The organism is Paracoccus shanxieyensis (genome assembly GCF_009711265.1).
Lineage (GTDB): Bacteria > Pseudomonadota > Alphaproteobacteria > Rhodobacterales > Rhodobacteraceae > Paracoccus > Paracoccus shanxieyensis.
The window spans coordinates 55079-106157 of sequence record NZ_WMII01000012.1; the positions used below are offsets into that span (position 1 = coordinate 55079).

51 protein-coding genes (1 of these 51 only partly in view) are annotated in these 51079 nt (G+C 65.2%); 27 read left to right on the forward strand and 24 right to left on the reverse strand.

Annotated features, from left to right (window positions below; translation table 11 throughout):
- The 4 genes from mqo to GL284_RS13410 form a co-directional block, all read left to right on the forward strand.
- Positions 1-802: the final stretch of a malate dehydrogenase (quinone) gene (gene mqo / locus GL284_RS13395; RefSeq protein ID WP_230383069.1), read on the forward strand. Its footprint begins 896 nt before the window's first position; only the last 802 of its 1698 coding nucleotides appear in the window; the start codon falls outside the window, past its left edge; its stop codon occupies positions 800-802.
- Positions 803-969: 167 nt separating this feature from the next.
- Positions 970-1515 (forward strand): hypothetical protein, encoded by a 546-nt coding sequence (locus GL284_RS13400; protein WP_155045143.1) that lies wholly within the window; start codon positions 970-972, stop codon positions 1513-1515.
- A gap of 221 nt (positions 1516-1736) precedes the next feature.
- Positions 1737-3878: a polyribonucleotide nucleotidyltransferase gene (gene pnp, locus GL284_RS13405; RefSeq protein WP_155045144.1), complete on the forward strand. Its 2142-nt coding sequence runs from the start codon at positions 1737-1739 to the stop codon at positions 3876-3878.
- A 216-nt stretch (positions 3879-4094) separates the two neighbouring features.
- The gene (locus GL284_RS13410) at positions 4095-5087 is read left to right on the forward strand and encodes an acyltransferase family protein (protein ID WP_196216776.1); all 993 of its coding nucleotides are present in this window, start codon (positions 4095-4097) and stop codon (positions 5085-5087) included.
- Positions 5088-5105: 18 nt separating this feature from the next.
- Here the strand turns inward: GL284_RS13410 and GL284_RS13415 are convergent, their stop codons facing one another.
- Complete coding sequence (locus GL284_RS13415) at positions 5106-5768, reverse strand: peroxiredoxin (RefSeq protein ID WP_155045146.1); 663 nt, start codon at positions 5766-5768, stop codon at positions 5106-5108.
- A 177-nt stretch (positions 5769-5945) separates the two neighbouring features.
- On the opposite strand from GL284_RS13415, the gene GL284_RS13420 reads away from it, so the two are divergent.
- The 6 genes from GL284_RS13420 to GL284_RS13445 all read left to right on the forward strand — a co-directional run bounded on the left by GL284_RS13420 (position 5946) and on the right by GL284_RS13445 (position 12813).
- Positions 5946-7397, forward strand: a complete 1452-nt coding sequence (locus GL284_RS13420; protein ID WP_155045147.1) for an aldehyde dehydrogenase family protein — start codon at positions 5946-5948, stop codon at positions 7395-7397.
- Between the two features lie 102 nt (positions 7398-7499).
- Complete coding sequence (locus GL284_RS13425) at positions 7500-8399, forward strand: sugar kinase (RefSeq protein ID WP_155045148.1); 900 nt, start codon at positions 7500-7502, stop codon at positions 8397-8399.
- 125 nt (positions 8400-8524) lie between these two features.
- Complete coding sequence (locus GL284_RS13430; RefSeq protein ID WP_155045149.1) at positions 8525-9568, forward strand: ABC transporter ATP-binding protein; 1044 nt, start codon at positions 8525-8527, stop codon at positions 9566-9568.
- Between the two features lie 77 nt (positions 9569-9645).
- Positions 9646-10956, forward strand: coding sequence for an ABC transporter substrate-binding protein (locus tag GL284_RS13435; RefSeq protein ID WP_155045150.1), 1311 nt, complete (start codon positions 9646-9648; stop codon positions 10954-10956).
- A 52-nt stretch (positions 10957-11008) separates the two neighbouring features.
- A complete protein-coding gene (locus GL284_RS13440) occupies positions 11009-11935 on the forward strand; it encodes a carbohydrate ABC transporter permease (protein WP_155045151.1) in 927 nt (308 codons plus the stop codon).
- Positions 11935-12813 carry a carbohydrate ABC transporter permease gene (locus tag GL284_RS13445; protein ID WP_230383068.1) on the forward strand — a complete coding sequence of 293 codons (879 nt, stop codon included), beginning with the start codon at positions 11935-11937 and terminating at the stop codon, positions 12811-12813. Before GL284_RS13440 ends, GL284_RS13445 begins: the two co-directional genes overlap by 1 nt.
- A gap of 148 nt (positions 12814-12961) precedes the next feature.
- Here the strand turns inward: GL284_RS13445 and GL284_RS13450 are convergent, their stop codons facing one another.
- The 5 genes from GL284_RS13450 to GL284_RS13470 are packed head-to-tail and all read right to left on the reverse strand — an operon-like array spanning position 12962 to position 17474.
- Positions 12962-13696, reverse strand: a complete 735-nt coding sequence (locus GL284_RS13450; protein WP_155045153.1) for an SDR family oxidoreductase — start codon at positions 13694-13696, stop codon at positions 12962-12964.
- 21 nt (positions 13697-13717) lie between these two features.
- Positions 13718-14446, reverse strand: coding sequence for a GntR family transcriptional regulator (locus GL284_RS13455; protein WP_155045154.1), 729 nt, complete (start codon positions 14444-14446; stop codon positions 13718-13720).
- Positions 14439-15407, reverse strand: coding sequence for a D-erythronate dehydrogenase (denD, locus tag GL284_RS13460; RefSeq protein WP_155045155.1), 969 nt, complete (start codon positions 15405-15407; stop codon positions 14439-14441). The genes GL284_RS13455 and denD overlap by 8 nt, the downstream gene beginning before the upstream one ends.
- A gap of 31 nt (positions 15408-15438) precedes the next feature.
- Positions 15439-16566, reverse strand: coding sequence for a fumarylacetoacetate hydrolase family protein (locus GL284_RS13465; RefSeq protein WP_155045156.1), 1128 nt, complete (start codon positions 16564-16566; stop codon positions 15439-15441).
- Positions 16563-17474, reverse strand: coding sequence for a dihydrodipicolinate synthase family protein (locus tag GL284_RS13470; protein WP_155045157.1), 912 nt, complete (start codon positions 17472-17474; stop codon positions 16563-16565). Before GL284_RS13470 ends, GL284_RS13465 begins: the two co-directional genes overlap by 4 nt.
- Positions 17475-17612: 138 nt before the next feature.
- Here GL284_RS13470 and GL284_RS13475 point away from each other — a divergent pair, with 138 nt between their 5' ends.
- From GL284_RS13475 to GL284_RS13500, 6 genes are read left to right on the forward strand one after another with little or no spacing between them, the layout of a single operon-like run.
- The gene (locus GL284_RS13475) at positions 17613-19394 is read left to right on the forward strand and encodes an IlvD/Edd family dehydratase (protein WP_155045158.1); all 1782 of its coding nucleotides are present in this window, start codon (positions 17613-17615) and stop codon (positions 19392-19394) included.
- 37 nt (positions 19395-19431) lie between these two features.
- The gene (locus GL284_RS13480; RefSeq protein WP_155045159.1) at positions 19432-20166 is read left to right on the forward strand and encodes an SDR family oxidoreductase; all 735 of its coding nucleotides are present in this window, start codon (positions 19432-19434) and stop codon (positions 20164-20166) included.
- A 3-nt stretch (positions 20167-20169) separates the two neighbouring features.
- Positions 20170-21108: a 2-hydroxyacid dehydrogenase gene (locus tag GL284_RS13485; protein ID WP_155045160.1), complete on the forward strand. Its 939-nt coding sequence runs from the start codon at positions 20170-20172 to the stop codon at positions 21106-21108.
- Between the two features lie 10 nt (positions 21109-21118).
- Positions 21119-21787 carry a GntR family transcriptional regulator gene (locus tag GL284_RS13490; RefSeq protein ID WP_155045161.1) on the forward strand — a complete coding sequence of 223 codons (669 nt, stop codon included), beginning with the start codon at positions 21119-21121 and terminating at the stop codon, positions 21785-21787.
- Between the two features lie 3 nt (positions 21788-21790).
- Positions 21791-22729 carry a DMT family transporter gene (locus GL284_RS13495; RefSeq protein WP_155045162.1) on the forward strand — a complete coding sequence of 313 codons (939 nt, stop codon included), beginning with the start codon at positions 21791-21793 and terminating at the stop codon, positions 22727-22729.
- Positions 22726-23568 (forward strand): ureidoglycolate lyase, encoded by an 843-nt coding sequence (locus GL284_RS13500; RefSeq protein WP_155045163.1) that lies wholly within the window; start codon positions 22726-22728, stop codon positions 23566-23568. The genes GL284_RS13495 and GL284_RS13500 overlap by 4 nt, the downstream gene beginning before the upstream one ends.
- Positions 23569-23619: 51 nt before the next feature.
- On the opposite strand, the gene ltnD is transcribed toward GL284_RS13500, so the two are convergent.
- From ltnD to chvE, 11 genes are all read right to left on the reverse strand, one after another.
- Positions 23620-24513, reverse strand: a complete 894-nt coding sequence (ltnD, locus tag GL284_RS13505; RefSeq protein ID WP_155045164.1) for an L-threonate dehydrogenase — start codon at positions 24511-24513, stop codon at positions 23620-23622.
- 15 nt (positions 24514-24528) lie between these two features.
- Positions 24529-25275: a GntR family transcriptional regulator gene (locus GL284_RS13510; RefSeq protein WP_230383067.1), complete on the reverse strand. Its 747-nt coding sequence runs from the start codon at positions 25273-25275 to the stop codon at positions 24529-24531.
- 43 nt (positions 25276-25318) lie between these two features.
- Positions 25319-26326, reverse strand: coding sequence for an aldose epimerase family protein (locus GL284_RS13515; protein WP_155045165.1), 1008 nt, complete (start codon positions 26324-26326; stop codon positions 25319-25321).
- A complete protein-coding gene (locus tag GL284_RS13520; RefSeq protein ID WP_155045166.1) occupies positions 26323-27168 on the reverse strand; it encodes an SMP-30/gluconolactonase/LRE family protein in 846 nt (281 codons plus the stop codon). Before GL284_RS13520 ends, GL284_RS13515 begins: the two co-directional genes overlap by 4 nt.
- Positions 27165-27758, reverse strand: coding sequence for a 2-dehydro-3-deoxy-6-phosphogalactonate aldolase (locus GL284_RS13525; protein WP_155045167.1), 594 nt, complete (start codon positions 27756-27758; stop codon positions 27165-27167). Before GL284_RS13525 ends, GL284_RS13520 begins: the two co-directional genes overlap by 4 nt.
- Before the next feature lie 9 nt (positions 27759-27767).
- Entirely contained in the window at positions 27768-28658 is an 891-nt protein-coding gene (locus GL284_RS13530) for a 2-dehydro-3-deoxygalactonokinase (RefSeq protein WP_155045168.1), read from the reverse strand.
- A complete protein-coding gene (locus GL284_RS13535; RefSeq protein WP_341870372.1) occupies positions 28652-29584 on the reverse strand; it encodes a Gfo/Idh/MocA family protein in 933 nt (310 codons plus the stop codon). Before GL284_RS13535 ends, GL284_RS13530 begins: the two co-directional genes overlap by 7 nt.
- Positions 29571-31313: an L-arabinonate dehydratase gene (gene araD, locus GL284_RS13540; protein WP_155045169.1), complete on the reverse strand. Its 1743-nt coding sequence runs from the start codon at positions 31311-31313 to the stop codon at positions 29571-29573. Before araD ends, GL284_RS13535 begins: the two co-directional genes overlap by 14 nt.
- Positions 31313-32503 carry a multiple monosaccharide ABC transporter permease gene (gene mmsB, locus GL284_RS13545; protein WP_155045170.1) on the reverse strand — a complete coding sequence of 397 codons (1191 nt, stop codon included), beginning with the start codon at positions 32501-32503 and terminating at the stop codon, positions 31313-31315. The genes araD and mmsB overlap by 1 nt, the downstream gene beginning before the upstream one ends.
- Positions 32496-34067 (reverse strand): multiple monosaccharide ABC transporter ATP-binding protein, encoded by a 1572-nt coding sequence (gene mmsA / locus GL284_RS13550; RefSeq protein ID WP_155045171.1) that lies wholly within the window; start codon positions 34065-34067, stop codon positions 32496-32498. The genes mmsB and mmsA overlap by 8 nt, the downstream gene beginning before the upstream one ends.
- A gap of 62 nt (positions 34068-34129) precedes the next feature.
- Positions 34130-35194, reverse strand: a complete 1065-nt coding sequence (gene chvE, locus GL284_RS13555; RefSeq protein WP_155045172.1) for a multiple monosaccharide ABC transporter substrate-binding protein — start codon at positions 35192-35194, stop codon at positions 34130-34132.
- A 244-nt stretch (positions 35195-35438) separates the two neighbouring features.
- Between chvE and GL284_RS13560 the strand changes: the two genes are divergently transcribed.
- Positions 35439-36386, forward strand: a complete 948-nt coding sequence (locus GL284_RS13560; protein WP_155045173.1) for a LysR family transcriptional regulator — start codon at positions 35439-35441, stop codon at positions 36384-36386.
- Between the two features lie 7 nt (positions 36387-36393).
- Here the strand turns inward: GL284_RS13560 and GL284_RS13565 are convergent, their stop codons facing one another.
- A complete protein-coding gene (locus GL284_RS13565) occupies positions 36394-36702 on the reverse strand; it encodes a GNAT family N-acetyltransferase (RefSeq protein WP_155045174.1) in 309 nt (102 codons plus the stop codon).
- 339 nt (positions 36703-37041) lie between these two features.
- A complete protein-coding gene (gene efp / locus GL284_RS13570) occupies positions 37042-37605 on the reverse strand; it encodes an elongation factor P (RefSeq protein ID WP_155045175.1) in 564 nt (187 codons plus the stop codon).
- Between the two features lie 351 nt (positions 37606-37956).
- Between efp and GL284_RS13575 the strand changes: the two genes are divergently transcribed.
- Positions 37957-38277 (forward strand): DUF6280 family protein, encoded by a 321-nt coding sequence (locus GL284_RS13575; RefSeq protein ID WP_074968330.1) that lies wholly within the window; start codon positions 37957-37959, stop codon positions 38275-38277.
- A gap of 51 nt (positions 38278-38328) precedes the next feature.
- Here GL284_RS13575 and GL284_RS13580 read toward each other — a convergent pair whose 3' ends face one another.
- Positions 38329-39039 (reverse strand): LrgB family protein, encoded by a 711-nt coding sequence (locus GL284_RS13580; RefSeq protein WP_155045176.1) that lies wholly within the window; start codon positions 39037-39039, stop codon positions 38329-38331.
- Positions 39036-39377: a CidA/LrgA family protein gene (locus GL284_RS13585; RefSeq protein ID WP_155045177.1), complete on the reverse strand. Its 342-nt coding sequence runs from the start codon at positions 39375-39377 to the stop codon at positions 39036-39038. The genes GL284_RS13580 and GL284_RS13585 overlap by 4 nt, the downstream gene beginning before the upstream one ends.
- A gap of 142 nt (positions 39378-39519) precedes the next feature.
- Here GL284_RS13585 and smc point away from each other — a divergent pair, with 142 nt between their 5' ends.
- From smc to GL284_RS13610, 5 genes are read left to right on the forward strand one after another with little or no spacing between them, the layout of a single operon-like run.
- Complete coding sequence (smc, locus tag GL284_RS13590; RefSeq protein ID WP_155045178.1) at positions 39520-42963, forward strand: chromosome segregation protein SMC; 3444 nt, start codon at positions 39520-39522, stop codon at positions 42961-42963.
- A 48-nt stretch (positions 42964-43011) separates the two neighbouring features.
- Positions 43012-43494 carry a YbjN domain-containing protein gene (locus tag GL284_RS13595; RefSeq protein WP_155045179.1) on the forward strand — a complete coding sequence of 161 codons (483 nt, stop codon included), beginning with the start codon at positions 43012-43014 and terminating at the stop codon, positions 43492-43494.
- A 7-nt stretch (positions 43495-43501) separates the two neighbouring features.
- On the forward strand, positions 43502-43942 hold the full coding sequence (locus tag GL284_RS13600) for a RidA family protein (protein ID WP_155045180.1): 441 nt from the start codon (positions 43502-43504) through the stop codon (positions 43940-43942).
- Positions 43942-44688 carry a glycerophosphodiester phosphodiesterase family protein gene (locus GL284_RS13605; protein WP_155045181.1) on the forward strand — a complete coding sequence of 249 codons (747 nt, stop codon included), beginning with the start codon at positions 43942-43944 and terminating at the stop codon, positions 44686-44688. Before GL284_RS13600 ends, GL284_RS13605 begins: the two co-directional genes overlap by 1 nt.
- Before the next feature lie 50 nt (positions 44689-44738).
- Positions 44739-45869 carry a GNAT family N-acetyltransferase gene (locus GL284_RS13610; RefSeq protein WP_155045182.1) on the forward strand — a complete coding sequence of 377 codons (1131 nt, stop codon included), beginning with the start codon at positions 44739-44741 and terminating at the stop codon, positions 45867-45869.
- 7 nt (positions 45870-45876) lie between these two features.
- Here GL284_RS13610 and GL284_RS13615 read toward each other — a convergent pair whose 3' ends face one another.
- Together GL284_RS13615 and GL284_RS13620 are read right to left on the reverse strand one after the other, a co-directional pair.
- A complete protein-coding gene (locus GL284_RS13615) occupies positions 45877-46674 on the reverse strand; it encodes a TIGR02186 family protein (protein ID WP_155045183.1) in 798 nt (265 codons plus the stop codon).
- Entirely contained in the window at positions 46671-47594 is a 924-nt protein-coding gene (locus GL284_RS13620; RefSeq protein WP_155045184.1) for a sulfite exporter TauE/SafE family protein, read from the reverse strand. Before GL284_RS13620 ends, GL284_RS13615 begins: the two co-directional genes overlap by 4 nt.
- Before the next feature lie 176 nt (positions 47595-47770).
- Here GL284_RS13620 and surE point away from each other — a divergent pair, with 176 nt between their 5' ends.
- From surE to GL284_RS13635, 3 genes are read left to right on the forward strand one after another with little or no spacing between them, the layout of a single operon-like run.
- Entirely contained in the window at positions 47771-48562 is a 792-nt protein-coding gene (surE, locus tag GL284_RS13625; protein WP_155045185.1) for a 5'/3'-nucleotidase SurE, read from the forward strand.
- Between the two features lie 2 nt (positions 48563-48564).
- The gene (locus GL284_RS13630) at positions 48565-49215 is read left to right on the forward strand and encodes a protein-L-isoaspartate(D-aspartate) O-methyltransferase (protein ID WP_155045186.1); all 651 of its coding nucleotides are present in this window, start codon (positions 48565-48567) and stop codon (positions 49213-49215) included.
- A 34-nt stretch (positions 49216-49249) separates the two neighbouring features.
- Entirely contained in the window at positions 49250-50413 is a 1164-nt protein-coding gene (locus GL284_RS13635) for a LysM peptidoglycan-binding domain-containing protein (RefSeq protein WP_155045187.1), read from the forward strand.
- 154 nt (positions 50414-50567) lie between these two features.
- Here GL284_RS13635 and GL284_RS21535 read toward each other — a convergent pair whose 3' ends face one another.
- Entirely contained in the window at positions 50568-50807 is a 240-nt protein-coding gene (locus GL284_RS21535) for a hypothetical protein (protein WP_230383509.1), read from the reverse strand.
- Positions 50808-50846: 39 nt separating this feature from the next.
- On the opposite strand from GL284_RS21535, the gene GL284_RS21540 reads away from it, so the two are divergent.
- A partial coding sequence (locus GL284_RS21540; protein WP_230383510.1) for a hypothetical protein occupies positions 50847-51079 on the forward strand: 233 nt, incomplete at its 3' end.

Below are 51079 nucleotides of genomic sequence, written 5' to 3' on the forward strand. Positions count from 1 at the left end.
CGACAGCTATGGCGGCTTCCCAGTCGGCGGCTCGTTCCTTGTGACCGAAAAGCCCGAGATCGTGACGCGCCATCTGGCCAAGGTCTATGGCAAGGCCAGCGTCGGGTCGCCGCCGATGTCGGTGCCGCATCTGGACACGCGGATGCTGGACGGCAAGCAGGTGCTGCTGTTCGGGCCTTTCGCGACCTTCTCGACCAAGTTCCTGAAGAACGGCTCGCTGTGGGATCTGCCCGCCTCGGTCACGCTGGACAATATCTGGCCCATGCTGAACGTCGGCTGGCATGAGTTCGATCTGGTCAAATATCTGGCCGGTCAGCTGATGATGTCGCAAGAAGACCGCATGGACGCGCTGCGCGAATACCTGCCCGAGGCCAAGGACGAAGATTGGCGTCTGTGGCAGGCGGGCCAGCGCGTGCAGATCATCTTCAACGACCCGACCAAGGGCGGCGTGCTGAAGCTGGGGACCGAAATCGTGGCCTCGGCGGACAAGACGATCGCCGCACTTCTGGGCGCCTCGCCCGGTGCGTCGACGGCGGCGCCGATCATGCTGAACATGCTGGAAACGGTGTTTGCCGACAAGCTGTCGACACCGGAATGGCAAGCCCGTGTGCGTCAGATCGTGCCCAGCTATGGCACGAAGCTGAATGACGATCCGGCGGCGGTGGCTCAGGTCTGGGCGCGGACCGAAGAGCGTCTGGAACTGGCGATTGCCTCGCCCACGATCAGCGGCCTGCCCGCGAACCTGCCCGATGCCCCCAGCGGCACGGGCGAGGTGCCGCGCGTGCCGGACATGGCGCTGTAATCCTGCCGGAACGCAGACGCCCGCAGTCCCTGGCTGCGGGCGTTTTCTTTACAGCCGCGCGCGGTGGCGGGCTTATTAAGCAAGCGTATAAAATCCAAGATATTGCTTTCTAGACTCTTAACGCCGGCAGGTTAGGTGTGCCGATATCGGTTATTGGAGTTAGTCTAATGTTTCTGAATATCGCGACGAAGCCTGTCACCTCGCTGCTTTCCAATCTTCTGACGCCTGCGCCGGTTGCGGTTACGCCGGTCAAGGACGAGCCTGCGAAAGAGCGTGGCGACCTGTTCGATTTTTCCACGCAAGCCGTCGCCAAGGCGTCCGCGACCGTGGAAACCGCCGCTGCGCAAACCGCGGCGGCGACCGTGCAAACTGTCACGCAACCCGAAGCGGTTGCCCCCGTCCAGCAGCCGGTCGTCGCTGTCGCGGCGGTGGTGGTTCCGAACGCACAGCCTCAGTCGCAAACGCAACCCGTGTCTCAGCCGCAGCCCGAACCTGTGGTCCAGCGGGTCGTCCCGGTCGTGTCGCATGACACACCCGAAATCGACCTGACCGACGAAGAGCGGGCGCGCGCCTTGGCCATTTCGGCCAATCAGCGCGAAAGGCTGCTGGGGCTGATCGCCGAGGTTCGCTCCAGCGTGCAGGACACCCAGCCCAAAGCCGGGCAGGAGACGGCCGACGCACCCGCAGCCAAGAAGGTCGAACTGCGCGCCTGAGCGCGGGGATGCGGATGAAATCGCGGGCGGCGTCAGGGAACCGGCGCCGCCCGCTGCCATGCAAGACCCTTCACAATAGCCCGGTTTTCCTGTATTGCCCCGCCATCTGTGACGTGACGCCCATGCCCCGGGGCACATGCGAAGGATAGGGGCAGGCGGCAATGGGGCCGCCATATAGCACGGGCGCGACCAGAGGGCTGGCGCCGCCCAGAGGAAATCAGATGTTTGATGAAGTGAAGAAATCAATCCAGTGGGGCCAAGAAACCCTGACGCTGGAAACGGGCAAGGTTGCCCGTCAGGCTGACGGCTCGGTCATCGCCACCTTGGGCGAAACCAGCGTCATGGCCAATGTCACTTTCGCCAAAGAACCCAAGCCCGGTCAGGACTTCTTCCCGCTGACCGTGCATTATCAGGAAAAATACTATGCCGCCGGCAAGATCCCCGGTGGCTTCTTCAAGCGCGAGGCGCGCCCGACCGAGAAAGAGACGCTGACCGCGCGTCTGATCGACCGTCCCTGCCGCCCGCTGTTTGCCGCAGGCTTCAAGAACGAAGTTCTGGTCATGTGCACCGTGCTGTCGCACGATCTGGTGAACGATCCCGATATCGTCGCCATGATCGCGGCATCGGCGGCGCTGACGATTTCGGGCGTGCCGTTCATGGGCCCGATCGGCGCCGCGCGCGTCGGTTTCGTCAATGGCGAATATGTCCTGAACCCGGAAGTGGCCGATATGGACCACCTGCGCTCGAACCCCGAGCAGCGGCTGGATCTGGTCGTCGCGGGCACCAAGGACGCCGTGATGATGGTCGAATCGGAAGCCTATGAGCTGACCGAGGAAGAAATGCTGGGCGCCGTGAAATTCGGCCATGACGCCATGCAGCCGGTGATCGACCTGATCATCGATCTGGCGGAAGCCGCGGCGAAAGAGCCCTTCAACTTCCAGTCGCCCGATTACAGCGCGCTGTTTGGCCGCGTGAAGACGCTGGGCGAAGCCCAGATGCGCGCCGCCTATGCCCTGCGCGACAAGGGTGAGCGTCACGACGGTATCGAGGCGGCGAAAGCCACCATCAAGGCCGGTCTGACCGAAGAAGAACTGGCCGACGCCAATCTGGGTTCGGCGCTGAAAAAGCTGGAATCGGGCATTCTGCGCGGTGACATCATCAACGGCGGCGCCCGCATCGACGGTCGCGACAACAAGACCGTCCGCGCGATCGACAGCGAAGTGGGCGTGCTGCCGCGCACCCATGGTTCGTCGCTGTTCACGCGTGGCGAAACGCAGGCGCTGGTCGTGACCACGCTGGGCACCGGCGATGACGAACAGATCATCGACGCGCTGCACGGCAACAGCCGCAGCAACTTCCTGCTGCATTACAACTTTCCGCCCTATTCGGTCGGCGAGGTTGGCCGCGTCGGTTCGCCCGGTCGTCGTGAAATCGGCCATGGCAAGCTGGCATGGCGCGCGCTGCAGGCGGTTCTGCCTGCGCCGACCGACTTCCCCTATACCATCCGCGTCGTGTCCGAGATCACCGAATCCAACGGCTCGTCCTCGATGGCATCGGTCTGCGGCGGCTCGCTGGCGATGATGGATGCGGGCGTTCCGCTGAAAGCCCCGGTCGCGGGCGTCGCCATGGGCCTGATCCTTGAGGATGATGGCAAATGGGCGGTGCTGACCGACATTCTGGGTGACGAAGACCACCTTGGCGACATGGACTTCAAGGTGGCCGGGACCGCTGCGGGCATCACCTCGTTGCAGATGGACATCAAGGTTGCCGGCATCACGCCCGCGATCATGGAGCAGGCTCTGGCGCAGGCCAAAGACGGCCGGATGCACATCCTTGACGAGATGTCGCACGCTCTGACCGAAGGCCGCCGCGAATTCAGCGCCCATGCCCCGCGCATCGAGACGATGACCATCCCGACCGACAAGATCCGTGAAGTGATCGGCTCGGGCGGCAAGGTCATCCGCGAGATCGTGGAGACCTCGGGTGCCAAGGTCGACATCAACGACGACGGCGTCATCAAGATCGCTTCGGCCAATGCCGATTCGATCAAGAAGGCCTATGACATGATCTATTCGATCGTGGCCGAACCCGAAGAGGGCAAGGTCTATACCGGCAAGGTCGTGAAGCTGGTCGATTTCGGCGCCTTCGTGAACTTCTTCGGCAAGCGCGATGGTCTGGTGCATGTATCGCAAATCGCGAACAAGCGTCTGAACCATCCCAATGAGCTGCTGAAAGAAGGCCAAGAGGTCAAGGTCAAGCTTCTGGGCTTTGACGACCGTGGCAAGGTTCGCCTTGGCATGAAGATGGTCGATCAGGAAACCGGCGAGGAAGTCGCCCCCGAAGCCAAGGCCGACGCCGAATAATCGCGGCTTTCGCCTGAAGATCTGGGCCGGTCCGGGGGATGCTCCGGGCCGGCCCTTTCCGTTTGATCGGCCATTGCTTCATCGGCCGCTGATCGGCGGGGCATGTGATGACGGATGCGGCAGTGCAGCGCGATTACGCCGCAAGGCGGCATCGGCGGTTGACCTTGACGCACGATGGGCGACAATGAAGGCGCATTTAATAATTTTAACGGTCCCATGTATTACAACATTCAGTTGCTGCGCGGCATTGCCGCCTGCATGGTCGTCCTGTTCCATGTGGTGCTTTGGCTGCCCCAGCCCGCAGCCGGGGCCGAGCCTGTGATCTATCAGATCTTTCACAGCTGGGGCAAAAGCGGGGTCGATCTGTTCTTCGTGATCTCGGGCTTTGTCATCATGACATCGCAGATGCGCAAGCCGCGTCCTGTCGGGACATTCCTGCGCGACCGCGCCTTGCGGATCCTTCCCTTGTATTGGCTGGTCACGCTGGTCTTTGCCGCGCTGCTGCTGGCGCTGCCGCAGCTTGCGGGCAACCAGCCCGACCTGACCCCCGCGCGGCTGCTGCAATCGCTGGGCATGGTGCATTTCCTGCTGACCGGGCAATTCCCCGTGGTCTTCGTCGGCTGGACGCTGGAATACGAGGCGCTGTTCTATCTGCTGTTCGCCATCGGCATGGCGTTTCTGCCGCTGCGCTATCTGCCGCTGGCCTTGGGGGCGGTGCTGGCCGCAATCTATCTGGCGGGCGGGGTCGAGGCGCGGGTCATTCAATTCGCCATGGGCATGATGATCGCGCAATTGCGGCTGCGCACCGACCATCTGCCCTTTGCTTGGCCCTTGCTGCTGGCGGGGCTTGCGGTGTTTCTGGGCTCGATCCGCTGGCCCAATGACGATCTGCGGCTGCTTCTTTGGGGCATTCCCTCGGTGATGATCGTGACGGCGCTGGTGTTTCTGCCGCAGATCAGGAACCGGCTGGCGAATTATCTGGGCAATGCGTCCTATGCCATCTATCTGGTGCAGCCGCTGGCGATTCCAGTCGGCGTCAAGCTGACGGCGGCCCTTGCTGGCCATGCAGGTTTTACCGCGCAGGCGCTTCTGGTCAGCAGCATGGCAGTGATCGGGGGCTGTCTGACGCACAGCTTTGTCGAAAAGCCGATGAACGCGCTGCTGCGCCGTCCCCGGCGGGTTCCGGCCCCGGCAGGGGTCGCGCCCTGACAGCGCGACCCCCGGCCTTCACGAATGCTTGGGATCCTTGGCAAAGCGCAGATAGGGCAGCTTCTTGTCCAGCGGCCCGTATTTCGCCTCGGCGGCGGCGTCGTCCAGCGCCAGCGCCACGATCACATCCTGACCGGGCACCCAGTTCGCAGGCGTTGCCAGCGGCACGCCGTCGGTTTCCTGCACCGCATCCAGCGCCCGCAGGATTTCCGCGAAGTTGCGGCCCACCGACATCGGATAGGTCATGGTCAGCCGCACCTTCTTGTCCGGCCCGATGATGAAGACGGTCCGCACCGTCGCCGAATGGGCCGGGGTGCGGCCCTCGGTCGGCAGATAGTAATCTGCGGGCAGCATGTCATAGGCCTTGGCCACGGTCAGATCGGTGTCGTCGATCATCGGGAAATTCGCCGGAGCGCCGCCGAACTTTTCGATATCGGCTTTCCATTTGCCGTGATCCTCGACCGAATCGACAGAGACGCCGATGACCTTGGTGTTGCGCTTGTCGAATTCGGCGGCCAATTGGGCGACTGCGCCGAATTCCGTGGTGCATACCGGCGTGAAGTCACGCGGATGCGAGAACAGGATGGCATAGCTGCCGCCCAGCCAATCGTGGAAGCTGATCCGACCCTCGGTCGAATTGGCGGTGAAATCCGGAGCGATATCGTTGATGCGCAGGGACATATCCCGGTCCTTTCGGTTGCTTCGCATCTGGCAACATAATGATCCGCAGCGCCAATCCAAGCACGACTTGATGACTCGTCTATAAATTCTTCGCCGCAGCGCAGCAGCAAGATGCCCTTGCGGACTGCCATACCGGGTGCCACGTTATGGCCATCCATATGCACAGAGGGGGCAAAGATGTCCGAACTTGCCGATAAGCGGAAATTCTACATCAATGGGAAATGGGTCGATCCGGTCCAACCCAATGACCTTGACGTGCTGGACCCCTCGACCGAGGAAGCGGTTGCCGTGATCTCGCTGGGCGGGCAGGCCGATACGGATGCGGCGGTGGCTGCGGCCAAGGCGGCCTTCCCGGCATGGTCGACCACGCCACCGGCGGAACGGCTGGCCTATGTCGAAAAGATTTTGGCCATCTATCAGCGCCGTGCGCCGGACATGGCGGCAGCCATCACCAGCGAAATGGGCGCGCCGCAGGACATGTCGCTGGAGGATCAGGTCGGTGTCGGGTCCAGCCACATCCAGACCTTCATCGATTCCTTCCGCGATTTCGAATTCATCCGCCCCTTGGGCGCCCATGCCCCGACCACCATGGTCGCATGGGAGCCGATCGGCGTCGTCGGCCTGATCACGCCGTGGAACTGGCCGATGAACCAGGTCACGCTGAAGGTGATCCCGGCGATTCTGGCGGGCAATACGGTGGTGCTGAAACCGTCCGAGATCGCGCCGCTCTCCTCGGTCGTCTGGTCCGAGATCGTGGACGAGGCCGGGCTGCCCGCGGGCGTCTACAACATGGTCAATGGCGACGGGCCGGGCGTCGGCACGCAGCTTTCCACGCATCCCGATGTCGAGATGATCAGCTTCACCGGCTCGACCCGCGCGGGCATCGCCATCACCAAGGCGGCGGCGGATACCGTGAAGAAGGTGGCGCTGGAGCTGGGTGGCAAGGGCGCGAACCTTGTCTTTGCCGATGCCGATGAAAAGGCGGTCGAGCGTGGAGTGCGGCATGTGTTCTATAACTCGGGCCAGTCCTGCAACGCGCCGACGCGGATGCTGGTCGAGCGGTCCTTCTATGACAAGGCCGTGGAAAAGGCCCGTCAGGTGGCCGAGGAAACCGCCGTCGCGACCGGGCATCAGCCGGGCGCGCATATCGGTCCGGTGGTCAGCAAGGTGCAATGGGACAAGATCCAGGATCTGATCCAGACCGGCGTCGACGAAGGCGCGCGGCTGGTCGCGGGCGGCCCCGGCCTGCCGGAAGGCGTCAATCGCGGCTATTTTGTGCGTCCGACCGTCTTTGCCGATGTCACCAACGACATGACCATCGCCAAGCAGGAAATCTTTGGCCCGGTCCTGTCGATCATGCCCTTTGACAGCGAAGAAGAGGCTGTCGGCATTGCCAATGACACGATCTATGGCCTGACCAACTATGTCCAGACGCAGGACGGTGCCCGCCGCAACCGGCTGGCGCGTCAGCTGCGCGCGGGCATGGTGGAAACCAACGGCCAGCGTCGCGGCGCGGGGTCGGCCTTCGGGGGCGTCAAGGCCTCGGGGCGGGCGCGGGAAGGCGGCGTCTGGGGGATCGAGGAATTCATGGACAGCAAGCAGATCAGCGGCTGGGACGTGGACGCCTGATCGCTGCGACATGGGGAAGGGGGCCGCCACCGCGCGGCCCCTTTTCATTCCCGCCGATACCGCTAACCTGCCGCGAACTGAAAAATGGGGGAGGGGGCTGCGATGCGGGTCGTATCTGTCGGCGAATGTATGGTCGAACTTTCGGGTGCGGGGCAGGGGTTGTGGCGTCAGGCATTCGCGGGCGACACGTTCAACACCGCGTGGTATCTGCGCGCTCTGATGCCTGCCGCGGCGCAGGTGGATTATCTAACCTGCGTGGGCCGCGACGGGATTTCGCAGGCGATGATGGATTTCATCGCGGGCGCGGGCATCGGCACCGATTGCATCACGCGCCATCCGACCCGCGCGCCGGGGCTTTACATGATCGACCTGAAGGACGGCGAACGCAGCTTCACCTATTGGCGCGACGCCTCGGCCGCGCGCTGTCTGGCCGATGACGTGGACCATCTGGCGCGCTGCTTTCTGGGCGCCGATCTGATCTATTTCTCGGGGATCACGCTGGCCATCCTGTCGCCGGACCGGCGCGAGGCTTTGCTGGCCGCGCTGAAGGCGGCGGATGCGCGGGTGGCCTTCGACAGCAACATGCGGCTGCGCCTGTGGTCCGGTCAGGCCGAGATGTGCGACTGGATCGCGCGGGCCGCGACCGTGGCCGACATCGCGCTGCCCAGCTTTGAAGAGGAAGGCCAGTTCTTCGGCGACGCCACCCCGCGCGCGACCGCCCAGCGTTACCTGAACGCCGGCACGACCGAGGTGTTGGTCAAGAATGGCGGCGACGACATGCTGGGGCATCTGGACGGCGCATGGCTGGATCTGCCCTGCGGCGCGCGGGTGCAGCCGGTCGATACGACCGGCGCGGGCGACAGCTTCAACGGCGGTTACCTGTCGGCGCGTCTGGCCGGGCTGGACATGGCCGCAGCCGCGGCGCGCGGCCATGCGACGGCGGCGCGCGTCGTCATGCAACCCGGCGCGCTGATTGCCGCTGACCTGCTGGCGGGGAAATAGCGTATACATTGACGGCGACATTTTGTCCCCGGCATAATTCGCGATTTATCAGATAATTTTCTTGATTGGCGGTGCCATTCCTGCCAGCGTGACGAACAATGGATACCTTTGGGAGGAGGGATCGCATGGCCTCGGTCACTATCCGCGATGTGCGGAAGTCCTATGGCGCGGTCGAGGTGATGCACGGCGTCTCGGTCGATATCGACGAGGGCGAATTCGTCGTGCTGGTCGGCCCGTCCGGTTGCGGGAAATCAACGCTGTTGCGGATGCTGGCGGGGCTTGAGCATATCACCTCGGGCGATATCCTGATCGGGGACAAGGTGGTCAACACGCTGCCGCCCAAGGATCGCGACATCGCGATGGTGTTTCAGAACTATGCGCTGTACCCGCATCTGACCGTCGCCGAGAACATGGGCTTTTCGCTGAAGCTGAAAGGCAGCTCGCGGGCCGAGATCGAAACCAAGGTCAAGCCCGCCGCCGATATTCTGGGTCTGGCGCATCTTCTGGACCGCTATCCGCGCCAGCTTTCGGGCGGGCAGCGTCAGCGCGTCGCCATGGGCCGCGCCATCGTGCGCGATCCGCAGGTGTTTCTGTTCGATGAGCCGCTGTCGAACCTTGACGCCAAGCTGCGCGTGACCATGCGCACGGAAATCAAGAACCTGCATCAGCGGCTGAAGACCACGACCGTCTATGTCACGCATGACCAGATCGAAGCCATGACCATGGCCGACAAGATCGTGGTGATGCATGACGGGCGCGTCGAACAGATCGGCACCCCGCTGGAGCTTTACGACCGGCCCGCCAACCTTTTCGTCGCGGGGTTCATCGGCAGCCCCTCGATGAACATGCTGAAAGGGCAGGCGCAGGGTGGCGCCTTCACCGCAGGCGATCAGCGCCTGCCGGTTGCCCGCGCGCCGCAATCCCGCGACCTGATCTATGGCGTCCGCCCCGAAGCGATCACGCTGGGCGGCGACATTCCCTTGACCATCGAAACGCTGGAGCCGACGGGGGCCGAAACCTATGTCGTCGGCCGCATCGCGGGCCAGCCCGTCACCTGCGTCTTCCGCGACCGCCTGACGGCGGGGCCGGGCGATGTGGTGCAGGTCACCATCGACCCCACCTCGGTGCATCTCTTCGATGCGACCAGCGGGGTGCGCCTGACGGATTGACGATTTCCCGCGCCTGTCGCGGGGCGGAATGGCCGACGCAAGGACCGGCCGCATTGCACTTTGGGAGGAGTTCAGCAATGTCCATCGACCGCAGAAGACTGCTTCAAGGGGGCGCTGTCGTCGCAGCAGCCGCCATGCTGCCCACGCCGTTCCTGCGCCGCGCCAGCGCGCAGGCGGCCATGACCTTTACCCCCGAAGAGGGCGCAAGCCTGCGCCTGCTGCGCTGGGTGCCCTTTGTCGTCGGCGAGGAGCAGGCCTGGAACGACAATACCAAGGCCTTTACCGAAGCCACCGGCGTTCAGGTCCGCATCGATCAGGAAAGCTGGGAAGACGTGCGCCCCAAGGCCGCGGTCGCAGCGAATGTGGGCTCGGGGCCGGATATGGTCATGAGCTGGTTCGATGACCCGTTCCAATATCCCGACAAGCTGGTCGATGTGACCGATCTGTGCACCATGCTGGGCGAAAAGAACGGCGGCTGGTTCGACGGTCTGCGCGGCTATGGCGAACAGGATGGCAAATTCATCTCGACGCCGCTTTGCGCCATCGGCAACGCGGTCTGCTATCGCGACAGCCATGTGAAGGCGGCAGGCTTCGACACCTTCCCGACCACGACCGACGACTTCCTGAAGCTGTGCACCGCGCTGAAGGAAAAGGGCACGCCCGCGGGCTTTCCCTTCGGCAAGGCCGTGGGCGATGGCAGTAACTTCGTCCACTGGATGCTGTGGAGCCATGGCGGCCAGACCGTCACCGAAGCGGGCGAGGTCGCGATCAACAGCCCCGAAACCGTCGCCGCCATCGAATATGCCAAGGCGCTTTACGCGACCTTCATTCCCGGCACGGAAAGCTGGCTGGACATCAACAACAACCGCGCCTTCCTGTCGGGCGACATCTCGCTGACCGCCAATGGCGTGTCGCTGTATTACGCCGCGATGAAGGATGACGCGACCAAGGAACTGGCCGCCGATATCCGCACGGCGGTTCTGCCCATCGGGCCGGTCGGCAAGTCGATCGAACTGCATCAGGCCTCGACCATCTCGATCTTCCAGCACTGCAAATTCCCGAATGCCGCCAAGGCCTATCTGGAATGGATGTATCAGCCCGATCAGATGAATGCGTGGATCCAGGGGGCCAGCGCCTATTGCTGCCCGGCGCTCAAGGATTTCGTCAACAACCCGGTCTGGACCAGCAACCCCATCCACGAGCCTTACTCCAAGGCCTCGGCCTCGCTCAGGCCGAATGGCTATGCCGCGCCCTTGGGGCCGGCATCGGCGGGCGTCATGGCGGATTACGTTCTTGTGGACATGTTCGCCGAGGCCGTCACGGGCCAGCGCTCGACCGAAGACGCCATCCGCAACGCCGAGCGTCGCATCGCGCGCTATTACCGCTGATCGGGCGGGGGCCATCGCGCCCCCACCCCCTTGCCCCCGACCGGAGCGCGCCATGCCACCTGTCCCCGAACCCCGCGCCTCGTTCTGGCGGCGCTTCACCGAAAGCCGCAACGGGCTGGGCTTTCTGTTCATGCTGCCCGCCGCGGCGTTTCTGCTGTGCTTTCTGACCTATCCGCTTGGGCTGGGCGTCTGGCTGGGCTTCACCGATGCCCGCATCGGACGGCCGGGCGAATGGATCGGGCTGGAAAACTATCTGTGGCTGGCCGAGGATCCGGTCTTCTGGCTCTCGGTCTTCAACACGCTGTTCTATACCTTCGTGGCCTCGGTGCTGAAATTCGGGCTGGGGCTGTGGCTCGCGCTGCTGTTGAACCGCCACCTGCCGTTCAAGAACCTGTTCCGGGCCATCATCCTGCTGCCATGGGTGGTGCCCACGGTGTTGTCGGCGCTGGCCTTCTGGTGGATCTTCGACAGCCAGTTCTCGATCATCAGCTGGGTGCTGATGAAATGGGGCATCATCAGCCAGCCGATCAACTTTCTGGGCGATCCGTGGAATGCGCGGCTGTCGGTGATGGCGGCGAATGTCTGGCGCGGCATCCCCTTCGTGGCGATCTCGCTGCTGGCGGGGCTGCAGACCATCCCGCAATCGCTGAATGAGGCGGCGGCCATCGACGGCGCAACGCCCTGGCAACGCTTCACCAAGGTGACGCTGCCGCTGCTGACGCCGATCATCGCGGTGGTCATGACCTTTTCGGTTCTGTTCACCTTCACCGACTTCCAGCTGATCTATGTGCTGACGCGCGGCGGGCCGGTGAACGCGACGCATCTGATGGCCACCCTGTCCTTCCAGCGCGCCATTCCCGGCGGTCAACTGGGCGAAGGCGCCGCGATCGCGGTGGCGATGATCCCCTTCCTGCTGGCGGCGATCCTGTTCAGCTTCTTCGGCCTGCAACGGCGCAAATGGCAACAAGGAGGCGACTGATGGCCCAGACCGTCACCGACGACAATGCGGGACTCGATCAGTTTGAAAGCCGCCGCCGCCGTCTTTTTCTGGTGTGGCTGCCGCTGGCCTGCTTCATCTTCGTTCTGCTGTTCCCGTTCTACTGGATGGCGATCACAGCGGTAAAGCCGAACAGCCAGCTGACCGATTACCAGAACCACAGCCCGTTCTGGGTGGTGGGGCCGACGCTGCAGCACATGAAATATCTGCTGTTCGAGACCTCTTATCCCGGCTGGCTGTGGAACACGCTGATCGTGGCGGTGGCCTCCACCTTCCTGTCGCTGGCGGCCTCGGTCTTCGCGGCCTATGCCATCGAGCGGCTGCGCTTCCGGGGCGCGCGGGTCACGGGCCTGCTGATCTTTCTGGCCTATCTGGTGCCGCCCTCGATCCTCTTCATCCCGCTTTCGGTCATCGTGTTTCAGGTCGGCATCTTCGACAGCCGGCTGGCGCTGATCCTGACCTATCCGACCTTCCTGATCCCGTTCTGCACCTGGCTGCTCATGGGCTATTTCCGCTCGATCCCCTATGAGCTCGAGGAATCGGCCCTTGTCGACGGGGCCACGCGCTGGCAGATCCTGACCAAGATCGTGCTGCCGCTGGCAGTGCCGGGGCTGATCTCGGCGGGCATCTTCGCCTTCACGCTCAGCTGGAACGAATTCATCTATGCGCTGACCTTCATCAGCTCATCGGAAAACAAGACGATCCCGGTGGGCGTGCTGACGGAACTGGTGCGCGGCGATGTCTATGAATGGGGCGCCTTGATGAGCGGGGCACTTCTCGGCTCGCTGCCCGTGGTCATCCTCTATTCCTTCTTCGTCGATTACTACGTCAGCTCGATGACGGGCGCGGTCAAGGAATGACATGCCAAAGGGGCGGGCCATCCAGACCCGCCCCTTCGGCGCCGCGCCTGCCTGACGGCGCGGCCTGCCTCTTCTTCGTTCCGAAAAATACTCCGGGGGAATCCCGGCACGGGATGGGGGCAGAGCCCCCTTCTTCCGCAGCCATTCGTCAATAGGTCGCGCGCCCGCCGGAAATGTCGAACACCGCCCCGGTCGAAAACGCGCAATCCTCGGATGCCAGCCACGCCACCAGCGCGGCCGCCTCGGCGGGCTCCAGAAAACGGTTCATCGGGATCTTGGCCAGCATATAGTCGATATGTTCCTGCGTCATCTGGTCAAAGATCGGCGTGCGCGCGGCGGCGGGTGTGATGGCATTGACCAGAACGCCGGTCCCGGCCAGTTCCTTGCCCAGCGATTTCGTCAGCGCGATCAGCCCGGCCTTCGATGCGGAATAATGCGCCGCATTCGGATTGCCCTCCTTGGCCGCGATCGAGGCGACGTTGACGATCCGCCCATAGCCGCGTTCGATCATGCCGGGGATCAACGCCCGGCAGGCGACATAGGGGGCGTTCAGATTGACCTCGATCACCTGCCGCCAGACAGTCGGGGCCAGATCCCATGTCTTGCCATTGCCGCCGGTGATGCCGGCATTGTTGATCAGAATATCCACCGGACCGGCGGCTGCGGCTGCCGCGTCGATCTGGGCATCCTCGGCCAGCTCGACCGCGCGGGCGCTGGCCTGCGGTCCCAGCGCCTCGGCGGCGCGGGCTGCCGCGTCGCCGTCGCGGTCCCAGATGATGACGCGCGCGCCGCTGTCGATGAAGCGCTGCGCCACGGCATAGCCGATGCCCTGCGCCGCGCCGGTCACGACGGCAAGCCGCCCGTTCAGGTCTATCTTGTTCATGAATCCCCTCCCAGAAAGATGTCAGGCAAAGCCGCTGCTGCCCAGAGACCGCGCCAGCAGATCAAGCTGCTGGGCATCGGCGCGGTCGCGATGCGCGTGATGGCGCGCGCGGGTCAAGGCCCGGTCGCCCGCCTTGATCGCCTGCAGGATGCCGCGATGTTCGATATCGGATTGCACCGGCGACGGGCGCAAGGGCAGGATCATCATCCGCGCCCGGTATTGCTGGCCCCATGTCGCGCTCAGCGCGTCCTGCAGCCGGGCATTGTCGCACAGCGCCACGATCTGGGAATGAAACTCGTCATCCAGATCGGCCCAGCGGGCAAGGTCATGCGCCAGCGTCGCGGCCTCGGTCTCATCCAGCAGACGGTCCAGCGCGCGGGCCTCATCCGCCGACAGGCCGCGCGCGGCGACCAGTTCGAAGGCCCGGACCTCCAGCGCGGAAAACACGTTCAGGATATGGTTGAAATCCTGCAAGGACAGCGGCTTGACCGTCACGCCATGGCGCGGGCGGACATCGACCAGCCCCTCTTCCTCCAGCTTGATGACCGCCTCGCGCACGGGGGTGCGCGACAAGGACAACAACCCGGCAAGCTCGGTCTCCAGCAGGGTGGTGCCGGGCGCAAGCCGCCCCGTCATGATGCGATAGCGCAGGTCATGATAGGCGCGGTCGCGGGCGGCCATGTCCCCCAGACCCTGAAGGCTGGGCGCGGCACGCCACGCGCGGGGCAGCTTGCGCGAGGCGTCAGGCATTGGCCATGTCGCGGATATGGGCGCGGATGATGGACGGGAAATCCGCATCCGCCTTGAAGCCCACCGACAGCGCCCGCGCCGGATCGAAGTCGCGCGGCCAGCCCGCCACGATGCCGCGGATGGTGTCATTCGGCACGCGCCTCACATGCGCCACGGCCCCGTCGCCCGAAACCTCGCGCAGCGCGGCCAGCACCTCGGCGATGGTCAGCGACAGGCCCGGCATGGTCAGGCAGCGCCGCGCGCCAAGCGGCGCGGTGTCCATGGTCGCCGCATGCAGCAGGAAGCCCACGGCGGCGTCCGGGCTGGCGAACCAATGGCGCACATCGTCATCGACCGGCAATTCGGCATCCAGCCCGGCCAGCGGCTCGCGGATGATGCCCGAGAAGAAGCCCGAGGCCGCCTTGTTCGGCTTGCCCGGACGCACCACGATCGTCGGCAGCCGGATGCCGATGCCGTCGAAGATGCCCTTGCGGGAATAATCGTTCAGCAGCAACTCGCCGATCATCTTCTGCGCGCCATAGCTGGTCATCGGCGCGGTGATGAAGGTGTCGGTGATCTTCTCCTCGAACGGCGCGCCAAAGACCGCGATGGACGAGGTATAGACCACGCGCGGGTGATAATCGGCCTGCGCGCGGATCGCTTCGAAGATATGGCGCGTGCCGTCAAGATTGATGGCATAGCCCTTGTCGAAATCCGCTTCGGCCTCGCCCGAGACGATGGCGGCAAGGTGAAAGATCACGTCGGGACGCTGGGCGATCAGCCCATCGACGGTGGCGCGGTCCGACACATCGCCGGACTGCACTGTGACCTGCACGCGGTCGGTTGAAGAAAGATCCGCGGGAACCACGTCGAATGCTGTCAATGCATCCACGGGGTTGCCACCCAGCGTGCCGGTCTTCAGGATCTCAAGCGCCAGTCTGCGCCCAACCATGCCTGCGGCACCGATAATCAACAGCTTCAAGTCAGATCCCTCCTCCCAAGGTCCGGTGTGTTTATGTATACATTGTTTTATCCGGGTTTGCCAAGGGCTCAAGCAGGTCGCGGGCGGCAAGATTGCGCATCAGCGCCGCCGTGCCGAAACGCCATTCCGGGCATTCGGTGGACAGCCGCACGGTGTTGGTCAGGGCGCCCAGTTTCGGCTCGCTGATCGTCACGCGGTCGCCCGGCTTGTGGGTAAAGCCCTGACCGGGCGCGCCGCGATCCTGCGTGGGGGCGAACAGCGTGCCCAGAAACAGCATCGCGCCATCGGGATACTGATGATGGCGGCCCAGCGTCTGCGCGACCAGATCGGCGGGGTCGCGGCTGATCTGCGACATCGAGGACGCGCCGTTCAGCACGAAGCCATCCTCACCCTGAACCCGCAGCGTCAGTTCCGCCTGCCGCACATCGTCCAGCGTATAGTCGCCGTCGAACAGCCGGATCATCGGGCCGATGCTGCAGGATGCGTTATTGTCCTTGGCCTTGCCCAGCAGCAGGGCCGAGCGCCCCTCGACATCGCGCAGGTTCACGTCATTGCCCAGCGTCGCGCCCTTGATGCGGCCCTGACTGTCGACGGCCAGCACGATTTCCGGCTCGGGGTTGTTCCAGCGGCTGATCGGGTGCAGACCGACATCCGCCCCATCCCCGACCGAGGCCATGGGCTGGCATTTCGTGAAGATCTCGGCATCCGGGCCGATGCCGACCTCCAGATATTGCGACCACAGACCCTCGGCCAGCAGCGCCTCCTTGACGCGCATGGCCTCGGGGCTGCCGGGCTTGATGCCGCGCAGGCTGGCACCGATGGTGGCGCCGATGCGGGTGCGGATCGCCTCGGCAGCGTCGGGATCGCCCGCGGCCTGTTCCTCGATCACGCGCTCGACCATCGAGGCGGCAAAGGTCACGCCGCTGGCCTTGACCGCCTGCAGATCGCAAGGCGCCAGCAAGGTGTAATCGCTGACCGCCGTGCCGGGGGTCGCCGCGACATGGGCCACCGGGTCGTCCAGTTCGATCAGGTCGCGCATGGTGGGCACGGCGCGGGTGGTGATGTCGAACACCGTGCCGTCGCGCAGCGTCACCACGGCCGGGCCGATGCCGGGTCGCCAGACGCGGCCGACGAAGATACCTTTGGGCAGGTCCATCATTTCCCCCAGTTCAAGGCGACAGGGTTCAGCGGGCGCACAAGATCCAAGAGCATCGCGCGGGTCGCCGGGTGCAGGGGCGCAATGGGATGGCGGCTGAAATCCGAGCGGATGACGCCGCCCTCCATCATCACGGCCTTGGCGCTGCGAAAGCCGCATTGCCGGTTTTCGTGATTCACCGCAGGCAGGATGCGGGCATAGGCGGCGGTCGCTGCCGCCCGGTCGCCCGCCTGCCAATGGGTCAAGACCGGCTTGATCTGATCGGGGATCATCGCGCTCGTCATGGTGCCGGTTGCGCCCGCATCCAGATCGGCCAGCAGGGTGATGGCTTCCTCGCCGTCAAAGGGGCCTTCGATGGCATCGCCCCCCGCCTCGATCAGCGCGCGCAGCTTGGTTGCGGCCCCGGCGCATTCGATCTTGAACAGGCGCACCTCCTCGATTTCATGCGCCATGCGGACCAGCAGTGGCACGGGCAGATCCACCCCCGACAGCGGCGCGTCCTGCACCATGATCGGGATGCCCACCTTGCTGATTTCCGCGAATTGCTGGAAGGTCTGATCGGCCGTGCCCTTCAGCAGCGCGCCGTGATAGGGCGGCATGACCATGACCATCGCGGCGCCCAGCGATTTCGCCAGCCGCGCGCGGTCCACCACGATCGGCGTCGAATAATGGCTGATCGTCACGATTACCGGCACGCGCCCCGCCACATGTTCCAGCGACAGCCGGGTCAGCGTCTCACGTTCGGTATCCGAGATCAGGAACTGTTCCGAGAAATTCGCCAGCACGCAGATTCCATCGACGCCCTGATCGATCATGCAGTCCAGAATCCGGCGGTTTCCGTCCAGATCGACCGAGCCGTCATCGTTGAATGCAACCGGCGCCACCGGCCAGATGCCAGAATATTTTGCCATGATTGGCCCCCTCCTGATTTGCGCAAACGGTATACCAAAATTCATTTTGCGCAAGCTGCCCCCTTTTCCTTCGCGGGATTCTGGCATACCAAAATTGCAGCCAAGCAGTCCCAGCGAGTGCCAGGAGGAGGAATTTCCATGTCAGATACCCGCGCCAAAAAGCGGTTCCGGTCGCAGGAATGGTTCGATAACCCGAACAATCCGGGCATGACCGCGCTGTATATCGAGCGTTATCTGAACCAGCAGTATACCCGTGAGGAATTGCAGTCCGAACGTCCGATCATCGGCATCGCGCAGACCGGCAGCGACCTTGCGCCCTGCAACAAGATCCACATCTTCCTGATGGACCGCATCAAGGCGGGCATCCGCGATGGCGGCGGGATTCCGATGGAGTTCCCGGTCCATCCGATTCAGGAAACCGGCAAGCGTCCCACGGCGGCGCTGGACCGCAACCTTGCCTATCTGGGTCTGGTCGAGGTGCTGCACGGCTATCCGCTGGATGGCGTCGTGCTGACGACCGGCTGTGACAAGACCACGCCCGCGATGCTGATGGGCGCGGCCACGATGGATATTCCGGCGATCACGCTGAACGGCGGGCCGATGCTGGATGGCTGGTGGAAGGGCAAGCGCGCCGGTTCCGGCACGGTCATCTGGGAAAGCCGCCGCCTGCTGTCCGAAGGCAAGATCGACTATGAGGAATTCATGGGCCGGGTCTGCGCCTCGGCGCCGTCCCTGGGCCATTGCAACACCATGGGCACGGCCAGCACGATGAACGCCATGGCCGAGGCGCTGGGCATGTCGCTGACCGGCTGTTCGGCCATTCCCGCGCCGTTCCGCGAACGGATGAACATGGCCTATGAAACCGGCAAGCGCATCGTGCAGATGGTGCTGGACGATCTGAAACCCAGCGACATCATGACCCGCGAGGCGTTTGAAAACGCCATCATCGTCAATGCGGCCATCGGCGGCTCGACCAATGCCCCGCCGCATTTGCAGGCCATCGCCCGCCATGCCGGGGTCGAACTGGACGTGACCGACTGGCAGAAGGTCGGCTTCGACGTGCCACTGCTGCTGAACATGCAGCCTGCCGGCGAATTTCTGGGCGAGAGCTTTTTCCATGCCGGCGGCGTGCCTGCGATCATGGGTGAGCTGAAAAAGGCCGGTCGCCTGCATGACGGCGCGATGACCGTGTCCGGCAAGACGATGGGCGAAAACCTTGTCGGCTGGGAAAGCCGCGATCCAGCGGTCATCAAGACCTGTGACCAGCCCCTGCGCCAGAATGCGGGCTTCATCGTCCTGTCGGGCAATCTATTCGACAGCGCGCTGATGAAGACCAGCGTGATTTCCGAGGATTTCCGCAAGCGCTTCCTGTCGAAGCCGGGGGCCGAGGGCATCCACGAAGCCCGCGCCATCGTCTTCGAGGGCCCCGAGGATTACCACGACCGCCTGAACGATCCGGCACTGGACATCGACGAAAACTGCATCCTGTTCATTCGCGGCGTGGGCTGCGTCGGCTATCCCGGCAGCGCCGAGGTGGTGAACATGCAGCCGCCGGATGCGCTGCTGCGCGCGGGCATCAACCATCTGCCCACGGTGGGCGACGGACGGCAGTCGGGCACCTCGGAAAGCCCGTCGATCCTGAACGCCTCGCCGGAATCGGTGGTGGGGGGCGGGTTGGCCTATCTGCAGACCGGCGACCGGGTGCGGCTTGACCTGAATGCCGCACGGCTGGATGCGCTGGTCGACGATGCCGAATGGCAGGCCCGCAAGGCGGCATGGGTCGCCCCGGAACTGGTCAACCAGACCCCGTGGGAGGAGATCTATCGCAAGGAGGTCGGGCAGTTGGCGCAGGGCGGCTGTCTGGAACTGGCGACGGCCTATCAGAAGATCCGCCGGACGTTGCCGCGCGACAACCACTAAGGGAACGCTTACACGCCGGATGCAAGGAGGAGGGACCATGAAGAACATCCTGATTACCGGCGGAGGCAGCGGCGTCGGCCGCGTCACCGCCCGGCTGTTTCTGGAACGCGGCTGGAAAGTCGGCCTGATCGGGCGGCGCGCCGAGGCGCTGTCCGAGACCGCTCAGGGTCACAGCGATGCGCTGGTCTTGCCCTGTGACGTGACGGACCCCGCAGCGGTGGACGCGGCCTTTGCCAAGGCTGCGGCGGAATGGGGGCGGCTGGATGTCCTGTTCAACAATGCCGGGGCCGTGCTGATCTCGACCCTGATCGATGAGATCAGCACCGAACAGTGGCAGCATGTCGCGCGGGTGAATATCGACGGCATGTTCTATTGCGCCCGCGCGGCCTTCGGGCAGATGCGCAGGCAGGATCCGATGGGCGGGCGCATCATCAACAACGGCTCGGTTTCGGCGGATGCGCCGCGTCCGGGCAGCGCACCCTATACCATGTCCAAACATGCCGTGACCGGGCTGACCCGCACGATTTCGCTGGACGGGCGGCCCTTCAACATCGCCTGCGGACAGATCGACATCGGCAATGCGCTGACCAACATGGCCGAGGCGATGACCAAGGGCGTGCCGCAGGCCGACGGCTCGATCAAGGTCGAGCCGGTGATCGACGCCAGAACGGTCGCCGAGTCGGTCCTGCATATGGCGAACTTGCCCAAGGGCGCGAATATCCAGTGGCTGACCGTCATGGCGACGAACATGCCCTATATCGGGCGGGGCTAGGACATGGCCAAGGTTCTTGCCATCGGCCCCTATGCCGATATCGACGCCCAAGCGCTGCGTGACGATTTCGCCGCTCTGCCGCTGGCCGATGCGGCGGATGTGGCGGGCTTGTCCGCCGATCAGCGCGACAAGGTGGTGGCCGTGGCCTTTCTGGGCCACAAGGGCATGTCGGCGGCCGTCATGGACCAGTTGCCGAACCTGCGCTTCATCACCAATTTCGGCGTCGGCTATGACGCGATCGACATTGCGGGCGCCGATGCGCGCGGCATCCGGGTCACGAACACGCCCAATGTGCTGAACGACGACGTGGCCGATCTGGCCGTCGCCATGCTGATTTCGGAAAACCGCCGCATGTCGGCGGCCGAGACATGGATGCGCGCGGGCGAATGGGCCAAGGGGCCGGAATATCCCCTGCAGCGCAAGATGTCGGGCCGCAAGGTCGGCATCCTTGGCCTTGGCCGCATCGGACGCGAGATTGCGGACCGGCTGGCCGCCTTCAGGACGCAGATCCATTACTTCTCGCGCAGCGACAAGCAGGTGGCGGGTTGGACATGGCATGACGATCCCGTGGCTTTGGCCCATGCCGTCGACGATCTGGTGATCGCCGTCGTGGGCGGGCCGGACACCACCGGCATCGTGTCGGCCAAGGTGATCAAGGCGCTGGGGCCGGACGGCATCATCGTCAATATCGCCCGCGGCTCGGTCATCGACGAAACGGCCTTGCTGGACGCGCTGGAAGCCGGGCGGCTGCGCGGCGCGGCGCTGGATGTGTTCCTGAACGAGCCGCGCCCCGATCCGCGGTTCTTTGCGTTGAAGAATGCCACGCTTTTGCCGCATGTCGGCTCGGCCACGCAGGAAACCCGTCGCGCCATGGGCGAATTGCAGCGGCGAAACCTGCGTCTGCTGCTGGACGGCGAACAGCCCGAAACGCCCGTCAACTGAAGGAATGGCGATGACCGAGGACAGTCTGGCCGAAGCCATCGCCTATGAACTGCGGCGCGAAATCCTGCGCGGCAACCTGCCGCCCGGCGCGACCATCAAGGAACGCGACAATGCCGAACGGCAGGGCGTCTCGCGCACCCCCATGCGCGAGGCGATCCGCATTCTGGCCAAAGAGGGGCTGGTGCAGTTGCGCCCGCTGCGCAGCCCCATCGTCGCCAACCCCTCGCTGGCGGAAATCATCGACCAGATCCGCGTGCTGCACGCGCTGGAAATGCTGTCGGGCGAACTGGCCTGCGAACATGCCACCGCCGAGGATATTCAGGCCATCGGCGCGCTGAAGGACCGCATCGAGACGATCTATGGCGAGGCCGATACGCTGGATGTGTTCGAGCTGGACATGCAGTTTCATGCGGCCATCGTCGCCGCCGCGCATAATGGCGCGCTTGCGGAAACCCATGCCGCCTATATGGCGCGTCTGTGGCGGGCGCGTTATCTGTCGGCGCGGCGCAAGCTGTCCCGTGACCGCGTGCTGCGTCAGCACAATGCGATTCACGCTGCGCTGGCGGCTCGCGATATCGGGGCCATCAAAACCCAGATCGGCGCCCATCTGGGGGCCATGGTCGAAAATATCGAGGACCATTTCCGCGAGGAGATGGGCAAGGAAGATGGGCAAGGCTGAACGATGAAACCCGCAGGAAATCTGACGGGGATGCTGCTGTTTGCCGGCGCGGTGATGCTGTTCACCGGGCTGGACACGACGGCGAAATGGCTGATGGGGTCGGGGCTGGCCATCATGCAGGTGGCGTTCGTGCGCTATGCGGGTCATCTGGTCATCACCCTGCTGGCGGTGCTGCCGCGTCAGGGTCTGGGCGCGCTGCGCTCGGTCGATCCGAAAAAGCAGCTTTTGCGGTCGCTGGCGCTGCTCAGCAGCACGGCGCTGAATTTCGTCGGTCTCAGCTATCTGCCGCTGACCACGGTGACGGCCATCATGTTTGCCAGTCCGGTGCTGGTGACGCTGCTGGCCGTGCCGCTGCTGCAAGAAAAGGTCAGCCCGCTGCAATTCGTGGCGATCATGCTGGGCTTTTTCGGCGTGCTGGTGGTGGTGGCGCCATGGGGCAACGATCTGCATTGGGCCATCCTGTTTTCGCTGGGGGCGTGCATCTGCAATTCGTTCTATTACATCTTCAGCCGGATGCTGGCCCGCGAATCCACCGCCACGCAGCAGATCTGGGCCAGCGGCATCGCCACGATCTGCCTTGCGCCGGTGGCGTTCATGCAATGGCAGGAACCGGCAAGCTGGCTGGTCGTGGTGATGATGTGCGCCATCGGGCTGTTCGGCGCGGCCTCGCACAGTCTGACGACATTGGCGCATCGGATCGCCGATGCCTCGGTTCTGGCGCCGGTCATCTATCTGCAACTCTTGTTCGCCACGGCGCTGGGATATCTGGTCTTTGGCCAGATCCCCGGACCCTCGACCGTGTTCGGAGCGATCATCATCGTGTCGGGCGGCGTGCTGCTTTGGTTGTCTGGACGGCGAAAGAGACTTGCCGCCGTCAGGGCTTCCGCAATCGCGATTTCTTCGGAACAGTCGCATATGAAAACCAAGGAGGAAAAACGATGAAACTGCTGCGCTATGGCCCCGAGGGTCAGGAAAAGCCCGGTCTGCTGGACGATGCGGGCGCGATCCGCGATCTGTCGGGCCATGTGGCCGACATTGCCGATGACGTGCTGACGCCGGACGGTCTGGCCAGGCTGGCCGCGCTTGACGTGGACAGCCTGCCGGTCGTCGATGGCAGCCCGCGCCTTGGCGCCTGCGTCGGCAATGTGCGCAAATTCGTCGCCATCGGCCTGAACTATGCCGACCATGCCGCCGAAAGCGGGATGCCCGTCCCGTCCGAGCCGGTGGTCTTCAACAAATGGACAAGCTGCATTGTCGGCCCGAACGATGATGTGGTGATCCCCAAAGGCTCGACCAAGACCGACTGGGAGGTCGAACTGGGCATCGTCATCGGCAAGCCCGCCCGCAGCGTGTCGCAGGCCGAGGCGCTGGAACATGTCGCAGGCTATTGCGTCGTCAACGACGTGTCCGAACGGGAATGGCAGCTTGAGCGTGGCGTCAGCTGGGACAAGGGCAAGGGCTTCGACACGTTCGGCCCGATCGGCCCGTGGATGGTGACCCGCGACGAGGTGCCGGATCCGCGCAATCTGGGCATGTGGCTTGAGGTCGATGGCAAGCGCTATCAGGACGGCTCGACCAAGACGATGATCTTTGGGGTCGAGGAGCTGGTGGCCTATTGCTCGAAGCTGATGACGCTGATGCCGGGCGATGTCATCACCACCGGCACGCCGCCGGGCGTCGGTATGGGCCAGGATCCCAAGGTGTTCCTGAAGGGCGGCGAGGTGATCCGTCTGGGCATCGACGGTCTGGGCGAACAGACCCAGAAGGTCCGCAAGGCGTAAGCGCCGCGTGCAAGAATGACGGGCGGCGGGGCGATCCCGCCGCCATTGTCATCAGGGCAGCGTCGCGCCGGCCTTTTCGGCCAGAATCTTGGCGATGGCGGCGTCGGCCTCGCGGCCAAGGCCCGCTTTGGATGCCGCGCGATACAGATCCAGCGAGGCATCGGCCAGCGGCACCGGGCTGCCAAGGCTCTGTGCCGCCTCGGTCACGATGCCCAGATCCTTGACGAAGATGTCCACGGCGGAAAACGGCGTGTAATCCCCCGATACGACCTGCGGCCCGCGGTTCTGGAACATCCAGCTGTTGCCCGCGCATTCGGTGATGACCTGCTGCACGGTGGCAAGATCCAGCCCGGATTTCGCCGCAAGCACCATCGCCTCGGCCATGGCGGCGATATGCACGCCCGCCAGAAGCTGGTTGATCAGCTTCATCCGGCTGCCCGCGCCGATCTGATCGCCCAGCCGGAACACCCGCGCCGCGATGGCGTCCAGCGCGGGCTGGATGCGGTCGAAGGCCGCTGCCGGACCCGAGGCCATGATGCTGATCTGCCCGTCCCGCGCCTTGGCGATCCCGCCCGAGACCGGCGCGTCGATGGCCACCATCCCGGCCCCGTGCAGATCGTGCGCAATGGCAATCGTGTCATCGGGTGGCATGGTCGGGCACAGAACGAAGATCGTGCCGGGCCGCGCGGCAGCGGTCGCGCCCTGATCGCCGAACAGCACGGCCCGCGTCTGCGCCGCGTTCACGACATAGACAAAGACCACATCGGCATCCCGCGCCGCCTCGGCGGGGCTGGCGGCCGGGCTGCCGCCTGCCGCGGCCAGTTCGTCGCGCGGCGCCTGCGCCAGATCGACGCCCGCGACGGCAAAGCCCGCACGCGCCAGCGACAGCGCCGCGCCCAGCCCCATCGAGCCAAGGCCGATGACGGCAGTCCTCAGATCGGTCATGCCCACCCTCCCCGGTCAGACATTCGTCGAAAGATCATAGCTCATGCGCGCGATGCAGGGATCGGGTCGGTCGAAGTAATCGGGCGACAGCCGCACCACCGCCTCCAGATCCTGAAACACCCGCCGCAGATGCACCCGCATGGCGGTTTCCGCCGCATCCAGATCGCCCTGACCCATCGCCTGCACGATGGCGCGGTGCTGATCCAGCATCACCTCGCGCGGGGTCAGCGCCGATACCAGATGCCGGATACGGTCGATATGGATCTTCATGCCCTGAAGATGGCTCCAGACCAAGGGCTTGCCCGCAATGGCGGCAAGGCCGGAATGGAATTCCTGATCCAGACTCAGCAATCCCAGCGCATCGTCGGCAGCCAGCGCCGCCTGCCGGTCCACCAGTTCCAGCAGGCCCGTGACCTGATCGGGTCGGGCATTGCGGGCGGCAAGGCGCACGATATCGGCCTCGACCGCTTCGCGGATGAAGCGGGTGTCCAGCACCCAGTCCAGATCGATCCGGGTGACGAAGGTGCCGCGCTGAGGGCGCACCTCCAGCAGGCCCTCGGCCGCAAGGCGGATGAAGGCCTCGCGCACGGGTTGACGCGACAGGGCGTATTGATCGGCGATATCCTGTTCGGACAGGCGCATCCCCGGCATCAGATCGCCGCTGACGATCCGCCGGCGCAGCAGCGCGTGCATCTGGGCGGCGGCCGGTTCGCCCGCAGCGGGCTGCGGCATGTTTTCCGTTTCCGGAGATCGTTCGTTCATAGGCACCCCCACCCCCCTATTTCGCGGCAAGCGGGGGCTGTCGTCAACAGCCGCTCTGCGGGCCGAAGTTCAGGCATGTGATCTGGCGATAGATATGGCCGACGGGCAGCATGGCCGAGGGATACTCCGGGTGATGCGGACTGTCCGGCCAGAACTGCGATTCCAGCGCGATACCCGCATGGCGTGCATAGGGCAGACCTTGCAGGCCGGGCGCGCCGGGGCGGATGTGATCGCCCGCATAGACCTGCAACCCCGGCATGGTCGAGGCGACGGTCATGCGCAGCCCGCCCGCGTCCAGCCATGCGGCGTCCTCTGGCACCAGACGGTCGCGGTCGCCCGTGCACAGGTTGTGGTCGATCAGCGGTCCGGCCAGCCGGTCGCCCAGCCGCACGGGGCTGCGGAAATCCAGATGCGTGCCCTCGACCGGCGCGGGCGCGCCCAGCGGGATCAGCGCCGGATCGACCGGCAGATAGGTCTGCGCCGCGACGCTCAGCCGGTGATCCGAGATATCGGCGCGGCCATCCAGATTGAAGAAGCTGTGCTGCGCGAAACTGCACGGCGTCACCTCGCTTGCGGCAGCAAGGATGGCGATGCGCAGGCAGGCGCCGGGCATGATGCGGTAATGCACCCGCACGATCATCGCGCCGGGAAAGCCCATATGCCCGTCGGGCAGGCTGTCGAAAAAGGTCGCATGATCCGCGCCGTGATCGGCCAGCGTCCATTTGCGCATCCCGGTGCCATCCGCGCCGCCATGCAGGGTGGTGCGGTCGGCCTCGTTGCGGTCCAGCCTGTGGGTCTGGCCGTCGCAGCTGTATTCGCCGCCCGCGATGCGGTTGGCATAGCGCCCGACGATGGCGCCGAAATACCGCCCCTCGGTCAGATAGGGGGTCAGATCGGGAAAGCCCAGCACCAGCGGATGCGGCGTGCCGTCTAGACGCAGATCCTGCAAGGTCGCGCCATAGGTCAGCAGGCTGGCCGACATGCCATGGGCGCGGATGGTGATGCGATCCACATTGCGCCCGTCGGGAAGCGTGCCGAAAGACGCGATCATGCCAGCACGCGCGGTTCTGGCAGGCCCTTCGGCCCGTCGGGCAGCACCAGCCAGCTGCGCCCGTCCTCTGCGCCATCCAGATCCACGGCGGCGCTGGTCAGCAGGATGCGGTCCAGCCGTTCGCCCATGAAGGCCGGGCAGGTGACCTGCGCGGCGGGCAGGCTGATCTGGTCCAGCACCCGGCCATCCGGGGCGTGACAGGCCAGCCGCCCGGTGCCCCAGCGCGCATTCCAGAAATTGCCCTGCGCATCCGTGACCGCCCCATCGGGATATTCGTCCGAGCCGCTGAAATCCAGAAACACCTGCGGATCGCCTGCGGGCCAGCCTTCGCCGTCCAGCGATTGCTGCCAGACCGTCTGCAGATGCGTGTCGGCGTAATAGGCGGTCGCGCCATCGGGCGAAAAGCAGATCGCATTCGGGATCGAGACCCGATCGCGCAGCTTGACCAGCTTGCCCCGATGGAACCGGTAAATGGCGCCCGCCTCGGGGCTGCCGTCCAGCGCCATGGTGCCGATCCAGAACCCGCCAAAGGGGTCGGCGCGCCCGTCATTCGACCGGGTGCGGGGATTATCGGCCTCAAGCGGGGTGACATGTTCGCGGCTGCCGTCGCGCAGATCGAAACGGAACAGCGCGGTTTCGCTGGCGATCAGCAAGGTGTCGCGGTCGATCCATCCCGCCGCCGAGACGCGTTCGTCAAAGCGCCATTCCAGTTCGCGCCCGTGGTCGCGGCTCAGCAGGCGGCGGCCCAGAATGTCGAACCAGAAGGGCTGCTGGCGTTCGGGATGCCAAAACGCCCCCTCGCCAAGCTGGCAGATGCGGGGATCGAACAGCGTCGATCTCATGTCAGGGCCGCGACCATCTCGCGCGCGCGGGTGGCGACGGTGTCGGCGCTGTCGCCCGGCTTGTAAAGCGATGAGCCGATGCCGAAGCCCTGCGCGCCCGCCGCGAACCAGTCGGCGAAATTGCCCGGCCCGACACCGCCCACGGCATAGACCGGCATATCAGGCGGCAGCACCGCGCGCAGCGCCTTCAGATAGCCGGGGCTGGCCTGATCGGCGGGAAAGATCTTCAGCCCCGTGGCCCCCGCGGCAATCGCCGCGAAACATTCGGTGGCGGTAAAGACGCCGGGATAGCTTTCCAGCCCGCGCTTGCGGGTTTCGCGGATCACATCGGGGTTCATGTTGGGCGACACGATCATCCGCCCGCCCGCATCGGCGACGCGGGCCACATCCTCGACCGTCAGCACGGTGCCTGCGCCGATGGTGGCATGTCCGGCAAAGCTGGTCGCCATCAGGCGGATGCTTTCCAGCGGATCGGGCGAGTTCAGCGGCACCTCGATCCGGTCGATCCCGGCGTCGATCAGCGCGCGGCCGACGGGCAGCGCCTCGGCCGGGGTCAGGCCACGCAGAATGGCGATGATGGGTTGGGTCATGGGTCTTCCTTACGCGATGGCCGCGCGGGCGGCGGTCAGGCCGGACAGCACAAGTGCCGCGCCGTCCATGACATGGGCATCCGCACCTGCCTGCGTCAACGCCTGATGATAAAACGCGGCAAGATCCGGCGCGCCGATGATGATCGTGCGCCGGTCCAGCCAAAGCGGACGCGCGGCAGCCAGTTCCGCGCCGACCAGCAGCCCCGACAGCCGCCCGGCGGCGTCCTGCGCGGGCAGGCCCGCCAGCAGCGCACCGGCCCGCAGCGGGAACATGCCCGCAGGCGACAGGTCGGGATTGGCCAGCGCCTGCGCCGCCGCTTTCAGGAAGGCGGCAGCATCCGGGCGCGCGTCGCCCACCGTCAGGCGCAGCACGGAATGGCGGGTCAGCAGCGCATAGATCTCTCCGGTCATGAAGGTGTGAAAGCCTTCGACCATGCCGCCGCTGATGCGCACCCATTTGCAATGCGTGCCGGGCAGGCACAGCGTGCCGTCGAAATCGGGCTGGCCGGCCAGAAAACCGGCGATCTGGGTTTCCTCGCCGCGCATGACATCGGGCGGGTCCAGTTGCGACAGGCCCGGCAGGATATGCACGTCCAGCCGTGGATCCGCCGCCTTGGGCCGGATGGCGCGGGCCGGGTCCAGGGCTGCGCAGGGCGTGGCGCGGTATTCCGCCTCGGCCCAGCCGCCACGCGCGCCGACCATGCCGCAGGCGATGACGGGGGGCCGGCCCGCGATCCAGTCGCCGATCAGATCCAGCAGCGCGGGTTCGAACTGATCCGGGCCAAGCGCACCCATGCCCTTGTCCGAGCTGCGGCTGTCAAGCACATCCGCCCCGGCCATGGCCCAGACGCGCAGCCGCGTCGTGCCCCAGTCGACGGCAATCCAGTCGGGCGTTACCAATCAAACGCCTCGGTCTGCATCCGGCGGCCCAGCATCATGGCATCGGCCACATGCCGGAACGGCGCAAGGTCCACATCGCTTTTGCCCCCTTCGATCAGCTTTGCGAACCGAGCATAGATGCGGTCATATTCCCCGGCAAGCGCACCTTCCAAGGCCAGCGTCTGACCGCCCGCCACGATCGTCGCACCGCCCTGCGACAGATCCAGCACGCCGCGATCGGTTTCGATGCGCATGTCCCATGTCTGCGGCCCGGTCTCGCGGAAATCGAAATCCAGATCGGCGGGCGCACCTTCTTCGGTCAGCATGGTCAGGCGCGCGGCGATGGGCGTGTCGCGGTTTTCGGGAAACTCCAGTTCCGCCGTGGTCGTGTAAAGCGCGGTCGGCAGGATATGGGTCAGGATAGAATAGGCGTTGATGCCGGGGTCAAAGACGCCCGCGCCGCCGGGGGCAAAGATCCAGTCCTGACCGGGATGCCAGCGCCGCACGTCTTCGCGCCATGTCACGGTGATGCGGGTGATCCGCCGGTCGGCCAGCCATTTGCGGGCGCGCGGAATCCCCGGCGCGAACTGGCTGTGCCATGCGGTGAACAGCGTCCGGCCCTGTTCGCGCGCGATGCGTTCCAGCGCCAGCACTTCGGAAACCGAGGTGCCCGGAGGCTTTTCCAAGAGCACATGCCGCCCCGCCAGCAGCGCCTGACGCGCCACGGCAAAGCGGATCTGCGGCGGCGTGCACAGCGCCACCGCGCCCACATCCGGCATCCGGCGCAGGAAGGTGTCGGCATCGGGGAAGGCGGCGATGCCTTCGGCCCGGTTCACCGGATCGACGGTCGCCGCCAGCCGGAACACCGGCGACGCCTCAAGGGCTGCGCGATGCTGTTCGCGGGCGATCTTGCCAAAGCCGATGATCGCAAGGTCAATGGCTGTCACGTCCCACCTCCGATCCGCGCGGACCTTTCAGGAAGTCGAAATCGGCGCCGGTATCCGCGCCTTCGACATGTTCGTGAAACATCCGGGCATAGCCGCTGGCAGGGGGCTGGACCGGATTTTTCCATTCGGCCAGACGCCGGGCGATTTCGGCGTCGGACAGGTCCAGATGCAGCCTGCGGTTTTCCACGTCCAGTTCGATCACATCGCCGCTGCGCACGATGGCCAGCGGGCCGCCGCGCGCGGCCTCGGGGCTGGTATGCAGGACCACCGTGCCATAGGCCGTGCCCGACATCCGCGCGTCACTGATGCGGACCATGTCGGTGATGCCCTTTTTCAGCACCTTGGGCGGCAGGCCCATATTGCCGACCTCGGCCATGCCGGGATAGCCCTTGGGCCCGCAGTTTTTCATGACCATGACGCAGGTTTCGTCGATATCCAGCCCGTCGTCATTGATGCGGGCCTTGTAGTCGTCGATATCCTCGAACACCACGGCGCGGCCGCGATGCTTCATCAGATGCGGGCTGGCGGCCGAGGGTTTCAGCACCGCGCCATCCGGGGCCAGATTTCCGCGCAGAACCGCGATGCCGCCATGCTGGGTCAGCGCCTTTTCGACGGGCAGGATGACGTTTTCATCCCAGTTGCGGGCGTCCTTGACCTCATCCCAGACGGTGTCGCCGCTGACGGTCAGCGCGTCCTTGTGCAGCACGCCCGCCTCGCCCAGCCGTTTCAGCACGACGGGCAGGCCCCCGGCATAGAAGAACTCTTCCATCAGATATTTCCCCGAGGGCATCAGGTTGACGATGGTGGGGATGTCGCGTCCGCAGCGGTCCCAGTCGTCCAGCGTCAGATCGACGCCCACGCGGCCCGCAATCGCCAGCAGGTGAATGACGGCATTGGTCGACCCGCCGATGGCGCCATTGGTGCGGATCGCGTTTTCAAAGGCCTGCTTGGTCATCACATCGCTGGGCTTCAGATCGTCCTTGACCATCTGCACGATGCGGCGGCCTGTCATCTGCGCCATGACGCGGCGGCGGCTGTCCACCGCCGGGATCGCGGCATTGCCCGACAGCGCCATGCCCAACGCCTCGGCCATCGAGGCCATGGTGGACGCCGTGCCCATGGTGTTGCAGGTGCCCGAAGAACGGCTCATGGCCTGTTCGGCCTCAAGAAAATCCTCTTGCGTCATTTCCCCGGCCTTCACGGCTTCGGAAAATTTCCACAGATGCGTGCCAGAGCCGATGCGTTCGCCCCGGAACCAGCCGTTCAGCATCGGCCCGCCGGTGACGACGATGGACGGAATATCGGTCGAGGCCGCGCCCATCAGCAGGCTGGGCGTGGTCTTGTCGCAGCCGACCATCAGCACCGCGCCGTCGATGGGCTGGCCGCGCATGGCTTCCTCGACCGCCATGGCGGCAAGGTTGCGATACATCATCGCGGTCGGGCGATAGGTGTTTTCGCTGGCGGAAAACACCGGAACCTCGACCGGGAAGCCGCCCGCCTCCCAGATGCCAGCCTTCACCTTTTCGGCCAGTTCGCGCAGATGGCCGTTGCAGGGCGTCAGGTCTGACCACGTGTTCAGGATGCCGATGATCGGGCGGCCATCGAACAGGTCATGCGGATAGCCTTGGTTCTTCAGCCAGCCACGATGGTAGATGGTATCGCGCGAATTGCCGCCATACCAATGTTGCGACCGCAATTTGCGCGGCCATTCGGCAGGTTTGAAGGTCATTATGATTTGCTCTTGTTCGAGACATCGAAGATGACGGCGGCCATCAGCACAAGGCCCTTGATGACCTGCTGATAATCGATGCCGATGCCAAGGATGGACATGCCGTTGTTCATCACGCCCATGATGAAGGCGCCGACCACGGCGCCGATCACCGTGCCCACGCCGCCCGCCATGGACGCGCCGCCGATGAACACCGCCGCGATCACGTCAAGCTCGAACCCGGTGCCCGCCTTGGGCGTGGCCGAGTTCAGGCGCGCAGACACCACCATCCCCGCCAGCGCCGCCAGCATCCCCATATTCATGAAGGTCAGAAACACCACGCGCTCGGAATTGATGCCAGACAGTTTCGCCGCCTTGGCATTGCCGCCGATGGCAAAGATGCGGCGGCCGATCGTGGTGCGTTCCGACAGGAAAGCATACAGCGCCACCAGCACCGCCATGACGATGAAGACGTTGGGCAGGCCGCGGAAGTTGGCCAGGGCCCATGTCATCCAGGCCAGCGCAACGAAGATCAGCGCGTTCTTGGCCACGAAGAAGGCAAAGGGTTCGTCGGCAATGCCCACGGCTTCCTCGCGCCGGCGGTTGCGGACCTGCAGCCACAGGATGACCAGCGCCGCGCCCCAGCCAAGGATCAGCGACAGCGTGTTGGGTTTGTCCGCCCCGAAGATGTCGGGAATGAAGCCCGAGGCCAGCATCTGAAACTCGCGCGGGAAGGGACCGATGGACTGGCCCTGCAGCACCCACATCGTCAGCCCGCGAAATACCAGCATCCCGGCCAGCGTCACGATGAAGCTGGGGATCTTCCAATAGGCGATCCAATAGCCCTGAATGCCGCCGATGACGCCACCCACGACCAGCGAGATCACGATAACCAGCGGCACGGGCAGCCCATAGCGCACGATCATCAGCGCGGCCAGCGCGCCGACAAAGGCCGCGACCGAGCCGACCGACAGGTCGATATGCCCCGCGACGATGACCAGCAGCATCCCCACCGCCATGATGACGATATGGCTGTTTTGCAGGAACAGGTTGGTCAGGTTGACCGGGCGGAACAGGATGCCGCCCGTGACGATCTGGAAGAACGCCATGATGATGATCAGCGCAAACAGGATGCCGTATTCACGGATGTTGCGGCGGATGAAGCCGAAGGTGTCGCCTTGGCGTTGTTCTTGTTGGGAAATGTCAGACATGGGCGGCCTCGGCCTTGATTTCTTCGGGGGTCACGGTGTCGTCCGTCAGGTTGTGGCCGGACGTGATGATGACCGACATGATGCGTTCCTGCGTGGCATCCGCCGTGGGCATCTCGCCCACCAGACGGCCTTCGTTCATCACGATGATCCGGTCGGTGATGCCCAGAAGCTCGGGCATCTCGGATGAGATGACGATGATGGATTTGCCCGACGCGGCCAGATCGCGGATGATGGTATAGATCTCATATTTCGCGCCCACGTCGATGCCGCGCGTCGGTTCGTCCAGAATCAGGATCTCGGGTTCGGAAAACAGCCATTTCGCCAGCACGACCTTTTGCTGGTTGCCGCCCGACAGGTTCACCGTCGCCTGATCGATCGAGGAGGAGCGGATGTTGATCTGCTTGCGATAGTCGCGGGCGACCGCGCCTTCCTTCTGCCGGTCGATCACGCCCTTGGGTGCGACGCCGGGCAGGTTCGCCAGCGGGATGTTGCGGCGGATCGTGTCGTCCAGCACCAGACCCAGCGACTTGCGGTCCTCGGTCACATAGGCAAGGCCCGCCTTGATCGCCTTGGGCACGGTGGACAGATCGGCGGGCTTGCCGTGGATCGTCACCTCGCCGGATTTCCAGTCGCCCATGGTGCGGCCAAAGATCGACATGGCCAGTTCCGTGCGGCCCGCGCCCATCAGGCCCGCGATGCCCAGCACCTCGCCCCGGCGCAGGCTGAAACTGGCATTGTTCACCAGCAGCCGGTCGCGCAGCGGATCGGCGACGTTCCAGCCCGACACCTGCATGACCACCTCGCCGATCTTGGGATCGCGCGGGGGGTAACGGTCGTTCATCGACCGGCCCACCATGTCGCGGATGATCTGCGCCTCGGGGACCATGCCGTCGTGATGCGCGACCGTGGACCCATCGCGCAGAACCGTGATGCTGTCGCAGACCTGCGAGATTTCGTTCAGCTTGTGCGAGATCAGGATCGCCGTCATGCCCTGATCGCGGAACCCGGCCAGCAGTCGCAACAGCGCGTCGCTGTCGTTTTCGTTCAAGGACGAGGTGGGCTCGTCCAGGATAAGCAGATCGACCTTTTTCGACAGCGCCTTGGCGATTTCCACCAACTGCTGCTTGCCCATGCCCAGCGTGCCGACCTTGGTTTCCGGGCTTTCGCGCAGCCCCACCTTGGCCAGCAATTCGGCGGTGCGGCGGTTGGTTTCCTGCCGGTCGATCACGCCGCGATGGGCGATTTCATTGCCCAGAAAGATGTTCTCGGCGATCGACATCTGCGGTACCAGCGCCAGTTCCTGATGGATGATGACGATGCCCTGATGTTCGCTGTCGGGGATGCCCCGGAACGCCATGGGCTTGCCGTTATACAGGATCTCGCCGTCATAGCTGCCATGGGGATAGACCCCGGACAGCACCTTCATCAGCGTCGATTTGCCCGCGCCGTTTTCACCGACCAGCGCGCGGATCTCGCCGCGGCGCACGGTCATGTTGACGTTATCAAGCGCTTTGACACCGGGGAATTCCTTGGTGATCCCCCGCATTTCCAGAATGGAATCCATCGCTGCGATTCCCGTAGCTTGAGGAATGCGCCGCCGCGTCCCGCACGGCGGCGCGAAAGGGCTTACTTCAGCTGGTCTTCGGTATAATAGCCCGAGCCGACCAGAACCTCGTTCAGGTTCTTTTCGGTCACGGCCACCGGCTCCAGCAGATAGGACGGGACGACCTTGACGCCGTTGTTATAGGTCTCGGTGTCGTTCACTTCCGGCTCTTCGCCCTTCATCATGGCGTTGACCATGCCGACGGTCACTTTCGCCAGTTCGCGGGTGTCCTTGAAGATGGTCGAATATTGCTCACCGGCCTGAATCGACTTGACCGATTGCAGCTCGGCATCCTGACCCGACACGATGGGCATCTTCATGTCGCCCGAGCCATAGCCCACGCCTTTCAGCGACGACAGGATGCCGATGGACAGCCCGTCATAGGGCGACAGCACGCCGTTCACCTGCTTGTCGGTATAGTTCGCCGACAGGATGTTATCCATCCGCGCCTGAGCGGTCGCCGGATCCCAGCGCAGCGTACCCACCTTGTCCATGCCCATCTGGCCCGAGGGGATGACGATCGAGCCGTCGTCGATCAGCGGCTGGATCACCGACATCGCGCCGTCATAGAAGAAGAAGGCGTTGTTGTCGTCCGGGCTGCCGCCGAACAGTTCGACATTCCACGGCTTCACGTCCGGAAAGCGTTCCTTCAGCCCGTCGACCAGCGTGGTCGCCTGTTCGACGCCAACCTTGAAGTTGTCGAAGGTGGCGTAATAGTCGATGTCGGGCGTGTCGCGGATCAGCCGGTCATAGGCGATGATCTTGACATCCGCCGCCTTGGCATTGGCCAGCGCGTTCGACAGCGTCGTGCCGTCGATGGCCGCGATCACCAGCACGTTCACGCCCTTGGTGATCATGTTTTCGATCTGCGCCAACTGGTTCGGAATGTCGTCATCGGCATATTGCAGGTCGGTCTGATAGCCCGCTTCCTGGAACTGCTTGACCATATTGTCGCCATCCGCGATCCAGCGCGCCGAGGTCTTGGTCGGCATCGAGATCCCGACCATGCCTTCGGCCACGGCCATGCCGGGGACCGAAAGCGCCGCCACGGACGCCGCCGCAAGGGCGAATTTCTTCAGGTTGAACATGCTTCCTCCAGATATGCACAGCAGAAGCGGGCGCCGAGCGGCACCTTTCCTTCGCACGTCTGCTGTTTCCCCCCGACAACACGGACCGGCCTCCTGCACCTGTCCGTGGCGGCAGATTTGATCTGCCTGACAGGTCATAGGCTAGACCCGCCCAATCGCCCGCGTCAATTTCACTTTCCGCAGTAAGATATACCATTCATGATATGTCTTGGCGTTAAGATTGGAATGTGCGGACGGGGACGGGATGGCAGCCGAACGGGATCAGGGCGAGGAATTGCTGTCGCGCGGCATCAAGTTGCGACAGCTCTCGCTGCTGGTTGCGGTGCAGCGCAGCGGGCAACTCAGCCGCGCTGCCGCGATCACCAACATGACCCAGCCTGCGGCATCGCGGATGCTGGCCGATCTTGAACGGATCGTGGGGGCAGCGCTGACGCTGCGTCACAGCCGGGGGGTCAGCCTGACCCCCGCGGGCGAACGGCTGGCGGAACGCGCCCGCGCCATGCTGCGCGATCTGGACGTGGCCGGACGCGAGGTGCGCGACATCGATCAGGGCCGCGTCGGCTCGGTGCATCTGGGCTCGGTCTCGGGGCCTTCGCTGGATCTGGTGCTGCCCATCGTGCGCAGTCTGGAACGCGCGCAGCCGCGTCTGCGGGTCAAGATCGACGTGGGCAGCAGCGACAGGCTGTCGGCGGAACTGCTGTCGGGCCAGCTTGACCTGTATCTGGGCCGCGTGCCCGACCGTCTGGACCCGACCCCGTTCGAGCTGTCGCCCATCGGACCCGAGCCGCTGTCGCTGATCGTGCGCAAGGATCATCCTTTGGCGCAGGGCTGCGATCTGGCGGATTGCCTGCGGTTCGACTGGGTGATGCAGCCTGCGGGCAGCATGTTGTTCACGGCGGTGAAAACCTATCTTGAGCGGTACGATCTGCCCATGCCGCAGACGGTGATCGAGACGGCCTCGCTGATGCTGACCGCCGGGTTCGTGCTGAATTCGCAGGCGGTGGGCGTGATGTCGACCCCGGCCGCCCGGCTGTTTGCCGGCGATTCCGTGCGGATCCTGCCTGTGGCCGAGGATCTGCGGGTGGGCTTCTATTCGGTCGTCACGCTGCGCGACCGCAAGCCGACTTCGGCGGCGCAGACCTTTCTGAAGCTTCTTCGCGATGAATTGCGGCAGCGGCGGGCCGAGCCTTGACCCCGCCTCAGCCGATGTCGATCTGCAGATCGGCCCATTCCGGGTGGCGCTGGAATTGCGCGCGGACATAGCTGCAGGCCGGAACGATCCGCAGGCCCTTGTTGCGCGCATCCTCGATCAGGCGCCGCATCATCGCATCGGCCGCGCCCGTGCCGCGCATGGCGGGCGGGGCATAGGTATGATCGGCGATGATGACCCCCGGCCCACCCGAGCGCCAGGTCATTTCAGCCTCGCCCTCATGGCCGGGCAGGGTCACGACATAGCGCCCCGATGAGGTATAATCTTCATGGATGACATTGATATGGGGCTGGCTCATCCGCCTCTCCGCGTGATTTTGGAAGCGATGCGATCAGGCTGCATGTCCGTCCGTCCGGTCGCGCCAGCGGGATCGGGGCAGGCTGTCAGCGGGCGGTGCGTGCTGCGGATCATCTCAATCGCGATCAGTTGCAGATCAAGAAGCCGTTCGTGCATTGCCAGAAATCGCGTCGGCACAGGCGCATCATGATCTGGCGGAAATGGCTTGCGACATCTTGGCATGGCACGGACCCCCTGAAGCGTAAGAAGCACCGCCCTGTCATGGTTCCGCAGCCATTGCAATTTGCATCGCGGAAAATTGCGCGGGCATCGCTGCCCGCGCGTCGCGTCGTGTGGCGCGTCAGGCGCGTTCGGAATACGCGAACAATTCGGTATTGACGACGATGTCTTCGTCCACCCCGACAAAGGGCGGGATCATGACGCGCACGCCATTGTCCAGAATCGCGGGCTTGAAGCTTTTGGCGGCGGTCTGGCCGTTCAGCACCGGCTCGGTCTCGACGACCTTGCAGACGACTTTTTGCGGGATGCGCACGGTCAGCGCCTCGTCGCCGTAATATTCGACGGCGGCCATCATCCCGTCTTGCAGGAAGGGGCGGCGGTCGCCCAAAAGATCGGCGTCAAGCTCGGTCTGCTCAAAGGTTTCGCTGTCCATGAACACCAGCTTGCCGTCGGTTTCATACAGGAATTGCTGGTCTTTGAACTCAAGCTGGACCTGATCCACCTTGTCCTCCGAGCGGAAGCGTTCGTTCAGCTTGCGCCCGTCGCGCAGATTCTTCAGTTCGACCTGCGCGAATGCGCCGCCCTTGCCCGGTTTGACATGGTTGACCTTGACCGCGGCCCAAAGCCCGCCGTCATGTTCAAGCACGAAACCGGGCTTGATTTCGTTGCCATTTATCTTGGCCATTCTGGACTACCTTGAATTCATTAGGGAAATCGATTCGGCTCAAGGGTTGAACCGCGATTGCGCGCACCTATATCCATTGACGCGATACCGTGCAACAAAATCGCAGTTCCTGCGTTGTCAAGCGGTCGAAACGGCAAAAAGGTGTCGTGAAATCTTAATTATTTGCGAGCTATGCTAGCAATTGCTTGGGTTTGCACCAGACGCATGGCTGTCATGAGGGTAGGGGCATACCGAATCAACGGCGGGATCGGCTAAGACCCGCCGTGCGCCGCCCGACGACGGCGACCAGAAACGAAGACAGGGCGGCGGCCCGGTCCAGATGCGGTACTGCAAGAAAAAAGGATAAGAAGAATGCGCGATTTCGTGGATGGTTCTGCTTTCAATTTCGAACAAGGTCAACGCGCCCGAAAGCTTTTTGCCGCGGTGGTTCTGGCTGCGCTCGACGACGCGATCGCGGATGATAAAAAATACGGCAACGGGCCTGATCAGATTGCACGCTGGGCACGGTCGCGCGATGGGCGCGAGGTTCTGTCCTGTGCGGGCATCGACCCCAACGAACGCGTGGTCAAGGGCCTGATGGAGTTCGTGTCCAAAGGCGTGCGCACCTCGGTCGCGCTGTCGCGCGAGGAAAGCGAACGTCGCCATGCCGCCGAGGAAGCAGACGCGGCATAAGCCCCGCGCAAGCGTTCCGCAATGTCAGGCCGCCTTCCGGGGCGGCCCTTTTTATAGCAACATCCGCAGGATCAGCGGCGCGATGATCGCGGTCAGAACCGCGTTCAGCCCCATGCCGATGCTGGCAAAGGCGCCGGCGGTCTCGTTGACCTGAAAGGCGCGGGCGGTGCCGATGCCATGCGCGGCGACGCCCACCGCCAGCCCGCGCGCCCGCCAGTCGCGCACGCCCAGCAGGTTCAGGAAGGGCGTGGCGATGATGGCGCCGAACATCCCGGTCAGCAGCACCAGAACGGCGGTGATCGTCGGCTCTCCGCCCAGATTTTCGGCGATGCCGATGGCCACGGGGGCGGTGGTCGATTTCGGCGCAAGGCTGGCCATCATCACATCCGACAGCCCGAACGCCTTGGCGATCAGCAGCACCGACAGCACCGCCGTGACCGAGCCCGCGACCAGCGCCGCGATCAGCGGCAGCGCCGCCTTGCGCACGCGATGCAGGTTTTCATAAAGCGGCATTCCCAGCGCGACCGTGGCCGGGCCAAGCATGAAATGCACGAATTGCGCGCCGTTGAAATAGGTCTGGTAATCCGTGCCGGTCGCCCACAGCACCACGGACAGCAGGATCACCGCGATCATGACGGGATTGGCCCAGCTTTGCCGCCCGGTGCTGCGAAAGGCGCGGTCGCCCAGCCAATAGGCGATCAGCGTCATCGTCAGCCACAGCAGCGGCTCTTGCGTCAGATAGGACCAGAAGGCCGCGCTCATTCCCGGTCCTTTGCGACCAGCTTGAAGACCAGCGCCCCCACCGCAATCGCCAGCGCCGTCGAGACGGTCAGCGCCACGGCAATCCCCAGCCCGTCGCTGCGGAATTCGCCGATATGCGCGATGACGCCCACGCCTGCGGGCACGAAGAACAGCGACAGATTGCCCAACAGCCCCTGCACCACCGGGCGCAGCCGATCGGCCAGCGCCGGGCGCAGGCTGCAACTGACGACCAGCGCCAGAAGCCCCAGCACCGGACCGGGCAGCGGCAGGCCGAGCCCGCGCGCGACGACTTCGCCGAACAGTTGAAACGACAGCAGGATGGCCAAAGCGGGGATCATGGCCCATGATTAGCACCGCAATCGGCGGCTGTTTACTCAAATCTTGTGGATAACCCGCGCGCGCACGCCATATCTGGGGGTTGCGGTTGACTTGGACCCTGCGGATGGCGGAAAATCGACGGGTATCAGCAAGGAACCCGCATTGCGTTTCGACCGGCTTCGCCTGAATGGCTTCAAAAGCTTTGTGGACCCGACCGATCTGGTCATCCACGAGGGGCTGACCGGCGTCGTGGGGCCGAATGGCTGCGGCAAGTCGAACCTGCTTGAGGCGCTGCGCTGGGTCATGGGCGAAAACCGCCCCACCGCCATGCGCGGCGAAGGCATGGAGGATGTGATCTTTGCGGGCACGACGCGCCGCTCGGCCCGCGCCCATGCCGAAGTCACGCTGACCATCGACAATCACGACCGCCTTGCGCCCGCCGGGATGAATGACAGCGACGCGTTGGACATCACCCGGCGCATCACCCGCGATGCCGGATCTGCCTATCGCATCAACGGCAAGGATGTGCGGGCGCGCGATGTGCAGATCCTGTTCGCCGACGCCTCGACCGGGGCGCATTCGCCCGCGCTGGTGCGGCAGGGCCAGATCAGCGAACTGATCAACGCCAAGCCCAAGGCGCGCCGTCGCATCCTTGAGGAAGCCGCCGGGATCAGCGGGTTGTATCAGCGCCGGCATGAGGCCGAGCTGAAGCTGAACGCCGCCGAAGCGAACCTGACGCGGGTGGATGACACGCTGGACCAGCTGTCCACGCAGGCGGCGTCTCTGGCCCGTCAGGCGCGGGCGGCGGCGCGCTATCGCGAGATCGGCGCGGCGCTGCGCCGGGCCGAGGGCTTGCTGCTGTATCGCCGCTGGGCCGAGGCGGACCATGCCAAGACCGCAGCGCTTGCGGCATTGCAGGACGCGATCCGCGCAGCTGCCGAGGCCGAAGCGCAGGCCCGCCACGCCATCGCCACGCGCGAGGACGCCGACGCCACCCTGCCGCCCTTGCGCGAAGAAGAACAGATCGCCGCCGCGATCCTGTCCCGCGCCACCGTCGAACGCGAGGCGCTGGACGAGGCCGAGGCGCGCGCCGCCCAAGCAATCAAGACATTTCTGGCCCGCATCGCCCAACTGGACCGCGACATCGAACGCGAAGCCGCGCTGAACCGCGACGCGGGCGAGGTGATCGACCGGCTGGACTGGGAACGTCGTGAATTGGAAAAGGCCGGGCAGGGCCATGACGACCGGCACGACATCGCCCGCGACACCGCCGATGAGGCCGCCGAGGCGCTGCGTGAGGTCGAGGCCAAGCTGACCGAACTGACCGACGAATCCGCCCGGCTGGCCGCCCGTCACCAATCGGCGGAACGTCTGGCCCATGATCTGCGGCAGATGCAGGACCGTGCGACCCGCGCCTCGGATGCCGCCGAGATGGCGCTGGCCACCGCCACCGATGCCGGGGCCGAGGCCGAGGCGACCCGCGAAGCCGCCGCCGAAGCGCAGGAAACCGCGCGCGAGCGTGTCGAACAGGCCGAGGAGATGCTGGCCGAGGCCGAGGACAGCCGCGCCACCCTTGAGGCCGAGGAATCCGCCGCCCGCGCCACCCGCGCCGAAGCCGAGGGCGAGCTTTCCGCCCTGAACGCCGAGATGGCCGCGCTGAAGCGGCTTGTCGAACGCGGCGATCATGGCGGCTCGGTGCTGGAACTGGTGCGCGTGGCGCGCGGGCATGAGGCGGCCTTCGGCGCGGCCTTGGGAGACGATCTGTCCATGGGCTTGGCGCAGGACGGATCGGGCTGGCACGCGCTGCCCGGTTATGACACGGCGCATCCCCTGCCCAAGGGCACAGAGCCCTTGGCCCCGCACGTGCAGGCGCCCGAGGCACTGGCGCGACGGATGTCTCAGGTCGGGCTGGTCGCGGATGCTGCGGCGGCCGCCGCGCTGCAGGCCGCGCTGCGGCCCGGTCAGCGGCTGGTCACGCCGCAGGGCGATCTGCTGCGCTGGGACGGGATGCGGGTCATGGCCGGCGAGGCGTCGTCCTCGGCGGCGATGCATCTGCAAAAGGTGAACCAGCTGGCCGAGATGACGGTGCAGGCCGGGGCGGCGCAGACCCGCGCGACGGAGGCCGCCGACGCCCATCAGGCGCTGCGCGACCGCCATGCCGCCGCCACCGAGGCCGAAAAGCGCGCCCGCGATGCCCGCCGCGATGCCGAACGCGGGCTGTCCGATGCGGCCCGCGCCGTCACGCGGGCGGAATCCGACCTGTCGCTGACCCATGCCCGCGCGGAATCGGCCCGTGCCGAACTGGCCCGGCATCAGGCCGATGCCGCCGATGCCCGCGCCCGCCTGCGCGATGCCGAACGTGCGCTGGCCGATCTGCCCGACCGCGCCGCCGTGGCCGACGCGCTGGAACATGCCCGCATGGGCGTGGAAGCGGCGCGGATCGCCACGATGACCCGGCGCGGTGCGCTGGACGAATTGCGGCGCGAGGCGGCGGCCCGCACCAAGCGTCTGCAGGAAATCACCAAAGAGGAATCCGGTTGGCGGCTGCGGCTGGATCAGGCCGGAACCCGCGCTGCCGAACTGTCCGCCCGCCGCGATCAGACCGCGGATGAACTGGAAGAAGCCGAGGCGCAGCCCGAAATCCTGGCCGAACGCCGCGCCCAACTGACCGAGGCCGAGGCGCAGGCTTCGGCCCGCCTGACCCGCGCCCGCGCCGCCCTGTCGGCAGCCGAGGCGACGCAGCGCGCGGCATCGGACAGCGAACGCGAGGCGCAGCGTCTGGCCTCGGAGGCGCGCGAGACGCGGGCGGCGCGCGAAGCCCGCGCCGACGCCGCGACCGAGGCCGAAGCCGCCGCCCGTCTGCGCATCCACGACGACGCCGAAACCACGCCCGAGGCGCTGCTGGAGACATTGGGCGAGGCCGAGGATATCAGCCCCGCCGCGCTGGAGGATCAGATCGCCCGCCTGCGCGCCAGCCGCGATGCGCTGGGCGCGGTGAACCTGCGCGCCGATGAGGACAAGCAGGAACTGGAAACCGAACGCGACCGTCTGGCCGCCGAAAAGGACGACCTGACCGAGGCGATCCGCAAGCTGCGTCAGGGCATCGGCAGCCTGAACCGCGAAGGCCGCGAACGTCTGCTGGCGGCCTTTGACACGGTGAACGCCAATTTCACCACGCTGTTCACGCATCTGTTCGGCGGCGGCGAAGCCCGTCTTGTGCTGGTCGAATCCGATGATCCCTTGGATGCCGGGCTGGAAATCATGTGCCAGCCGCCGGGCAAGAAGCTGTCGACGCTCAGCCTGCTGTCGGGCGGCGAACAGACGCTGACGGCGATGGCGCTGATCTTTGCGGTCTTTCTGGCCAATCCCGCCCCGATCTGCGTGCTGGACGAGGTGGACGCACCGCTGGACGATGCCAATGTCACCCGCTTCTGCGATCTGATGGACGAAATGACCCGCCGCACCGACACGCGCTTTCTGGTCATCACCCACCACGCCGTCACCATGGCGCGGATGGACCGGCTGTTCGGCGTCACGATGGTTGAACAAGGCGTGAGCCAGTTGGTCAGCGTCGACCTGAAACGTGCAGAGGCACTGGTGGCCTAGGCGCAAAGCCGCTATAGCGCCGCCGATTCCCGCGGAGTATCCCACACCATGCGTATGCTGGGCGTTTTCATCCTGACGGCCTGTCTGCAGGCCCCGCTTGCCCATGCGCAGGCCGCGCCCGATCCCGTCCTGCCGGGTCAGGTGCTGGGCGATCCCGACCAGATCGCGCGGCTGATGGCCGAACGGGGGATGCCCGTCACCAAGGGAACGGACGTTCAGGGCCTGCCGATGCTGGAAAGCCGTGTCGATGACATGCTGTTCAACGTCTATTTCTATGATTGCGACACGCTGTGCCGCCGGATGCAGTTCGTCACCAGCTTTCGCCTGACCCAGCCGATGACCGCCGAGGACGCCAATGACTGGAACCGCAACAACCCCTTTGGCAAGGTGGTGATCGCGGATTCCGGCGATCCCTATATCGAGATGGATATCGGGGTTGCAGCCGACGGCCTTGGGCGCAAGAATTTCGACGACGCGCTGGACACCTGGCGCGACGTTCTGGGCGAATTCCGCGCCTCTCTTACGCAATGAGGATATCATGAGCATCGAGACGAAACTGGCCGAGCTTGGCATCACCCTGCCCGACGCCCCGGCGCCGGCCGCAAATTATGTGCCCTATGTCATCTCGGGGAACATGCTGTTCGTTTCGGGGCAGATCTCGGCGCAGAAGGGCAAGCTGGGCGCCGATCTGGCCGTCGAGGCCGGGGCCGAGGCCGCGCGCGGCTGCGGTCTGGCGCTGCTGGCGCAGGCGCAGAAGGCGCTGGGTTCGCTGGATCGGGTCAAGCAGGTGGTGAAGCTGGGCGGCTTCGTGAACTCGACCCCCGAATTCACCGATCAGCCCGAGGTTATCAATGGCTGCTCGAACCTGATGGTCGAGGTGTTTGGCGACCGTGGCCGCCATGCCCGCGCCGCCGTGTCCGCGCCCGCCTTGCCGCGCGGTGTGGCCGTCGAGGTGGAAGCCATCTTCGAGATCGCGTGATGCGCCTGCATCCCGATTTCCTGCGCCTGCCCATCGCCCATCGCGGGCTGCATTCCGATGGCGTGCCGGAAAACAGCATGGCGGCCTTTCGCGCCGCTATTGCTGCGGGCTATGGCATCGAATGCGACATTCAGGCGGCTGCCGATGGCACGCCCATCGTGTTTCACGATGACGAGCTGCCGCGCCTGACCGGGGCCAATGGGCTGGTCCGCGCGCTTGGCATGGACGCCATTTCCATGCTGCGCATCATGGGCACCGATGAGGCCGTGCCGACACTTGCGGATGTGCTGGCCTTCGTCGCGGGCCGCGTGCCCCTGCTGATCGAGATCAAGGATCAAAGCCTGCGGGCGACCGACGATATCGGCGATCTGTCCGCGCGTGTCGCCGAACTGGTCGCGCATTATCAGGGGCCGGTCGCGGTGATGTCGTTCAACCCGCACAGCGTTCTGGGCTTTCCCGACAGCGTGCCGGTCGGCCTGACGACCTGCGGCTATGACCCCGACGACTGGGCGATGCTGGACGATGCCACCCGCGCGCATCTGGCGGCGATTGCCGATTTCGACAGGGTGGGGGCCTCGTTCATCTCGCATGATCGCAAGGATCTGGACAACCCGGCGGTCGCTGCGCTGAAGGCGCGGGGCGTGCCGGTGCTGACCTGGACCATCCGCAGCCCGGATGAGGAAGCCGAGGCCCGCCGCGTGGCCGACAACATCACCTTTGAAGATTACCCGGCCAAATCCGCGTGATCCCCGCGCCGCCCGCTGACAAAGCCGGGCGGCGTCACTATCTTCGCTGCATGAGCGAAATGACCGTCTCCGTCCTGCCTGCGATTTCCGGGATCGACGCCGCCCTTTGGGATGGCTGCGGGGCAGCCGTGAACCCCTTTACCACCCATCGGTTTCTGGCCGCGCTGGAGGCGTCCGGCTCGGTCGGCGAAGGCACGGGCTGGCATCCCAGCCATCTGATCGCGCGGCTGGGGGGACAAGTGGCGGGCGTCGCGCCCTGCTATCTGAAGACGCACAGTCAGGGCGAATACATCTTTGACCACGCCTGGGCACAGGCTTATGACCGCGCGGGCGGCGCCTATTACCCCAAGCTGCAATGCGCCGTGCCCTTCACCCCCGTGACCGGGCCGCGCCTGATTTCCGCGAACCCGCAGGTGCAGCAGGCGCTGTTGCAGGCCATGTCGCATATCGCGCAGCAATCCGGTCTGTCGGGCGCGCATGTCACCTTCTGCACCAAGGCCGAGGCGGTGCTGGGCGAGAGCGCGGGCTTTCTGTCCCGCGCGACCGAACAGTTTCACTGGGTGAACCGCGGCTATGCCTGTTTTGACGAATTTCTGGCCGATCTGTCGTCGCGCAAGCGCAAGGCCATCCGCAAGGAACGCGACCGCGCGCAGGCGTTCGGCGGCATCATCCGCAGCCTGAAAGGCGACGACATCAAGCCCGCGCATTGGGACGCCTTTTGGCAGTTCTATCAGGACACCGGCAGCCGCAAATGGGGCCAGCCTTATCTGACGCGGGCGTTTTTCGACCAGTTGCACGACACGATGCGCGACGATTGCTTGCTGGTGCTGGCCGAACGCGACGGCAGGCCGGTTGCGGGCGCGCTGAACCTGCTGGGCCCGGATGCGGTCTTTGGCCGCTATTGGGGCTGCATCGAGGATCACCCGTTTCTGCATTTCGAGCTGTGCTATCACCGCGCCATCGACTGGGCCATCGCGCATAAGCTGGCCCGGGTCGAGGCGGGGGCGCAGGGCGAACACAAGCTGGCGCGGGGCTATCTGCCCAGCCAGACCCATTCGCTGCATTGGGTCCGCGATCAGGGCTTTCACAATGCCATCGCCGATTACCTGACCCGCGAACGGCAGGCCGTCAGCGAGGAAATGGCCATCCTGACCGAGATGGGGCCGTTCCGGCGCGGCTGATGGTTGCCTAGCTGCGGCGGAACTGCCGGAACAGCGCCGATGCGCCCCAGCCTGCGAAAATGGCAATCGCCAGCGACATGATGCCGTACAGAAACGGCTGCTCCAACGCCAGCCGATACAGCCAACGCTCCAGCCCCACCTTGCGCACCTCGATGGGCGCGCGGAAGGTGTTCAGCACCTTGCCGTCGCGGACAAGAAAGATGCGGGTGGCATAATAGCCCTCGATCAGGTTGGCGGGCAGGCGGACATCGGCGCGAAACAGCGTCTTGTCGGCCAGAAGCACCGCGCCTTCGTCCAGCCGGTACAGATCATTCGCCTCGCGCAGGCGCACCAGCGCCTCGGTATAGGGCACCACGTCCTCGACCTCGGACGCGCCGGCAAAGGCCCGGATCGCCAGCGGGACCGAGATGCGGTAACGGTTGTCCTCGTTCTGATCCAGAATCCGCTCCAGCGGGCGCGTTGTCGCCACGACATAGAAATTCGGGGCCGAGGCCACGCTGACCCGGCCGGTATTCACCCAGATGCCGAAGCGGCGTTCCTTGTGCCGGACGGTGACCGGGCCGGTCGGACCCTCGACGGTGACGATGACATCCAGCGGGCCGGGCGGGATCGGCGTTTCGCGCTTGATCGCGCCATAGATGATGATGTCCGAGCCGTCGAAGCTGGTGGTGATGTCCACGTCGTCCCGCGACAGACCCGCCACGATCTGTTCGGGCGGCGGCGCGGCGACACGGGGCGGGGCGGGAAAATCCTGCGCCGCTGCGGGCACGGCCATCAGCAGCAGAAGGGCAAGGGCGCGGATCATCCGATGATCCCCGGCGTCAGCGAATACAGATCGTCAGGGCGCAGGAACAGGTCCAGCGCCAGCTTGCCACAGACCGCCAGCACCAGCAGCGCCAGCAGGATGCGCAACTGCTCGGCCCGCAGGCGTGCGCCCAGGGTCGTGCCGATCTGCGCGCCGACCACGCCGCCGATGATCAGCAGCAGCGCCAGCATCACATCGACGGTATTCGACGACACCGCATGCATCAGCGTGGTATAGGCCGACAGAAAGGTGATCTGGAACAATGACGTGCCGATGACGACCTTGGTGGGCATCCCCAGCAGATAGATCATCGCGGGCACCATGATGAAGCCGCCGCCTACGCCCATCAGGGCCCCCAACACGCCCACGGCAGCACCGACCAGCAGCACCGGAATGACGCTGATATACAGCCCCGACGCGCGGAACTTGACCTTCAGCGGCCAGCGATGCACCCAGCCATGCTGGTTGCGGCGCATGGGCTGGACCGGACCGCTGCGCTTGGCCCGGCGGATCGCGCGCAGGCTTTCCTGAAACATCATCATCCCGATCAGGCCCAGAAAGACGACATAGCACAGCTGCACCACCAGATCGACCTGACCCAGCCGTTGCAGCATGTTGAACAGGATGACGCCAAAGGACGACCCGACCAGACCGCCCGCCAGCAAGACCCAGCCCATGCGGAAATCCACCGTCTTGCGCTTCACATGCGCCAGCACACCGGAAAAGGACGAGGCCACGACCTGATTGGCCCCGGTCGCCACCGCAATCGCCGGGGGGATGCCGATGAAGAACAGCAAGGGCGTGATCAGGAACCCGCCGCCCACGCCGAACAGCCCCGACATCAGCCCGACGATGCCGCCAAGGCTGACCAGCGTGACGCCATTGACCACGACTTCGGCAATGGGAAGATAGATCTGCATGTGCTGCCCGGCCTTTTGCCTTTGGCCAATCCTGCACCGCATGCTGCGGCGCGTCAAACGGCTGGACAAGCCCCTCTGCGGGTTGTCGCAGACCTGTGGCACAGATAAGCATGTCTCTGACGCGGAAGTGATTGCGCGCAGGCGGTCACCGGATACGAAACAAAGGCGGGCGGCGAATGCGGATCCTGATTACCAATGATGATGGCATCAACGCTCCGGGTCTGGTGACGCTGGCCGAAATCGCAGCCGAGATCGCCGGACCCCAGGGCGAGGTCTGGACCGTCGCCCCCGCTTTCGAGCAATCGGGCGTCGGCCATTGCATCAGCTATATCCACCCCACGCTGATCGCCGAGCTTGGCCCGCGCCGCTTTGCCACCGAAGGCTCGCCTGCCGATTGCGTGCTGGCGGCGATTTCCGACGTGATGCGCGACAGCCCGCCCGATCTGGTGCTGTCGGGCGTGAACCGGGGCAACAACTCGGGCGAGAACGTGATGTATTCCGGCACGATCGGTGCCGCGATGGAGGCCGCGCTGCAAGGCCTGCCCGCCATCGCCCTGTCGCAATACATGGGCACGCAGACCGCCGGGCTTGCCGATCCGTTCGAGGCCGCGCGGGCACATGCGCCGGGCCTGATCCGCGATCTGCTGCAGCATGGCGACTGGACCTCGGACGCGGATTTCCGGCTGTTTTACAACCTGAATTTCCCGCCTTGCTCGGCGGCCGATGTCAAAGGGGTGCGCGTCGGACCGCAGGGCCGTCGCCGGGGCACGAAATTTCAGGTCAAGGCGGACGTGGCCCCGAACGGGCGGCGCTTTCTGTGGATCATGGGCGGATCGCAGACCGCCCCGGCAACGCCGGGCAGCGATGTCGAGGCGAATATGGCAAACTATATCTCATTGACGCCGATGCGCCCGGACCTGACCTGCCATGCCAGTCTGGACGGGCTGAAGGTGCTGGAACAGGGCTGAACATGACCGACGACGCCCCCGAGGAACTGGCCGAGCGCAAGATGCGGTTCCTGTTCGCGCTGCGTCAGCGCGGCGTGACCGATCCCCGGGTGCTGCACGCGATGGAGCGGATCGACCGCGGCGGCTTCGTGCGCGGCCATTTCGAGGACCGCGCCTATGAGGACACGCCCCTGCCCATTCCCTGCGGGCAGACCATCAGCCAGCCCTCGGTCGTCGGGCTGATGACGCAGGCGCTTGAGGTTGGTCCGCGCGACAAGGTGCTGGAGATCGGCACCGGCTCGGGCTATCAGGCGGCGGTTCTGGCGCTGCTGTGCCGTCGCGTCTATACCGTCGACCGCCACCGCCGCCTTGTGACCGAGGCCGAGGCGATCTTTGCCGATTTCGGCCTGTCGAACATTACCGCCATGGTGGCGGACGGATCGCGCGGCTTGCCGGAACAGGCTCCGTTTGATCGCATCATGGTGACCGCCGCCGCCGAAGACCCTCCGGGGCCGCTCTTGGCGCAGTTGAAGATCGGCGGTATCATGGTGGTGCCGGTCGGACAATCGGATGCGGTCCAGACGCTGATCCGGGTGCGGCGCGGCGAAACAGGTTACGAATACGACGAATTGCGGCAGGTGCGCTTTGTGCCGCTGGTCGAGGGGTTGGGCTGAACATGACCCCCGGCCGATCATGAGGAACGGGAAGATGGCGAATATCGGGCGTTTCGCGGTGGCGGGCGGTTTTCTGGCAATGCTGGCGGCGTGCAGTCCGCAGGGCGGGATGAATTTCGATCCCGATCTGCGCGGCTGGGGCGGTGGCGGGCTGGATACGGCTGCCGCTGCCGCTGCGGCCGCGCCGCGCCCGATGCCCGATCAGCGCGGGATCATTTCCTATCCGGGCTATCAGGTGGCCATTGCGCGGCAAGGCGATACGGTCGCCAGCATCGCCGCGCGGCTGGGCCTGAACGCGGCAGAGCTGGGGCGCTATAACGCCATCGACCCGGGCGCGCCGTTGAACCCCGGCGCGGTCGTCGCATTGCCGCGCCGCGTGGCGGGGGGGGCAGTCAGCTCGGGGCCAGTCAACACCGGGCCCGTCAGCACGGGCGCGGTCACGGATCCGTTTGCCGGGCAGCCGGCGGGGCAACCGGGGGGCGCCGGGGCGGGGTCGGTGAAGGCGACGACATTGCCCGCCTCCAGCCAGCCGCAGCAGCATGTGGTGGTGGCAGGGGAAACCGCATGGTCGGTGGCGCGGAAATACAATGTCTCGGTCAATGATCTGGCGGCGTGGAACGGGCTTGCGCAGAACATGACGCTGCGGGTCGGCCAACGCCTGCTGATTCCGGTCGCCGGTCGTGCCGCGCCGGGGCCGCTGGCCGCCGTCACCGCGCCGGGCGCCGGCAGCCCGACGCCGCGCCCGCCATCCTCGGCCGAGCCGCTGCCGCGCGAGGCGACGCGCCCCGCCAACACGCAGGTCGCGACCCCCACCAGCCCCAATCTGGGGCAGCAGCGCACCGCGGCATCGGGGAATGGTCGCTTCCGGATGCCCGCCAATGGCGCGATCATCCGCACCTATGAAAAAGGCAAGAATGAGGGCATCGACATTTCAGCCGCGCCGGGCAGCACGATTTCGGCGGCGGGCTCGGGCACGGTGGCGGCGATCACCCGCGATGTGGATCAGGTGCCGATCATCGTCGTGCGCCATGACGGCAATCTGATGACGGTCTATGCCGGTCTGGACGATGTGGCCGTGACCAAGGGCCAGTCGGTCGGCACCGGCACGACATTGGGCAAGGCCCGCAATGCAGGTGTGCTGCATTTCGAGGTGCGCGAGGGCTTTGAAAGCGTCGACCCCGAGAAATATCTGAACTGACCTTTGCAGACGGTTTCGGGCCGTCGCGCCTTGCGCAGCGCGGGGCCAAAACGCTGGCCTGTCTGCGTGCGGACATGCAGATCGCCGCCGGTTATGCCTTGGCGGAATCAACAGCTGCAGGGGCCGAATGTGGTGGCTTCGGCCCCCGTCGGGCTTATGCCTCGGCGCAGAGGTCGCGGATCACGGCCTCGACCTCCAGGCGGATGAAGCTGCGCATATTGTGGCTGAGGCGTTCGCCCATTTCGCCTTGCAGCTCATCGCGGATGGCCATGCGGATCAGGGCGCGCAGGGCCGCGTCTTCGTCCGGCGGAAGCTCGGCAAAGAGGTTCGGCAGATCGTCCCGTGCGGCAGGGGCGGCGTCGGCAAGCGTCGGCGAGGGTTGACTGGCTGCCATGGCTGAAGCGTTGCTGGCCGCGATCACAGGCGCGGTATCTTGCGCGGCGGCTTCTGCCGGGATGCTGTCGAAACCAAGCTGTCCCGAGGCTTCCGGGGCTTGCGTTTCGATCCGCGCCAAGGCAGCGACCTCAGCGACCTCAGCGACCTCAGCGACCTCAGCGACCTCAGCGACCTCAGCGACCTCAGCGACCTCAGCGACCTCAGCGACCTCAGCGACCTCAGCGACCTCAGCGACCTCAGCGACCTCAGCGACCTCAGCGACCTCAGCGA

Coding starts and splice junctions, on each gene's coding strand:
- GL284_RS13525 (WP_155045167.1), bottom strand. CDS start 27,758: ATGACCCAACCCATCATCGCCATTCTGCGTGGCCTGACCCCGGCCGAG.
- GL284_RS13490 (WP_155045161.1), top strand. CDS start 21,119: ATGACCGAGGACAGTCTGGCCGAAGCCATCGCCTATGAACTGCGGCGC.
- GL284_RS13450 (WP_155045153.1), bottom strand. CDS start 13,696: ATGAACAAGATAGACCTGAACGGGCGGCTTGCCGTCGTGACCGGCGCG.
- GL284_RS13515 (WP_155045165.1), bottom strand. CDS start 26,326: ATGATCGCGTCTTTCGGCACGCTTCCCGACGGGCGCAATGTGGATCGC.
- GL284_RS13440 (WP_155045151.1), top strand. CDS start 11,009: ATGCCACCTGTCCCCGAACCCCGCGCCTCGTTCTGGCGGCGCTTCACC.
- GL284_RS13595 (WP_155045179.1), top strand. CDS start 43,012: ATGCGTATGCTGGGCGTTTTCATCCTGACGGCCTGTCTGCAGGCCCCG.
- GL284_RS13410 (WP_196216776.1), top strand. CDS start 4,095: ATGTATTACAACATTCAGTTGCTGCGCGGCATTGCCGCCTGCATGGTC.
- GL284_RS13435 (WP_155045150.1), top strand. CDS start 9,646: ATGTCCATCGACCGCAGAAGACTGCTTCAAGGGGGCGCTGTCGTCGCA.
- ltnD (WP_155045164.1), bottom strand. CDS start 24,513: ATGACCGATCTGAGGACTGCCGTCATCGGCCTTGGCTCGATGGGGCTG.
- GL284_RS13565 (WP_155045174.1), bottom strand. CDS start 36,702: ATGAGCCAGCCCCATATCAATGTCATCCATGAAGATTATACCTCATCG.
- GL284_RS13620 (WP_155045184.1), bottom strand. CDS start 47,594: ATGCAGATCTATCTTCCCATTGCCGAAGTCGTGGTCAATGGCGTCACG.
- GL284_RS13495 (WP_155045162.1), top strand. CDS start 21,791: ATGAAACCCGCAGGAAATCTGACGGGGATGCTGCTGTTTGCCGGCGCG.
- pnp (WP_155045144.1), top strand. CDS start 1,737: ATGTTTGATGAAGTGAAGAAATCAATCCAGTGGGGCCAAGAAACCCTG.
- GL284_RS13520 (WP_155045166.1), bottom strand. CDS start 27,168: ATGAGATCGACGCTGTTCGATCCCCGCATCTGCCAGCTTGGCGAGGGG.
- GL284_RS13575 (WP_074968330.1), top strand. CDS start 37,957: ATGCGCGATTTCGTGGATGGTTCTGCTTTCAATTTCGAACAAGGTCAA.
- GL284_RS13580 (WP_155045176.1), bottom strand. CDS start 39,039: ATGAGCGCGGCCTTCTGGTCCTATCTGACGCAAGAGCCGCTGCTGTGG.
- GL284_RS13480 (WP_155045159.1), top strand. CDS start 19,432: ATGAAGAACATCCTGATTACCGGCGGAGGCAGCGGCGTCGGCCGCGTC.
- GL284_RS13605 (WP_155045181.1), top strand. CDS start 43,942: ATGCGCCTGCATCCCGATTTCCTGCGCCTGCCCATCGCCCATCGCGGG.
- GL284_RS13630 (WP_155045186.1), top strand. CDS start 48,565: ATGACCGACGACGCCCCCGAGGAACTGGCCGAGCGCAAGATGCGGTTC.
- GL284_RS13475 (WP_155045158.1), top strand. CDS start 17,613: ATGTCAGATACCCGCGCCAAAAAGCGGTTCCGGTCGCAGGAATGGTTC.
- mmsB (WP_155045170.1), bottom strand. CDS start 32,503: ATGTCTGACATTTCCCAACAAGAACAACGCCAAGGCGACACCTTCGGC.
- GL284_RS13510 (WP_230383067.1), bottom strand. CDS start 25,275: ATGAACGAACGATCTCCGGAAACGGAAAACATGCCGCAGCCCGCTGCG.
- GL284_RS13445 (WP_230383068.1), top strand. CDS start 11,935: ATGGCCCAGACCGTCACCGACGACAATGCGGGACTCGATCAGTTTGAA.
- GL284_RS13585 (WP_155045177.1), bottom strand. CDS start 39,377: ATGATCCCCGCTTTGGCCATCCTGCTGTCGTTTCAACTGTTCGGCGAA.
- GL284_RS21535 (WP_230383509.1), bottom strand. CDS start 50,807: ATGGCAGCCAGTCAACCCTCGCCGACGCTTGCCGACGCCGCCCCTGCC.
- chvE (WP_155045172.1), bottom strand. CDS start 35,194: ATGTTCAACCTGAAGAAATTCGCCCTTGCGGCGGCGTCCGTGGCGGCG.
- GL284_RS13560 (WP_155045173.1), top strand. CDS start 35,439: ATGGCAGCCGAACGGGATCAGGGCGAGGAATTGCTGTCGCGCGGCATC.
- GL284_RS13465 (WP_155045156.1), bottom strand. CDS start 16,566: ATGATGGACCTGCCCAAAGGTATCTTCGTCGGCCGCGTCTGGCGACCC.
- mmsA (WP_155045171.1), bottom strand. CDS start 34,067: ATGGATTCCATTCTGGAAATGCGGGGGATCACCAAGGAATTCCCCGGT.
- GL284_RS13430 (WP_155045149.1), top strand. CDS start 8,525: ATGGCCTCGGTCACTATCCGCGATGTGCGGAAGTCCTATGGCGCGGTC.
- GL284_RS13420 (WP_155045147.1), top strand. CDS start 5,946: ATGTCCGAACTTGCCGATAAGCGGAAATTCTACATCAATGGGAAATGG.
- GL284_RS13615 (WP_155045183.1), bottom strand. CDS start 46,674: ATGATCCGCGCCCTTGCCCTTCTGCTGCTGATGGCCGTGCCCGCAGCG.
- GL284_RS13600 (WP_155045180.1), top strand. CDS start 43,502: ATGAGCATCGAGACGAAACTGGCCGAGCTTGGCATCACCCTGCCCGAC.
- GL284_RS13500 (WP_155045163.1), top strand. CDS start 22,726: ATGAAACTGCTGCGCTATGGCCCCGAGGGTCAGGAAAAGCCCGGTCTG.
- GL284_RS13455 (WP_155045154.1), bottom strand. CDS start 14,446: ATGCCTGACGCCTCGCGCAAGCTGCCCCGCGCGTGGCGTGCCGCGCCC.
- GL284_RS13610 (WP_155045182.1), top strand. CDS start 44,739: ATGAGCGAAATGACCGTCTCCGTCCTGCCTGCGATTTCCGGGATCGAC.
- surE (WP_155045185.1), top strand. CDS start 47,771: ATGCGGATCCTGATTACCAATGATGATGGCATCAACGCTCCGGGTCTG.
- efp (WP_155045175.1), bottom strand. CDS start 37,605: ATGGCCAAGATAAATGGCAACGAAATCAAGCCCGGTTTCGTGCTTGAA.
- GL284_RS13415 (WP_155045146.1), bottom strand. CDS start 5,768: ATGTCCCTGCGCATCAACGATATCGCTCCGGATTTCACCGCCAATTCG.
- GL284_RS13400 (WP_155045143.1), top strand. CDS start 970: ATGTTTCTGAATATCGCGACGAAGCCTGTCACCTCGCTGCTTTCCAAT.
- GL284_RS13635 (WP_155045187.1), top strand. CDS start 49,250: ATGGCGAATATCGGGCGTTTCGCGGTGGCGGGCGGTTTTCTGGCAATG.
- araD (WP_155045169.1), bottom strand. CDS start 31,313: ATGACCTTCAAACCTGCCGAATGGCCGCGCAAATTGCGGTCGCAACAT.
- GL284_RS13470 (WP_155045157.1), bottom strand. CDS start 17,474: ATGGCAAAATATTCTGGCATCTGGCCGGTGGCGCCGGTTGCATTCAAC.
- GL284_RS13485 (WP_155045160.1), top strand. CDS start 20,170: ATGGCCAAGGTTCTTGCCATCGGCCCCTATGCCGATATCGACGCCCAA.
- GL284_RS13425 (WP_155045148.1), top strand. CDS start 7,500: ATGCGGGTCGTATCTGTCGGCGAATGTATGGTCGAACTTTCGGGTGCG.